Below are 57671 nucleotides of genomic sequence, written 5' to 3' on the forward strand. Positions count from 1 at the left end.
ACCCTGGTCAGAGCTCGAAGTCGATGATGCCGCGAATGTTCTTGCCGGCTTCAAGGTCCCGATATCCCTGGTTGATGTCTTCGAGGCGGTAGCGGGTGGTGATCAACTCGTCGAGTTTGAGTGTCCCGGAGTCGTACATACGGAGCATCTTCACGATGTCGTACTGCGGGTTGGAGGAGCCGAACAGGGTTCCCTTGATCGTCTTCTCCATGAACACCATCTCTTGACCGGAGACGTGAACCGTCAGGTTTGCGGCATTTGACACCCCGGTGACCACCACTGTCGAGCCCTTGCCGATGATGCTGAACGCTGCCGAGATGGTCTCTTCGTCCATACGGCCGATGAGAACCAGCGCCTGATCGGCGCCTTGGCCCCAGGTGAGTTCGTTGACCTTTGCCTGCGCTTCCTCTGCAGTGGCAAAGGTGTGCGTGGCGCCGAACTTGGTTGCCGTTTCCCGCTTGAAGGCCACTGGGTCCACGCACACGATGTACTTGGCCCCGGCTGCGACCGCGCCTTGAACCGCGTTGATCCCGAGGCCGCCGATCCCGTAGATGACTGTGGTGTCACCTGGACGAACGTTGCCCGCGTTGACGGCGGTGCCCCAGCCGGTGGGTACACCGCAGCCGACGAGCACGGCACTCTGCAGCGGCAGCCAGTTATCGACCTTCACCACCGAGAGCTGCGAGACGGTCGCGTACTCGGAGAAGGCACCGAGCATGCAGAACGCGCTGTAGTCCGTGCCGTCTCGGTGCAGCCGAAAGGTACCGTCGGGCATGCACCCCTCGAGGATGGTCATGCCGGCGTCGCAGAGATTCTGCCGACCGGTGGAGCAGTAGCGGCACACCCCGCAGCTTGGAATAAAGCTGCACACAACATGGTCGCCGACGCCGACCTTGGTCACGCCGGGACCGACCTTCTCGACGACGCCTGCAGCTTCATGCCCGCCGACCATCGGATAACGCACATCGAGATCGCCTTCGAGCATGTGCAAATCGGAGTGGCACAGGCCAGCGGCCGTGACCTTGAGCATCACCTCGCCCGGTCCGGGATCGTCGATGTCGAGCTCCATGATCTCGAACGGAGCGTGAGGTGCTTTCAGAACTGCGGCGCGGGTTTTCATCGGTGTCCTTTCGATTGAATGAGTTGGGGCAGTTGGTCGTTCAGCTGACGAACGTCCAGATCGATTTGGTCTCTAGGAAGCCGTCCAGGCTGTCTGGGCCCAAGTCCCGCCCGTAGCCCGATTGCTTGAAGCCGCCGAAGGGTGCGGCCGGGTCGGTGAGGCCCCAGCCATTGACATAGACAGTTCCGGCCCGCAATCGGCTGGTGGCCTTCTGTGCGGTGTTGACGTTGGTGGTCCAGACACCGGCGGCCAGACCGTAATCACCGTTGTTGGCGCGTTCGACCACCTCGTCGAGGTTGTCGAAGGGCAGCACCGTGACAACCGGTCCGAAGATTTCCTCGCGGACGCACTCCATGTCGTCGCTGGCGTGATAGATGATCGTGGGTGGGTAGAAATGTCCGGTGAGCTCGTTGGGCACGGCCGCGGCCCGGTGGACTGCGGCGCCGGCGGCTTCGGCGCGATCGACATAGCCTTCAACGCGGGCCAGCTGGCCGGCGGTCACCAGCGGACCGAAATCCACTGCGGGGTCCAGGCCGTGGCCGATCGTCAGATCGGCGGCCAGGAGTTGGAGACGTTCGACCACCCGATCGTGGATGTCGCGTTGGACGAACAGCCGTGACGGCGCGCTGCAGGTTTGGCCGGAGTGCCAGAAGATCCCCCCGGCAGAGCCGGCAATGGCCTGGTCGAGGTCGGCGTCGGCAAAAATGATGTTTGCACTCTTGCCGCCCAATTCCAGCGTCACGCGCTTGACCTGCTCGGCGGCCTGTGCGGCAATCTGTTTGCCGACCCTGGTCGACCCGGTGAAGGTGATCTTGGCGGTGTCGGGATGGTTCACCAAAGCCTGGCCGGCGACTTCGCCGGTGCCCGGCACGACGTTCAGGACTCCGGGCGGCAGCCCCGCCTCGACAGCGAGTTCGGCGAGCCAGAGGGCTGACAACGGCGTCTCTTCAGACGGTTTGAGCACCACGGTGCACCCTGCCGCCAGAGCCGGCGCCAGTTTCCATCCGCACAGAAGCAGCGGGAAGTTCCACGCGGTGATCGCGGCAACGACACCGACCGGCTCACGTTCGGTGCGAATGTGGATGTTGTCGTGCGAGACCGGAACTGTGGAACCCACGATCTTCGTAGGCCAGCCGGCATAGTAGTGAAACGCCCGCGCCGCGAAGTCGACATCGATGGCCCGTGCCGCGCTGCGGACCTTGCCCGCATCTAGAACCTCGAGCTCGGCGAACTCATCAGCATGGCGGTAGATCGCGTCTCCGATGCGGTGCAGGATCCGCCCACGATCCAGGGGGCTCATCCGTCGCCACGGTGACCCCACATGGAATGCACGGGTTGCGGCGTCGACCGCCGCCGCGATGTCGTCGATGCCGGCGCAGGCCGCGGTGGCGATGCGGGCGCCCGTGGCCGGGTCGCAGATCGCAATCGTCTGTCCACTCGAGGGTTCGACGCGACGGCCGTCTATGAACAGGTGGGGCTCGGCGTCCAGCCGACGTTGCACCGCAGGGGAGTACGGCGCGACAGCCGTTCGAGTCATGAGTTCTCCTGTTGATATTTGATACATTCGATGTGATGCAGACTACACCGACTTGTGGCCCTCGTCGAGAGGCAGAGCCGAAACTCCGGTTGCAAGATGTTGTACTGCAACGCTTTTTCGACATCAGCCAGACGGGCGGGGCCATCGGTAGACAACACGTCGTCTGCACCACGCGAGCACGCGAAGCGACTACCATGCGACTTATTGATCAAATCCATAAGGAGGGTGAACCGATGCCACGATCGGCAGATGGCGCGTCGCCTCACCGAGGAGTGCCCGCGCGGCCGGGAGCCATGCCTGGCCTCGTCAGCGCTCGCCTGCCACGGCGCAACATGAGCGGAGAGGTCATCGACCGCATTCGAACGCTCATCTTCAGCGGCACCCTGGCCCGTGGCCAACGCGTACCGCAGAACGATATTGCCGATGAACTGGGAGTGAGTCGGCTCCCGGTGCGTGAGGCTCTCATTGCGCTGGAGAGCGAGGGGTTGATCGAGTCCGAACCCCATCGCGGCGCCTTCGTGGTGCCGATCCACCGCGAGGACATCGATGACCACTACCGGATCTACGGCATGGTCCAAGGCCTCGCCACCAGGCGGGCAGCCGCGCGCGTCACCGCTCCGACACTGGCTCGGCTCGACGAGCTGCACCATCAGATGCAGACCACCGACGATTCTGACGTCGCGCACACCTTGAACTGGGAGTTCCATTCGCTGATCAACCAGACCGGTGGCAGTCGACGGCTGTTGTCGGTGTTGCGGCAGATGGCTCGAAATCTTCCCCGCGAGGTGTACGAGGCGCCGCCGGCGGCAAGTCCCGAAGCCGTTCGCGGCCATCAGCGGATCCTGGACGCACTGCGCGCGGGCGACGGTGATGCCGCCGACGAGGCCTCCCGCCGGCATGTGCAAGCCGAAGGCGAATACGTGATCGCCAAGCTCAAAGCCGACGGGGTGCTCGCTGACGAGGGCTACTGACGTAGGTCATGGCCGTAGCGGTCAGGGACGGATCGTCTCGGTATTGGCGGATACCGCGCCTTCGCGAGTGGATTGGTACGCCGGTCCGTCGGTGAACTGCGAAGGGCGACGGCTCAGCAGGACGGTCGCAGACGCGCCGGCGATGCACCACAGCGCCAGCCACGAGCAGATAGGCCATGTCGCCCCGGTCCAGTCGAAGAACAGGGTGGCCGCAAACGGCGCAGTTCCGCCGATGACGCTGACAGACAGCGACTGACTCAAGGCGACGCCGCTGAGGCGGACGTCCACACGGAACCGCTCTGCCAGGAATGCGGGTTGCGGCGCTTGAAGGGCGGCGTGAGCCAGCCCGAGCATCATCGCAATGGCCACGAATGCGCCCCATCCCGACCGCGTGTCGAGCAAGGCGAACATCGCAAAGCCGCCGAATCCTGCGGACACGCAACCAACGAGAAGTACTGCGGCGCGGGAGAATCGATCACTGAGATAGCCGGCGATGGGCAGGGTTGCCAAATAGACCAGTGAGCCGCACAGTAGTGCATTGAGCATGCTGGTACGGCTCATTTCCAGTATCGAGGTGCTGTAGGAAACTGTGTAGGCCGAAACCAGATAGAAGAGTATTCCGCCGGGGGCGATCACGGCCGCAGCCAGCGCCACGTCCTTCCATTGATGGCGCAACAGCGAGCGGACCGGTTGTTTTTGCCGGCTGTCGGAGTTGCGCATGGCGGTGAAGTCGGGGGTCTCTTCGACACCGAGCCGCACAAACAGCGACACCACGAACAGCACTGCGCTGAAGAGGAAGGGAAGTCGCCAGCCCCACGTCTCGAAGTCGGTCCCCGAGATCCGATCGCTGATGGTGACCGCCGCAGTAGAGAGCAGTAAGCCGCCCGGAACTCCCATCTGAACGGTGCTGCCATAGAAGCCACGTCGATGAGCCGGTGCGTGTTCCACCAGCAACAGCGCTGCGCCACCCCACTCGCCGCCCATTGCGATACCCTGCGCGAACCGGAGCAGCACGAGCAGAGCCGGTGCCGCCCAACCAATCTGGTGGAAGGTGGGCAGCAGGCCGATCGCTACGGTGGCCACGCCCATCAAGGCCAGGGAGGCCACCAGAGTCTTTTGTCGTCCGATCCGGTCTCCCATGCCGCCGAAGATGATGCTGCCGAGTGGCCTGGCCAGAAATCCCACGGCGAAGGTGGCGAAGGAAGCAAGGGTGCCGGCAAGCGGACTGTAGGACGGGAAGAACAGCGGGCCGAACACCAAAGCTGCGGCCGTGCCATACAGAAAGAAGTCGTAGTACTCCAGGGCCGTCCCCGTGAATCCCGCTGCGACGACGCGCGACATTTTGGTGGTCGATGGTTCGGCAGACATACCGTAGGTGGCCTTCCGTCGGGGTGGCCTCGACTACGACGAGTGGTGTCAGAAGCCACGGATATTCAAGCGCCGCACCGGCGATGTGGTCACGGCCACATCAGTGTGGTCATGATGGGATCAAATATCAAGACATAAATCGGGCAGTACCTTGGCGAGGTCGGAGGCCGGTAGCGTTGGCGGCCGGGGGCACGTCCAGGAGATCTACGCACCACACCCGCTGGTAATCAGCCTGATTGACGCGCTACGTTGGGGAACGCCGACAACTCGATTTGGGGAACAGCGCTACCGAAGTGATTGACGCCGCCATCATGAAGAACTACTCTGATGTATCAAATATCAAACAATCGCGGCAGGAACCTGGTGTCAGCGCAGGTGCTCCTGGGCTGCCGCGATCGACACCACGCCGGCCCGCCTAGGCGAGCCTATCCCGGGTGGTCACGAGACCGTCCGATCCACGCAGGGGTTGAGAGTGCGACAACATCTTCGAGCCGCGACCGCCGTCGTCGGCATTGGGTCCACTGCCTTCGGGAATCTGCCTGAGTTCTCGGCTGATGATCTGGGTTGTGCCGCGCTCGAGTCTGCGCTGCTCGATTCGGGGATGGACGCTGCCGACGTCGACGGGCTGATCACCATGCGGGTCAGCAGCTACGAAACCGTGGCAACCCGAATGGGTCTGGAACCACGATGGACGGCGCAATTGCCTGCAGAAGGGCGCATGACCGGGGTTGCCATTCAATTGGCCGTCACAGCCATCGTCACTGGGTCGGCCTCCACGGTGGCGCTGGTTTATGGCAACAACGGCCGTAGCGGCGGCCACACTTATGGAGGTGGGGGACCGGCCGCCTCAGCCGCCGCGCAGGGATACGGCACCAATCCATGCCTGACGTTGCCCTACGGCATCACTTCGCCCGGAGCCTTCTATGCCCTGATGTTCCAGCGCTATCGACAACGCCATGCAACCACCCCCGAGCAGCTTGCCGCCGTCGCGCAAACGTTTCGGGCACACGCGGCGCTCAACCCGGATGCCGTCGCGACCAAACCGATCTCCATGGCCGACTATCTGGCTGGCCGTCAGATCGTCGAGCCGTTGCGCATCTACGACTACTGCCTCATCAACGACGGGGGAGTGGCGATGATCTTGACGAGCCGGGAGCGAGCTCGTGATTGCGCGCAACCACCGGTCGCGGTTGTCGGCTTCGCGCAACAGGGGCAGCTGTGCAACTCGGACTTCCCGCCGGACGACTATTGGCGGGGCGCCATCGGCGAGGTGGGGCAGCGCGCCTACCAAATGGCCGGGTGCACACGTTCTGACGTGGACGTTCTGATGGCTTACGACAATTTCAGCCCCAACGTGCTGTTCACGCTGGAGGGTCTGGGGTTCTGCGGGCCGGGTGAGGCTGCAGAGTGGATCCAGAACGGTCGAATCGGCATCGGTGGTGCACTGCCGACGAATACCTCCGGCGGACATCTGTCGGAAAGCTACATGCAAGGCTGGGGGCTCAATGTCGAGGCGGTCCGTCAGCTACGCCGAAGCTGCGGCCCGCGTCAGGTAGCGGGCGCCGAGATCGCTCAATACCTCTGTGCCGCACCGATAGTGACCTCTGTAGTGTACGGGTCGCTGTGATGCTCAGGCCCCGTTACTTGATGCACGTACACACCGAGGGCTTGCAGCGCGGTGAACTCTTGGTCAGCATGTGCGCCGGGTGCGCACGACCTGAGTTTCCCCCGCGGGTGCGCTGCGGTTCATGCGGCGACACCGAACCGCCGAGATGGGTGCCCAGCACCGGGGCCGGTCGCCTTTGGTCATTCGCTGCCTTCCACAAGAGTTATCTGGACGGATTTCATCTGTCCACGCCCTATGTGGTCGCCGTCATCGACCTCGACGAAGGCGTCCGGTTGTACGGCAACGTGGTCGGCACCCCGATGTCGGAACTGCGGGTGGACTCACCCGTCCACGCCCAGTTCATCACTGACCGATCCGGCAATACTCACTTGGTATTCACTATGTCCGAGAAGGATGTTCGATGACTGACAGCGATCCAACACGTCACGGTCCACTACGGGGTCTGCGGGTAGTCGAAATCGCCGCACTGGGCCCGGCGCCGTTCGCGGCGATGATGATGGCCGATTCCGGCGCCGAGGTGCTCCGTATCAATCGGCCTGGGCAGCCGACATCGGAGGCCGGCATCCTCGGTCGAAGCCGGGCAGCCTCACTGACGCTGGATCTGAAGAATTCGGGTGACCGTGCGACTGCGCTCGCTGCCATCGGTGGTGCCGATATCCTCATCGAAGGCTTCCGACCAGGTGTCATGGAGCGTCTCGGGTTGGGGCCGGATGACTGCCTAGCAGCCAATCCCGGCCTGATCTACGCGCGGGTCACCGGATGGGGTAGATCAGGCCCACTGGCGTCGTCCGCGGGGCATGACATCAATTACCTGGCGTTGACCGGAACGCTGCGATCCATTGCCCGCGAAGGTGAGGTGCCGATGCCGCCGCTGAACCTGGTCGGCGATTACGGGGGCGGCGGAATGCTGGTGCTCACCGGGATTCTCTCTGCCCTCTACGAGCGCAGCCGTAGTGGACGTGGACAGGTGGTCGATGCCGCGATGATCGACGGCGCCACCCTGCTCATGTCCGGTGTCTGGAATCGGGTGTCCAGCGGTGAGTGGTCGGGAGAACCCGGTACCAACAGCATCGACGGCGGTTCGCCCTTCTACAACGTGTACCGAACGGCTGACGACGAATTCATGGCGGTGGGCAGCATCGAAGCGCCGTTCTACCGGCGGCTGTTACAAGGGCTGGGCTGCGACCCGGAAGCCATGCCAGCCCAGCACGACCAGCAGTCGTGGCCGGCCATGAAACGCGCCTTCGCCGACATCTTCGCCACCCGCACGCGCGCCGAGTGGGTGGAGGTCTTCGCCGACCTGGACGCCTGCGTGAGCCCGGTTCTGAGCCTGGAAGAGACGCAACGGGATTTGCACATGTGCTCGCGCGGGACGCTGCTCACCGCCGAACGGGTGGAACCGGCCCCGGCCCCGCAGTACAGCAGAACGCCCGCGTCCGCGTGCCTTCCGGACAACGATCCGCGGCGCGCGCAGATGATCCTCGAAAAGTGGTCTCAGACGGCCACTTCAGATCCTGCTGCCGCAGAGGCCACGCAAGGACCCGGCGATGGCGGTGTTGTTTCGGTGCGCACCAGCGATGAAGCCAGGCCCCTGGCGGCGGGAATCGGATTCACGGAGGGGCCGGTCTGGACACCGGACGGTCGGCTGTTCGTCACCAGCCTGAGTCGCGGCGCCGTGTTCGAGGTCTTCCTCGACGGTCGGGAACCGACTGCGGTAGCAGATCCCGGCTCCGGTCCCAACGGAATGACAGTAGGGGAGGACGGACGACTCTGGATCACCCAGAACGGAGGCACAGCGGTGCCCAGTCGGTCCCGACGCCGAGTACCGCCGTCGATCCAGGTGTGGGACCCCAGCGAGTCAGAGGCCCCGAAAATCGTGCTGCGCGCCGAGGTCCACGCCCCGTCGGACTGCGCAGTGGCCTCTGATGGCGCGTTGTGGTTCACCGACCCCACAGGGCACGGGTTCGGCCGCGATGCCGTCGCCGGCCGCGTCTGGCGTTTCGAGCCCACCACGGGTACCGCATCGATCATGCTCGACGACGTGTACTTTCCCAACGGAATCGCCTTCGGAACAGACGCCACCGATGTCTACATCAGTGAAACGGCCCGCGATCGGGTGCGTCGTTACACTGTTACGGCAGACGGCGCCGTCCGAGACCCGGCAGCGCCGGAGCTGACCGTCTCCACACCTGACGGATTGGCGGTCGACGCCGCCGGCGGGATTTGGGTGGCCGGCAGCAGATCAGGCGCGGTGTCATACTTCGACGCGTCGGGCCGGCAGGTGCAGCGCCTCGACATCGGCGCAGGATCCATGCCAACCAGCGTTTGCTTCGCCGGGCCGGACCTGTCGATTCTTGTCGTGACGGTCGCCAAGGGCGGCCGGGTGCTGGCATTCGACGTCGACATACCCGGCCTGCCCGTACCCCGGGTATCTACATGTCTGACAGCGGTGGCCGCAGCACAACAGGAGGCACGATGACCGTTCCACGCCCGACGTCGAGCACCCTCGGTGAGCTGTTGCGTGAGTTGGCGCGCCGGCACCCTGCACGCCCGGCGATCTCGTTCGAAGATCGCGACTACTCGTTCGGTGAAGTAGACCAACAGGTCGATCGCTACGCCAAAGGCCTTCTGGCCGCCGGGATCCGGCGCGGCGACTCGGTCGCGGTGCTGGCAGGTAATCGACCCAGCTGGCTCTACTCGGCGCTTGGCGCCGCGCGCATCGGCGCAGTCACCGTGCCGGTCAACACCTGGTATAAGCAGGACGAACTGCAGTACGCGCTGGGTCACGGCGATGTCAAGGCGCTGCTGTTCTACGACCGGTTACGCGATATCGATTATGCGCCGTTGGTGTCGGAGGCGATTCCGTGGGCAACCGTGGACCGCGTCGACCCCGATGAAACAGATGAAAACGGCTCGCAGCTGCCGCTGCTGCGTCACGTCATCGAACTCGGCGAGCATCGTTTGGCAGGCGCGACGTCCCTGACGGAGTTCCTGAATCGCGGTGCCGTGGTCACCGATGCCGAGCTGGTTGCTGCCGAATCCCTGGTCCGTTCCGATGACCTGGCGTTCCTGATCTACACGAGCGGGAGCACCGCCCGGCCGAAATGCGTAGCGCTCGAGCATCATCCTATGATCGTCAACACCTTCAACATCGGTGAACGACAAGCTCTCGATGCCGAAGACCGTTCGTTTGTGGCAACGCCGCTGTTCTACGGACTCGGCGTGATTCAGGCGCTGGGGGCGACGTGGACTCACGGCGCCTGCGTGGTGTTGATGGAAGCCTACGAGCCCGGTCGAGCCCTGGAGATCCTCGAACGCCAACGATGCACCGTCTACTACGGCCTGGGCAACATGACACGCAGCCTGGTGGGCCACCCCGACCACCGAAAGCGGAAACTCGTCCTGCGCAAAGGTGTGCTGGGGTTGAGTGCAGCCGATCGGAAGTTGGCGCGCACCGAACTCGGTCTCGATCTGGGCACCAGCATCTACGGCTTGACGGAGTCCTATGGCCTGTGCGCGCTCACCGACGCCCACGACGCGATCGAGCTCAGTGAGGACACCATCGGCACGGCTCTGCCCGGCTGGGACATCCGGATCGCCGATCCGGAGACCGATCTGCCGGTTCCCGCCGGGAGCGTCGGCCAGATCCTCATTCGGGGCCATCTGATGCGCGGCTACTTCAAGGCCCCAGATCAGACCAGGCAGGTGGTGACCACCGACGGATACTTCAAGACCGGAGACCTCGGCTGGCTTGACGAGCGAAACCATCTCCACTTTCACTCGAGGCTCTCGGAACTCATGAAACCCGGTGGTATCAACGTCAGCCCGGTTGAGGTGGAGCTGTTGGCCGGCGAGATTCCCGGAGTTCGGGAGGTTCATGCTGTCGGCATCCCCGACCCCGTGCGCGGTGAGGCGATCGTCGTGTTCGTCGACGCCGACCAAGATGCCGTCGCACCGGACGACATCCGGCGCCACATCCGGGAATCCGCGGCGAAATACAAGGCGCCGCAGCATGTGCTCTACCGCGCCGGCAGTGAGCTACCCCGGGTCGCCAGCGGCAAGGTGCCGAAGGCCGAGCTGCGCACCATCGCGCTGCACGAACTCGGGCTCGACGCCAGCGGCATGCCCGTACCACTCCCGGCGACATCCGGGGCAACCACAGCAATTGAGGACCAACGAGCATGAACACCGTCGAGCTAGCCGCCGTTCCGTCCGCGTCGCCGCCGGATCCGCCGTCGCCGACGCTGATACTGGTCTACCGTGGCAGCGACCAGCCCAACACGCTGAACCCCGTGGTGCACGATACTGCAGTCGTCGATCCGCTCACCTCTGCTTTCTCTGCAGTACAGCATCATTGGCCTTCGGTCGTCGAGCATGCCGGCCGGATCGTCGTTCTCGCCCCTGCTCTGGCCGCGCTCGGCGATGCCGACAAGCCGCTTGACGCAGCGGTCACCGGTGGACTGATCAGTTTGGTCCGGTCCCTGGCCATCGAGCTCGAACGCCACGGGGCCACCGCGAACACGATCCTGTTCGACACGGCACCGGATGAGCCTTCGGTACAGGTGCTGATCACGGCGGTTCTCGACGAGCAAGCACGTTCGATCACCGGTCAAGAGATCTACGCAGGCGCGGGGCTCGGAAAGCTGCGTCCATGAACACCCCAACCGCTCAACATGATTCTTGTCCCCGGCGCGTGCTGCTCACCGGAGCCGCCGGCGGGATCGGGCAGGGCATCGCTACGCACCTGGCGCAGCTCGGCTACGCCTTGGCGCTGTCGGACATCTCTGCCGAGGCGCTGCGACCCGTCGCGGACCGCATTACCGCCCACGCCGGCGCCGATGTCGCGGTCTTCGAAGCAAATCTGGCCGATCCGCAGTCGGCAAGAAGCGCGGTCGAAGCCGCCGCTGACCGATTCCAAGGCCTCGATGTCGTGGTCAACTGTGCCGGCGTGCTCAAGGATGCGCGCCTGGAAAAGATGACCACCACACAGTTCCGTCAGGTTGTGGAGGTCAACCTTGTTGGCATGCTGAACACCACGGCGGCGGCGCTGCCGGCCCTGCGCCGGTCGGGCACCGGCCGCATCATCTCACTCACCTCGAGAGCCTGGCTCGGTAACTTCGGTTCCGCGAACTACGCGGCGTCGAAGGGCGCGATCGCCGGGGTCAGCCGCAGCCTCGCCCTACAGCTCGCGGCCGACGCCGTTACGGTCAACTGCATCGCACCCGGTTTTGTCGAGACGCCGATGTCGAAATCACTGCCGGACAACATCATCGAACGGGTCAAGCAGTCCATTCCGGTTGGGAGAGTGGGCCGACCCGACGACGTGGCACGCACAGTCGCCTACCTCGCCGCGCCGGACGCCGGGTACGTGACCGGGCAGACCATCACCGTGTGCGGTGGGCGCAGCATCAGCGGTTCCATGCGGTGAGCCGTCGATACGGTCGCCGGCTGTGAGAGTGCGCTCCCGGTCTATCCGGAAGGGGAGTGGTTCACGGTTTGGCTGCGACAAGGGAGGACCTCCGGGCTTGGTAGAGACGTCAGACATCGCTACCAAGACCGGAGGTCCTCGTGTCCGACGCTACATCGGCGGTCGCACGGCCCAGGGAACTGTTGCCGTCAGTTGGGAACGGCCACACTCATTCCACCATCGAACATCCACACTGCGCCAACGGCGTAAGCTGCCAAACCGGACGCCAAGAATGCCACGGCGTGGGCAATTTCGCGGGGATCCGCAGCCCGGCCGATTGGTGCGCCCTTGCCATGTTCGACGAGCGCGTCGGGATCGCCCAGGATGTTGGTGACCACATCGCCTACGCCTATGGCGTTGACTCGAATGCCGTCATCGATTCCCTCCAAGGCGGCGGTGCGCGTCAGCTGGGCCAGCGCACCTTTGGAAGCCGCATACGCCGGGATTGTCTTGAAGCCCTGAAAGCAGGCGTAAGAGCCGATGTTGACAATAGAACCAACGGATTTCGGGATCATTACCTTCATGGCTTCGCGGGTATGCAGGAACGCCCCGGTTGCATTCGTGGCAAGGATCCTGTTCCAGTCGGCGAGCGAGGTCTCCACAACTGTCTTGTTGATAATCGTGCCCGCGTTGTTCACCAAAACATCCAGGCCGCCGAAGTTGTTGACGGCCAACTGTACGGCGTCAATCGCGGTCTGCTCCTCACCGACGTCGCCGACGAACGGGGTCACGCCCACGACGTCCGAGAAGACCTCTGTTACTTTGGGATTGATGTCTTCTGCGATAACTGACATCCCGTACTCGGCGAACAGCTTTGCAGTCGCGTGCCCAATGCCGCTGGCGGCTCCGGTCACTATGGCGACCTTGCCACGCAGGTCGCCGCTGAGGTGGTCACTGCCCATTGTCAGCTCCTGATTGTAGTCGTCGCGAGTATGTTCCTGGCCCGGGCCAGGACAGGGAGATCCACCATCTGCCCGTCGACACTCACGGCGCCGCTGGCCGAATCGGTGGCTCCCACAATGGCCTGTGCCCAGGTGATTTCGTCTGGGGTTGGTGCCAGGGCCTGGTGGACGGCCGCCACCTGGTTGGGGTGAATACACAACTTGGCCGCCATCCCGAGCGACCGTGCGTGTCGCATGTCAGCAACAGTACTTTCTGGGTTGGCCACGTCCGTGGTGACACCGTCGATCGGCGGTGGCAGACCGGCTTGAGCAGAGGCGAGCACAACCGCTGACCGGGCGACGAGCAGCGCCTCGCGGTCTGCAGGATCTACACCGAGCTGGGCGGCAAGGTCGATGCTGCCGAACGCCAGGCGGTGCACGCCCGGCAACGAGCCCACGGCTGCCGCCGCGGCGATACCGGCGGCCGTCTCCACGAGCGCCACCACTATCGCCGCTGACAGGTTCGTGACCTGGTCGAGCCGTTCGGTTTTCGGGAGCATCACCGCCGCCGATGGGAAATCGGCCAGCGCAGCCACATCGTCGCGGTGCCACTCGGTGTCAGTGCCGTTGATTCGTACCATCGCCGGATTGCCGTCGGCCAGCCACCGCAGGGTGTGGTCGCGGGCGGCATTCTTTGCGGACGGCGCGACGGCGTCCTCGAGATCGATGATCACGATGTCCGGGCCGGCTGCCGCCGCCTTGGCGAAGCGGTCGGGACGGTCGCCGGGCACAAAGAGAAACGTGCGGGCACTTATGATCTGGTCAATTGTGTATGCAGTCATATCACCACCGCGTGCGCTGTGACGTGAATGTTGTTGCCTCCAGACACCACCGACAACTCGACGTCGGAGCCGTCGAGCCGACCCTGCACCCTGATGTTGTCGCCGACGAAGACGGGCCGCTGCAGCTTGAAGGAAAACTGGCCCACAGTACAGTGGGCCCGCACCAATTCAGCCAAGTAGATGGCCAACAGTGGCCCATGCACAACCAGCCCGGGGTAGCCCTCGGTGCCGGTGGTGTAGGCCTCGTCGAAATGGATCCGGTGCGCGTTTCCGGTCAGTGCGCTGAACCGGAACAGCAGCGCCGGGTCCGTCGCCGGCTCGGTCCACCACGGGACGGTCGGAGGTGACAGCGGCTCGTCGCCGCGGCTGAACGTCGTGCCCGCGCCGGTGTCGCTGCGGTACACCAGGTCTTGTTCTTCCACCAGGCATACCGCACCGTTGTGCCGGTAGAGGTGGCGCACCGTCACGAACAGCATCTCACCGCTGCGGCCCTGTTTGATCGCCGTCGACGAGATGTGTGACTCCCGGTCGACGGTGTCGCCGATCCTCAGCGGCTCCTCGACGGTGAGACGGCCGCCGGCGAACATTCGGCGCCGATGGGGAATCGGCGGCAAGAAGTGACCGTTCCGGGGGTGACCGTCGGGTCCCAGTTCGGCGGTGGCGGGCCAGTCGAGGAAGAACACCCAGTGCCACAGCGGCGGCAGCGAGTCACCGTCGCCGAACTGCTCGCGGATGTCCAACGTGGCAGCCAGCTGCTGCACCCGGTCTCGAGAGATGACGTCGCTGGTGGTGGTCGGGGAGGGCGACCAGTCGGTGAGGTACTGGGCCAGGCCGGCCTCGGTGGTGGCGCTTCCCGTCATATATCGATCCCGCCACGTTTGACCAGCTGTTTGGCGATGACGTTGCGCTGGATCTCGTTGGTCCCTTCTCCCACGATCATCAAGGGGGCGTCCCGGAAGTACCGTTCGACGTCGTACTCGGTGGAGTAGCCGTAGCCGCCGTGGATTCGGACCGCGTTGAGCGCGATTTCCATACCGATCTCGGAGGCGAACAGTTTCGCCATCCCGGCTTCCATGTCGCAGCGTTGCCCGGAGTCGAATTTGGCTGCGGCATCGAGAAGTAACGTGCGCGCAGCGTGGAGCTTGGTGCCCATGTCGGCCAGCATGTTGCCGACCGACTGGTGTTGCCAGATCGGTTTGCCGGAGCTTTCCCGGTCCTGGGCATACTGCAGGGCGTCGTCGAACGCCGCTCGCGCCACGCCGGTCGCGCGGGCAGCCACTTGCAGCCGTCCGACTTCCAGGCCTTTCATCATCTGCGCGAAACCCACTCCTTCAACGTCGCCGAGCAGTGCGGTCCGGGGCACCCGGCAGTCGGTGAAGTTCAGTTCGCAGGCTTCGACGCCTTTGTAGCCCAACTTGGGGAGGTCTTTGGAGATGGTGAACCCCGGCCCCTTTTCCACCAACAGGATCGACACACCTTTGTGGGCGGGTTGCGCGTCGGGATCTGTCTTGCACATCAGCGCAACCAGATCGGAGCGTCGCGCGTTGGAGATCCAGGTCTTGCTGCCGTTGATCAGATAGCCGTGTTCGTCAGGCCGCGCGACCGTGCGCATGGCTTGCAGATCCGACCCGCCGCCGGGTTCGGTGAGCGCCATGGTGGCGCGCAGCTCACCGGTGGCCATCTGCGGCAGGTACTTCTGTTTCTGGTCTTCGCTGCCGAAGAGCAGGATCAACTTGGACACCACGCTGTGCCCGCCCATCGCGCCGGCCAGGCTCATCCAGCCGCGGGCCAGTTCCTCTGCTACGCGGACGTAGCACGGCATGGACACCGCACCGAATCCGTAGGGCTCGGGGATGGCCAGGCCGAAGATCCCCATTTCTTTCATCATGTCGATGAGTTCTTCGGGGTAGGTGTTGGCGTGCTCGAGTTCGCGCACAACCGGTTTGACTTGTTTGTCTACGAAGTCGCGAACCGTCTTGACGATTGCTTCTTCTTCAGCATTGAGATTCATGGATTCACCTTCGTGTTCAACGATTCATCAGGAGCACGGTGACCGAGCCACCATCGGTGCCGCTGACCGTGCCCCCCTTGCAGTACGCCAAGCCGACGCGCGCGTTGTCGACCTGACGGGCCTGGGCTCGACCGGTGAGTTGCCAGGTCAGTTCGCACGCTTGCGCGACGCCGGTGGCTCCGACCGGGTGGCCTCGACTCAGCAGCCCGCCACTGGTGTTCACGGGCAGCTTGCCGCCGATCGCCGTGTCGCCGTTGGCGGTCCATGTGCCGCCTTCGCCCTTCGGCACGACACCGAGTCCTTCCAAACGGACGATCTCGGCGATCGTGAAGCAGTCGTGCATCTCGACCAGGTCGACATCTTCGGGTCCGTACCCGGTCAGGTTCCATGCCTGGGCCGCGGCCCGCCGTGAGACATCCTCTTCGTTGATGCTCGTCTCCGGCGTGATGCTGGTGCCGCTGACCAGGGCACACCCGGCGATCCTGGGTGCCGAGCCGTAGCCCAACTTGGCGAGACCTCTGGCACTGCAGAGTACGACGGCGGCGGCGCCGTCGCTGATGGGGCTGCAGTCGAGGAGACCGAGAGGTTCGGCGATGACCCGCGCGTCGAGAACCTCTTGCAGGCTGATCGGACGCTGGTACTGCGCGTACGGGTTGTGTACCGAATGGGCGTGATTCTTGACGGCGACGGCCGCGATCTGTTCGCGGGTGGCGCCGTGGTCGAACATGTAGCGGCGCGCGCTCATGCCATGGTTGGCGGCCATGACCATTCCGTTGATCGCGTCGAGATCGGTCGGGTCAGGCATCACACCCCCGGACACCCGATCGGTCATTTTCTCCGCACCGATCACCAGGATCACGTCGTACATGCCTGCGGCAATCGCGATCCAGGCTTCGCGGATCGCGGTCGCTCCGCTGGCGCAGTAGTTCTCGTGGTTGGACACCGGTAGACCGGACAGCCCCACCTGGGCGGCGACGCGCTGCCCGGCCACGGGCCCGCCGAACACGTGCCCGACGTAGAGGGCTTCGATGTCCGCCACAGTGACGCCGGCATCGGTCATGGCGGCGCGCGCGGCGCCGGCAGCCAGTTTCTCGAACGTGACGTCGGCGGGGTACTTGCCGAACCTGACCATGCCGGCACCGGCGACAAAGGTGTCGCTCATACGGTTTCCACCTCCCGGAATCGGTACCAGGACAACTCGGTTCCTTGTTCGTCAGTTCGCAGTGCGTGCAGTTCCACCTCGACCGGACTGCCGATGGTCGGTGCTCCCTCCGCCACGCCGAGCAGCCGCACCCCGTCCTCGAGGTCGACGGTCACCAGCCGGTACGGCGTTGCCAACGGCGGGGGAGCCTGATGCACCACTGTCCAACTGGCGACGGTGCCGCGCCCGCTCAGCACCACGTCGTCGACCTCCTGGTTGCCGCAGAACGGGCACACTTGCCGGGAGGGGAATGACCGCCGGCGGCATCGTTGGCAGGCAATGCCTTTCAGTCCTGGCGGGTCGATGCTGATCACATCGTCACGCAACGGTTTCATTGCTGGGCCCCTTCGGAGACAGCGGCGGTTTTTGCCGGGGTGGATTGGTTGCTGAACAGTGAGGTCCCGCGCGTCTCCGGCAACCACTTCCACAGGACCAGGAAAGCGACCGTGGCGACGAACACCAGGTAGACGGCGGGGGCGATGACAAACGCGAACGCCGCGGCGATGGAAGCCGCCACGAACGGGCCCGGCCCACCGACAACGGCCTGGGCGATGTTGAACCCGACCGAACTGCCGGTCACGCGCAGACGCGCGGGGAAGAGTTCGACCATGATGACGCCGAGCATGACGTTGCACATCGCTTCGAACCACGCCAGTAACGCCAGACCAACCAGCGCCAGTGCCCAGTTTCCGGTGGCGAGCAACGCGAAAGTCGGTAGCGCGACCAGCGCCACACCTGCGGCGCCGATCAGCATCGTGGGGCGGCGCCCGATCCGGTCACCGATCATTCCCGCGAAGGGGCACATCACCGAGTACATCGTGAGGCCGGCGACGGCGAGCATCAGGGCCGAGGCCGAGGTCATGCCGACCTGGGTGGTCAGGAACGTGTTGACATAGGTCGCCAGGTAGTAGAAGGCCAGGCCGGTCACCGACGTGCACGCGAAAACCAGCAGTATTCCTGAGCGACTGTGTTTGGCGGCCGACTTCAAGGGTGCATGTTCGACTTCATGTGTCTGCTGCAGACTGCGGTAGACCGGGGTGTCTTCCAGGCGCAACCGGACATACAGGCCGAGGACGGACAACGGTCCGGCGACCAGGAACGGCACTCGCCAGCCCCAGCTGCTCATCTGGTCAGCGGACAGCATGGTCGTCAACACCAAGGTGACGATTCCGCCGAACATCACGCCCAGCGACGCTCCGGCAGATACCACACTGCTGAACAGCCCCCGCTTGCGCTCGGGCGCGTACTCCACCAGAAATGCTGCGGCGCCGGCATATTCGCCGCCGGCGGAAAACCCTTGTGCACATCGGAGCAGCACCAACATGATCGGTGCGGCAACGCCGATGCTGGCGTAGGTCGGCAGCACTCCGATACCGATGGTGCAGATGCCCATCATGACGATGGACAGCGACAGCGCGGCGCGCCGCCCGATACGGTCACCGAAAGCGCCGATCACCAGCCCGCCCAGCGGGCGGAAGAAGAACGCGACGCCGAACACCGCGAGCGACGCCAGCAGTGACGTGGTGGGGTTGTCGGAGGGGAAGAACAGGCGGCCCAGCGTCGCCGCCAGGAATCCGTAGACAGCGAAGTCGAACCACTCCAGGAAGTGACCGATACCAGCTGCCGCCGCCACTCGGCGGGACACCTTGGGCGGTGGCGCCTCGGTCTCGGCGCTGGACTCATCGGTCGGCGACGGAGGGGTCAGAGAGGGTGGGTTAGGCATCGAAGCCTCCTTGGGGAACGTTGCCGGCTGCGGTGCCGCGACGTGTGAATTGTGACGAAGTTTGTACGGAGAGACGTCTGCGGCGGAAACTGCCACAGAGAGTGACGTCAGTCATACGGACAACTTGGACCGTAGTCGCTCGCCAGCGGTGAGTCAACCCCGCGGTGGCAGGGGGGCTGCGCGGCTGGAACCATGCGGATAGGCCTGGTTGAAGCGCCTATCCGAGGGTTCAACATGCCGGATCCGCCTGTGTCGACCCCGTGGGTGATTGACATCTGCAGTGCGGACTCTTAGTGTCAAAAGTCATCCGGACAACTTTGAGGCGCAGCGCCCGGAGCGAGGAGACATTCATGACGGAACAGACGGTTGTCGAACGGCTCGGCACTTTCGCCGCCGAAATCACCGTGGACGAACTGCCGGACGCGGTCGTCCAGCGAGCCAAGGCGTGTTTGCTGCATGCTTTGGTGGTCGGGGCAGCCGGTTCGGTGGCCGAGTTCGGACGGCGGGCCGAGCAGACCTCCATCGGATGGATCGACGTACCGGATCGGGGCGGTTTCGCTCGGTCGCTGGTGTCCGGGCACTGGCATCCGGCGGAGGCCGCGGCGTTTGTCAACGGCGTGCAACTGCATGCCCGCGCGCAGGAAGACACCCACGGCACGTTCCACCCTGGCGTTTGTGTCATCCCGGCCGCACTGGCCAGCGCTGAAGCCCACAGCGCCGATGGCGCAGCTGTTCTCGCCGCCGTGGTTGCGGGATACGAGGTGGGAACTGCGCTGTCGGCGACCATGACAGAACTGACCACCCCGCCGTTCCGGGCCACGGCTGTCTTCGGGCCCATGGCAGCCGCGGCCGCTGCGGGCCGGGTCCGCGGTTTCGACGCGCCCACCATGACACACGCGATCGCGATCGCGGCCGCGATGTCGGGGGGGACCGCCGAGTCCTTCGGCGCCGGCACCGACGAATGGCATTTCCAGTCCGGGAACGCGGCCGCCGTCGGTCTACGGGCGGCGCAGTTGGCCAGTGCCGGAGTCACCGGTTCCCGGACCGCAATCGAGTCGCCGTCGGGTTTCGTGGATTGCTTCGCGGGCCGCAGCGATGCACTGGCCGGTGTCGAACAACTCGGCAGCACCTGGAACATCCGAGGCGTGACGTTCAAGCCGTACCCGGTCTGCGCGTTCAACCAGACGCCGGCCATGCTGGCGGTCCGGATACACCGGGAAGGTGTTCGTGCGCAGGATATTTCGTCAGTACAGTTGAGGATGAACGAACGGGAGGCGACGTATCCGGGGATGGCGGCCCAGCCGCCGTTCGCCAGTGCGGTGAACACGTTGATGAGCGCCCGGTTCGCGTTCGCCGCCGGCCTGGTCCGCGGTGATATCAGCTACTCGACGCTGCTCGACTTCACCGACGCGGACATCATGCAGGTGGTGGCCAAGATCGACCTCCTGCCCGAGCCGAACCGGCGGGCCAAGACCGCCCACGCGACCGTCGTACTGTCTGACGGATCCACCCGAATCTGGGCGATCGAAGACTCGGATGCGTTGTTGTCCTGGGACTTCGACGGGGTGGTGGCCAATGCCGGGCGGCTGGCCGACGAAGCGCAACTCACCGCAGACGAACTGCAGGCCCTGGTGGACGCAGTGTCGTCGATCGAGCGCATGCCATCGGTGGACCGACTGGTCACCGCGGCGCTCGCCAAAGCTGCACAACCGGCGTGACGCCGACGAACTCTTGCCATGTAGTGGAAGGAAGGAAACGCACGATGACTGATCAACTCGAGGCCGACACACCGGGGCGCACCGAAGCGCTGCGCCATCACCAGATGTACATCGACGGCCGATGGGTCGACGCCGCCTCCGGTGCGACGTTCGAAACAGTGAACCCGTACACCGGAAAAGCCTGGGCCACGGCTCCGTTGGCCGGCAAAGAAGACGTCGCCACCGCGGTCCAGGCGGCCCGTCAGGCATTGTCGGGTCCGTGGGGATCGATGTCGGCAGCACAGCGCGGAGTGCTCATCCGCCGACTGGCCAACCTCATCGAACCGCACGCTGAGGAACTGGCACGTATCGAGACCACCGACAACGGCAAGGTCATCCGCGAAACCAAGGCGCAGATGGCCGGCCTGCCCGCCACCTACGAATTCTTCGCCGGGGCGGCGGACAAGATCTTCGGCGACACCATTCCCGCGCCCCAGACGAACTTCTTCACCTACACCCGGCGCGAACCGATCGGCGTCATCGCGGCGATCCTGCCCTGGAACAGCCCGTTGTTCCTGCTGGCCAGCAAGCTCGCACCCGCGTTGGCAGCCGGATGCACCTTCGTCGCCAAGCCGGCTGAGCAGACCCCTTGCAGCACGCTCGAATTCGCGAAGCTGGTCGAGGAGGCCGGATTCCCGCCCGGTGTGTTCAACGTTGTCACCGGTCCCGGTGAGACGGGTGCGGCACTGACCGCGAACCCCGGTGTGGACAAGGTCACCTTCACCGGATCGACGGCCACCGGGATCGCGGTGATGAAAAGCGCGGCCGACCACCTCGCCGAGGTCACGCTGGAACTCGGCGGCAAGTCGCCGAACATCATCTTCGACGACGCTGACCTCGACGCCGCGGTCAACGGTGTGATGGCGGGTATCTTCGCCGCGACGGGGCAGACCTGCATCGCGGGTAGTCGGCTGCTGGTGCACCGGTCGGTGCACGACGAAGTGGTGCAGCGCCTGATCGATCGGGCACCCGAGATCAAGATGGGCGACCCGCTCGAGATGGAGACCGAGATGGGGCCCATCGCGTTCGCCGAACAGCTCGACAAGGTGCAGGGTTACGTCGAAATCGGCAAGGGGGAGGGCGCCACGGTGGCCTGCGGCGGCAAGCGTCCCGCCGATGCACCGCTGTCCGACGGATTCTTCTTCGAGCCCACCATTCTCACCGGAGTCGACAACACCATGCGGGTGGTCCGCGAGGAGATCTTCGGGCCGGTGCTGTCGGTGCTGACCTTCGACACCGAAGAAGAAGCGGTCGCCATCGGCAACGACACCAATTACGGTCTGGCAGCAGCGGTGTGGACCAAGGACGTGCAGCGCGCGCACCGCCTCGCGCACCGCCTCAACGCCGGCACGATCTGGATCAACTCCTATCGGGTCCTGGCCAACAACGTGCCGTACGGCGGGTTCGGTCAAAGCGGTATCGGCCGGGAGAACGGTATCGAAGGCCTGAACGCCTATCTGCAAACCAAGTCCGTGTGGGTGGAACTCACCGGCGAAACCCGCGACCCGTTCAAACTCGGCTGATCAGAAGGAAACGACATCATGACCACAACATTCGACATCCCCGCCACCAGCCGGGCCGCGGTACTCACCGAACACGGTGCGCCGCTGGAGATCCAGGAGATCCCGGTTCCGCAGGAGCTGGAACGCGGCGCACTGCTGGTGCGCATCGAAGCGGCCACGGTGTGCGGCTCGGACCTGCACCTGTGGGACGGCTCCCTGGCCGGCAGCCAGGCCCTGGATCTCCCGGTGATCCCGGGCCACGAAATGGTCGGCCGCATCGTCGCGATCGGTGACGCCGCCGACCGCGACACCTTCGGTACGCCGCTACAGGTCGGCGACCGCATCTGCTTCACCCACGCATCGTGCGGCCAGTGTGAGCACTGCCGCTTCGACAACCAGCCGACGCTGTGCACCAACCGGCAGTACTACATGTTCACCAATTGCAGCAAACCGCCGTACCTGGTGGGCGGGTTCAGCGAATACACCTACGTGTTCCCGAATTCCGGACGGGTCCGCGTCCCCGACGAGGTGGAGACGGCGTGGGCGTCGGCCGCCAGCTGTGCCCTGCGGACGGTGGTCCACTCCTTCGAACGGATCGGCAAGTTGAACCCGTGGGACACCGTGGTCATCCAGGGAGCCGGGCCGCTGGGCCTGTTCGCCACCGCACTGGCCGACCACCTCGGGGTGGGGCGCATCATCACCATCGGCGCCCCCGACTCCCGGTTGGACATTGCCAAGCAGTACGGCGCGACGGATCTGGTGTCGGTGCTCGACCACCCGGAGCCCGACGCCCGCGTGGCCGCCGTGCGTGAGCTACTCGGGGGTCAGGGCGCCGAGGTTGTCTTCGAATTCTCCGGCGCACGAACAGCGTTCACCGAGGGCCTGGGAATGATCAAGGAGGGTGGCCGGTACATGGTCACCGGCCAGATCGACGGTCCCGGCAAAGAGGTACCGGTGCGGCCCGGCTTCATCACCCGCCAGCAGCTGACCATCATGGGCACCTGGTCGGGACACATCGCCGAGTACCGCAAGGCGCTGCAATTCATGAAGAACACCAGAGACAAGTACGACTTCGGTGCGCTGGTGCCACACCGCTACCGCCTCGACCAGGCCACCGAAGCGCTCAGCCGCATGCGGGCGCAGGAAGACATCAAGCCGGTGATCGAGCCGCACCGCACCGAGGACAGCTGATATGCGGACACTCGACGGCATCCGCGTCCTGGAGATCGGTCAGTACATTGCCGCCCCGTATTGCGCGATGATGCTCGCCGACCTCGGCGCCGAGGTCATCAAAGTGGAGAAGCCCGCAGGGGGAGACCCACGCCGAGAATACGACCCACTGCGGCGCTCCGAATCCGGCTCGATGAGCGGGGGATTCCTGAGCTACAACCGCAACAAGAAGTCCGTCACGCTGGATCTGTCCGACCCAGGGGACCGGCGCCGCTACCGTGCGCTGGCGGCCACCGCCGACGTGATCGTGGAGAACCTGCGGCCCGGCGCCGTCGACCGCCTCGGCCTCGGTTACGACACGCTCAAAGCCGACAACGAGCGGTTGATCTACTGCGCGATCAGCGGATACGGTCGGCTGTCGAGCCACAGTGGCCCCTATGCGCAGCGCCCGGCGTTCGACACCGCCATCCAGGCGATCGGCGGGTTGATGGCCGTCACCGGCGAACCCGATGGACCCCCATTGCCGACGGTGACCGGCTTCGCGGACGTATTCACCGCCATCCTGGCCACCGTGGGGGTGTTGTCCGCACTGCAGGGGAGGGAACGTTCAGGTGTCGGCGCGTTTGTCGACCAGAGCATGTACGACGCGGTGGCGTCGCTGCTGGAACGTGAACTCATGCTGTGGGACTTCACCAATGAACCGCGCCAGCGTGGCGTCGACCGCTACGCACCCTTGGGGGCGCTGCGTGCCAAGGATGGCTACGTCGCGCTCATCCTGCCGACCCAGGAGATGTGGCGCCGGTTGTGCGTCGCGATCGAACGACCCGACCTCCTCGAGGACGCCGGGTTGTCCACCGTGGTGCAACGCGCCGAGAACTTCGCCTCCCGCATCCGCCCGGAAGCCGAGAAGTGGACCGCGGTACGGACCCGTCGCGAGATCGTCGAGCAGTTCGCGTCACACGGGCTGCCGGCCGGTGAATGCCAGACCATCGACGAGCTCTACGAGTGCGCACACCTGGCCGCACGCCGGATGTTCCTCGAGATCGACGACCCGCACGCGGGGGTGCGGCGGATGATTCGTACACCCATCCTGACCGATACCTACGAGGGGCCGCGCGCCGATTCCGCTCCCCAGCTGGGAGCGGACAACGACCTTCTGGACGCTATCTTGGACACCATGCCCGGTGAGGTCGCCCAAGATCTGTGCGGATGAGATGAGGAACCAGTGACCTCGTGGCGGAAGGGAGACGTCGGTGTCATCGGATGATTCGGCGTCTCCGGCGCGCACCCCGGCGTACCGGGAACTGGCCGAGAAGCTGCGGACCGACATCGAGGCCGGTGTCTACTCGGAGGGCCGCAAGATGCCCACCGAGAGTGTGCTGCAGTCCAAACACAATGTCAGCAGACACACCGTCCGTGAGGCTTTGCAGATCCTGCTGACCGATGGGCTGATCTACAAGGTCCAGGGCAGCGGCACCTACGTCGGTGGCCGCCGCTTGGACAGCAAGGGCCGCTACATCCGGTCCATCGGTTCCCTCGACGAGTTGATCATCTGGCCGGACACCGACACCGAGGTGATCGAACCGTTCACCGTCGCCGTCGACCCGTCGGTGGCGGCCCGGCTCGAACTGTCCTACATCGAGGTGAGCCGGGCGGTGGTGCGTCGTCACTACAGCGGTCTGCCGTTTGTGCTGACCCACCACTACGTCGCACCCGAACTCGGCGAACAACTCGCCGCAGACGGAGTCCCCGCTGTCGGTGAAGGCACCGTCATCGGGGCAACGGAGAAATTCCTCGACAAGCCGGTCATGGGGGCGCAGCAGGAGATCACCGCGATGATCGCCCAAGAACCCGAAGCGGAGCTGATCGGGTGTCGTCCCGGCGACGCGATCCTGCTGATCGAGCGGTTGTACTACGACGCCGACGGCAAGTACGTCGAGTTCACGTCGTCGCATTTCAACCCGCGCCGATACTCCTACCGGCAGGACATCCGCAGGCGCAGTTCCTGAAGCGATGCAGGGGTTGATTATGAGCCAACCGCTGCAATTCAGATCAATATTGGTTCGCAGTGGTGCTCGCCCGCTACGGCAAGACTCCCGGGCGGTTCGACCGGCTACCGGCCCTTGTGGTGTCCGGCAAACTCCGACGACCCACCTTCTGGGTCGGAAGATCTTGCGCGGTAGGCCAATTCGACGAGTGGGCGCCGATTCATCCCGGCAGTAGCGGCTAGCCACAAAGCCTTTCGGAAGACCGTCTGCGTGAACCAATTCGCTTGGTTTCCGGGGTGCTCCTCGTCGAAGGTGAACCCCGACAGTCGGCCCTCAAAACCGGAGAAGCATTACCTCATCGCGGAGCCGCAGTATGGGTGGAGGTTTCTTGCACCCCAACGCCCGCTTTGCGGGCCGCCGAAGTCTTTATGAACGACGTCGCCACCAAGTGTCCGTTCTCATCTGACCTGATGTATGGACGGCGTCCTGAACTGCGGTGTATCAGTTCGGGTGAGAATCCGACGGGTCAGCTTTCTCATTTCATCTGATACAAGAGGTTCGCTGGTCGTTAGCGTCGTTGATGCCATGCCTGATTTTGACTGCGGATTCGGGAGTCGGTTGATCGCGAATTTCGGAGTCGGTGAGGGCTCATGGTGAGCGAGATTGCTCACGAATCCTGGAGTCATTTCGAACCGATGGTCGGGGCAGCTCCTGTTGTGGGTCGGCCCGCGTACTCCGGCTCGATGGTGTGGTCTGGCAAATGCGGATCGTGTTGGTACTTACTGGCAACTTCGGCCGAAAGCGAACGACGGCGAGGCAACGGCAGCTGTTTCGATAGCGTGGGGTGATGATCGCGACGCGCGAAGCCCGCTACGACGTGGACGGTCTGACAATGGTCGCCCACTTGGCGCGGCCGATCCGCGAGGGGCCGTGGCCGGCCGTGCTTATCGGCCACGACGGGATCGGTCTCGACGATTATCAACGGCGCCGCGCCGACGATCTGGCCGCCCACGGTTATGTGGCCTTGGCGATGGATTACCACGGTGGCCAGGTGTACTTCGGCAGGCCGGACGCGATGTTGGCCCGGGTCATGCCCTTGATCGCCGATGCGGAGAGGATGCAGGCTATCGGGCGCGCCGCGCTCGATGTCCTCCTCACGGAGCCGGGTGTCACTCCTGACAGGCTCGCCGCCCTCGGCTATGGTGCCGGCGGCAGCATCGTGCTCGAACTCGCCAGTGCCGGTGTGCCATTCAAGGCTGTTGCCGCCGTGCATCCCGGTCTGTCAGATGTCAGCGAAAAGGATTGGACCAACGTGACCGGCACCTTCCTTCTGTGCACTGGCTCCGAAGACCCGCTGTGCACGCCCGATCAGGTCCTGGCGTTTGGCTACGGGCTCCAAGACGCCGGGGTCGACTGGCGCGTCAATGTCTACGGCGGAGCCAAGCACGCATTCTGGGCCCGGCCTACGAACCCTGACGGGTCGCCCGCCGCGGGGACCACTCACACCGCGGCCACCGTGCCCGGCGTTGGGTATCACCCGGCCCACACTCCGCGCGCATGGCGTGCGGTGCTCGACCTGTTCGACGAGACCTTTGGCGACCTGAGGCGGCCTGACTGAATCAGCGGCGCGACGTCGCGGGGGTGTCGTCGGCAAAAACGGCTCATGGGGGCGGGCGGTGAATGCCTCAGCAGCTGCTTGCCAACCACTGCACGGTTGGCCGAAGTCCTCTGGCCAGGGCCGCAGCCCGGACTACATCAAGAACAGGTGCACGGCTGGTGACTCCCCGATTCACAGTCAACGACTTCACTGCGACACCACCGACTCCGAAATTCGCGATCAACCGACTCCCGAATCCGCGGTCAAAGCCACATGCCAGAGTGGTCAGGTGAGCAAGAACCAGGATCGGTGGAACCACAACATCCACTACTACGACATCGTCATCGACGCCGCGTCATCCACCGCTCGCACCGCTGTGGACGTCGGCACTGGCGACGGTTTGTTGGCCATCCGGCTTGCCGAGAAGATTCCCGACGTCACCGGCATTGATTCCGACGCCGACATCATCAACCTGGCTCGATCCAGTACCTCCACCAACGTCACCTGGATCACCGGCGACGCACTCACCTCGGCCCTGCCCGCTGAGCACTATGACCTGGTCGCCGCAGTCGCTACCGTCCACCACTTTCCCGACTTGGCGGCCGGCCTGCAGCGCCTCGCTGACATCACTGCAACCGACGGCACACTTGTGGTGATCGGCTGCGCCCGCAGCTCCACTCTGCCCGATTACGTCAGTGATGCAGTCGGCGTCCTGCAACACCAGGTTCTTTCACGCACGCGCGGGTTTTGGCAGCACAACGCTCCGGTGCAGATGCAGTTCCCGCATACCTACGGCGAGGTCAAAAAGATCGCGGCGGCGGTGCTACCCGGCATGGAGTGGCGTCGCCTCCCGCTATGGAGATACGCCATCACCTGGCACAAGTCAGCGCAGTAGCTAACTGCCCATTCGTCGACGTCGCCCTGTCCGAAATGATCGTCTTGGCGGACTTCGGTTTTCGCTGTCAAAGTCGCTCCGCGCACGATCAGCTACAGTCCGAAGCGAAGAGTGTTGCCAGTTCGTGCAGCGAGTTCACCCGCAGATCAGCAAGCACCGCTTCTTCTTTGAGGGCGTGAATGTGGCCCCATGGTCCGCGGCGGATGAACGCCGTGTGCATCCCGATCGCGCGGGCGGGCAGTATGTCGTTGTCGAGGCGATCACCCACATACAAGATGCTCTCGGCGGGAGCCTGCGCTTCGGCGATCAGCCGGTCGAAGAACGCGGGGTCTGGCTTGGCTACACCCCATGCTGCGGATGATGCCATGTCGACGGACATGAAAAACTGCCCGTAGGCGGACATGAAAGTGCCCATCCGCGGCCAATAAGAACTGCCCACTGGCGGACACGAATGTGCCCGCTGGCGGCCATGAATCTGCCCAGACCCTTGTGATGCCGCCCGGCGCGTCAGCGCCGGGGCGGCCTCTCCTGCGGTTTCGATGTCGATGCCTAGTCGAACTCGAACACCACAGGAGAGACCTACCATGAAGTCTGACGGAGAACTTATGGACATACTCAATGCTTACGACCTGACCGGCAGCTACCGCGCTGCCGCTGAACTGTGCGGCTGCTCGCACCACACCGTGAAAAACGCTGTCGACAACCGCAACGCCGGTCTGCCACCGGCGACCCGGCGAGCCCGGATGATCGACGACTGGCGCGGCCTGCTCGAGACGTGGGTCGCCGACTCGAAAGGCAAGATCCGCGGCGACAAAGCCCACGACAAGCTGGTCGCACTCGGCTACACGGGTACCGACCGCACCACCCGCCGAGCCCTGGCGGAGGTGAAAGCGCAATGGCGCGTGGGCAATACCCGGGTGCACCGACCGTGGATCACCGAACCCGGATTGTGGCTGCAGTACGACTTCGCCGACGGCCCCGTGGTCGCTGGCCGCAAGATCGTGCTGCTGGTGGCCTGGCTGGCCTGGAGCCGCTACCGCATCGTCCTCGCCCTGCGCGACCGCACCGTACCGAGTGTGTTCGCCGGCCTGGACCGCATCTTCCGCCACCTCGGCGGTGCCCCGACCTACCTGCTGACCGACAACGAGAAAACCGTCACAGTCGGGCACATCGCCGGCGTGCCGGTCCGCAACCGCGCCGCGGTCACCTTCGGCCGGTATTACGGCATCTCGGTGCTGACCTGTGAACCCGCGGATCCGGCGTCCAAGGGAGGGGTGGAAAACGCCGTGAAATTGGCCAAAGCCGACATCGTGCCCACCGAGACGAACCTGCTACCGCAGTACGACTCGTTCGCCGACGTCGAAGCCGCGTGCGCGGGGTTCACCACCGAGATCAACGCCCGGACCCACCGCGCCACGGGTCGGCGCCCGGTGGAGATGCTCACCGCTGAGCGTCCCGCCCTGCACGCGATCCCGGACCTGCCGCACACCGCCGCCCTCGGTGTCACCCGCCGGGTCCCCGACAACACCCCGATGGTCACCTTCGAACACTGCCAATACTCTGTTCCAGCAATACTTCTGGGGCAGACGGTGTGGATCCGCCACCACGACGGCACCGATGAGGTCATCTGCTGCGCCCTTGATGACGGCGGCCCGGTCGAGGTGGCCCGGCACCGCCGCGCCACCCCGGGCAGCCCCGCGATCGATGACGCGCATTTCCCCGGGCACCATGACAAGATCCCCGGTGACTACACGGTGCGGGCCCGCACCGTCAGTGAGCAGACGTTCCTGGCACTCGGGCCGGGTGCAGCGGTGTGGCTCAAAGAAGCCGCCGCCGTGGGCACCGAACGCATCTTGCAGAAGATGGCGCACGCCGTCGAGCTGGCGGCGTTGGCCGGCCGCGCCGATGTCGACTGGGCGCTCGGGCATGCGGCCGTGCACGGTCGGTTCGCCACCGGCGACCTCGACTCCATCCTCGCCGCCAAAGGGTTGGATCTGACTCGCCGCGGCGCCGATGAGCACACCTCGCTGGCGCAAGGCACCAGTGGGTGGAACCTGTTCGGCCGCACCGTCATCGACACCGACGAGGCAGGCATCCGATGACCACCGCCACACCTGCCACGTCCTTGCCCGCCGAGGTGGAATCGCTGATGCGGTCGCTGCGGTTGCCGCACGCCCGGGCGATCGCCGCCGACGTGCTGGCCACCGCCCGGGCCCAACGCTGGGACCCCACCGAAGTCATCAAAGCGTTGCTCACCGAGGAAGCGGCCGGGCGGGCCCGGTCCATGCTCGCGGCCCGCCGCAAAGCCGCCGGGTTCCCCACAGGCAAGACGTTCGACGTCTGGGACCCGGCCGCCTCATCGATCCCGCTACCCACCCAGCAGGCGCTGCAGACCCTGGAATGGGTGCACCGACGCGAGAACCTGGTGGTCTGCGGGCCCGCTGGCACCGGCAAGACATTCTTCCTCGAAGCGCTGGGACAGAAAGTGATCGAAGCCGGGATGCCGGTGGCATGGTTCACCCTGGAGCATATCGGGGTCCTGGTGCGGGCCCACCGTGCCGACGATTCCCTGGGCAAAGCGGTGGCCAAGATCGTGCGCGCAGAGCTCGTCGTCATCGACGACGTGGGACTTCTCCCGGTCGGTGCCGATGCCGCTGAAGGGCTCTACCGCATCGTTGAAGCCGCCTACGAGCGCCGCTCCGTGGCGATCTCGTCGAACCTACACCCCAGCGGCTTCGACGAACTGATGCCCAAGACCTTGGCCACCGCGACCGTCGACCGGCTGCTCCATCACGCGCACCTATGCCAAACCAGCGGTGACTCCGTGCGCCTGGCCCAAGCCCTGCACGGGAAAGGAGTCAAGCCCCTGACCTGACAGACACCACCGGTGGCGGACACACCCGTCTGGGCAGATTCATGTCCGCCACTGGGCAGTTCTTATTGACCACCTACGGGCAGTCCTTCCGTCCGCCAATGGGCACTTTCAGATGTCCATTGACAATGCCACGAAGTCTGCTTCCAGCCCGGCTGTTGCGAGCATCTGCTCGACGGTTTCTGGTTGGTTTCCGGCAACGCCGACGATCAACCCTGCTCGACGCGCCGCGGCGACGCATTCCAGAGCATCGGGATACAAGTCTCCGAAGCCGGGGTCGACGCCCACTGTGGGTCGATCGACGCCAAGAACCTCCCACAGATCGTGGTGATGTCGTCCGGTGGCGATCAGGGCTCCCAGCACGCTGCTCAAGGTCAATGGCGTCACCGAGTCGTTGGGCGAGTTCGCTCCACATTCGAGTCTCATCAACCAGTGTCTCGCCGATGTCGAACGTCACGCATCGGATTTCCGGCGGGATCATCGGGACTCCCGGATAATCTGCTGGTTGTTCAGCCAGCCGTCGAGGGCTGCGTCGGTCGCTGTCTCGTGCTCGGCGCCGAACACTGCGTTCGCGGCTGCCAGGAGAGCCATGCGGGCGGGGCTGGGATCACCGGAGCGGTTCAACAATGCGGGCCGTCGATCGATGATGACCGCGGCCATCTTCACCGTTTCGACGTAGGTGGCGATGTGCAGGTTGACCGTTGAGATGCTGGCCCATCGCCCTCCCAGGGCGATGCCGGTAACCGCGCTCTCGCCGATATCATCACTGTGTCGGAATCGTCGCTGCCGCAGAACTATACGTGATGCGTCGTTGATCGCTAGCTCAACGATGTCGGGGTTGTTGCGCTTGGCCAGGGCATGATGCGCCCTGGCAGCTTGGGCAACGGCTGGATAGTTTTTGAGTGATATCTGATCGTCCCATCGCTGGGCGGAAGGGCCGATCCAGCGGTTGTGGCGATGGCAGACGGTGAGGTGGTCGGGCAGCCAGCAATGGACCGGCTGGGTCGCCCCTCGCCTGGCTGAGCAAAACCGGCAGAGTGGGCGGGCCCGTGCCCGCTGGCGGGTGAGGTCACGTTCATCAGCGGTCAGGCCCCGCAGTCGGGCGCCGAGGACATGTCGTGGGTAGCCGCTGAGCCGGGCGAGGCGGTCGGGGTCGACGTAGTGGCCTTCGCGTGCGGCGTAGTCGCGCAGGCTTTGGGGCGGGAGTCGGTTGGCGTGGGCGAGTCGGGTGGTGAAGGAGTGCACGGTTTCATCGCGAAATGCGGTGACTGACTGCGGAAGTGGTCGTGGTGGTAGTCGGGGCCAGTCGTTGATCACTGCTATCCGGCGCTGCGTTGGGCTGAGGCCTGAGCTGCGTAGTCGATGAGGACGCTGTCCAAGCCCTGACGGTCGATGTGTTCGGTGTGGTCCAGCATTGCCCGGATGGCTGCCGAGCGGATGAGGTGGGCAAGGCTTCCTATCATTCCGCCGGTGCGTTGGTGCAGGTATTTCGTCTGGCGCACGAGCGTGCCCGGCTCGTGTCGGTGCAGTCGCAGGGTTCCCTCCATCGCGGCGACCAGTGCTCGCCACTCTTGCCCATACGGGAAGGCCGCTGTGTTGATGACACCGCAGCGCCCGGCCAGTTGGCGGCCGCGGGTACCGGTAAAAACCCCGGAGCGTTCGACGTCGATGCCGGCGTAGACGAAGGTCGCAGGGAGGTGTTCGGTGAAGTACTTCAAGTGGTCGGAAAGCTCTTCTCCGGCGCGGGTATCGAGATTGAGGTTATGGATCTCGTCGACGACCACGATGTCGGTACGCGCGTCGATGAGCACTTGGCACACCGCGTCGGCGATATCGGTGACGTTCATCCGTCGTACCGGTGGAAGCCCCAGGAAGCGGGCGAATTCCATAGCGAGCTTGCGAGCTGAGCCCTTCGGCGGAGCGGTCACGTAGACGACGGGGATACGGGTTTTGTCCGAGTAGCGGGTGCGGATCCGAAGTTCGTGGAACCGACCGAGTTGTTTGATCGCCGTGGTCTTTCCGGTGGCCGCGCCACCAGAGACGATCAGCCCCCGCCGGGCGCCGATCTCGCGTTGATTCAGCAAAGTGAGCAGCTGGCCCTCGTTGGTGATCTTCTGGATCGCCGAGGTGGTTACCACGACGAGCTCGGAATGATGGGCCACCCTGGCCTCGTTGTAGGCGATCCGATCAGCGTCGTCGAGATCAGACCAGCCTTGTTCGGGCAGCAAGGTGAATTCAGGCCGGTCCGCGTCGATGAACCGTCGCCACCCTTCCAGGGTTGTCGTCGGTTGCCGGCGCTCCTCGAGTTGACTGATCGGGCTCACCAATGCCACTGCTCGGCCTCCTTACGTGCGTCGAACACCGGCAACGGGATGACATCAGCGAGATCGTCATCATCGGAACCTTGGGGCCCGTCGCTGCTCATCTCCGGCGGTTCCTGGTTCTGGTTGGTGTCCTCCGGCCTGGCGGGGTGTGGCCAGGACGGCTCGGGGATGGATCGGGCCCTGGCTGCTGCGCGTCGAGCTGCTGGCGGGTTCTGCTGGGTGTCGGGGCCGCGTTCGGCACGGTCCAGTAGGGCGTCGGCCGCCGCCGCGATCTCGGCTTCGGTCACCGGATCTGCGCCCCTTTCGGAGACGATCGCTTGGGCTTGCTTCCACACGGTGTTCCCGAATGGCACTGCAGCGGTGCGCATGTGGGTCCAGGTCGCGGTGATCCAGCCGTCGTCGTGGTGGTTGCGGACCCAGATCTGAGAGACGTCGTAGGGGTCGTAGTGAACCTCCCACCGTCCGTTGCGGGACCGAACCCCAGAGTCGGCCCGGCGGTACGGGTTCAGTGCCCGGGCATCGTAGGTCCGGTGATTGACCCGGATACCCGCTGAGCCGATGGTGCGCCACGTCGCGGGTAATAACTCGATGTAGTCGTCGGCGCTCAGCGGTACTGGGACGTAACCCGCGACTTCGACCAGGGCCGCGTACTTCTCGTTGGGCGTCAGTGCTTTGCCTGGGGTCACCGGGTCACGTAGTCCGTCGTGGGGGCGGTTCTGCCACACCGCGACGAGCCACTCATCGAGCAACGCCTGCAGTTCCAGCAATGACCACACGGCGTCCTGGTCGGCGTTCTTGCCGCGACGTTCGACGCTGGAGCCGACATAGCCGGCGACGTATTGGGCGAACAATGTGCCCACTGACTGCAGGGTGCGTTCCACTTTCGGTTTGTCAGTGGGTTGATCCGGATGAGCGGGTTGCAGGTTGATGCCCAGTGAGCAGCACGCCTGCTCAAAGGTCTTGGAGAGAAATGCCTTCCCGTGATCACAGACGATGGTCTCGGGAGCGATTACCGGGCGGGCCGCGGCGTCGGCGAGGCGTTGATCGATATCGGTCAAACGCCGGTGCGGCAACACCGAGCGTGACAACCGCAACGCATCAGACCAACCCGGGCGCATCGGCTCTGGGGTCAACGCCTTGGCCAACAACAACGCGGCATCGACGGCCTTGGTGGTGGGCCGCAGAACTGCCGCCGGGATCGAGCGGGTGACGTTGTCGACCATGGCGGTCAGCTCCACCCGATCGACCACACCGTCATCAAGGACCACCCTCACGTCCAGCGGGGTGGAGTCGATTTCCACCATTTCACCGGGACGGGCTGCGGTGACCGTCCCGAAGGGGCCGTCGGGTTGTTTGGCTAATGACCTGCGGGTACGCGCGGAACCGAAGGTGTGTTTGCCTTCCTCCAGGCGTTTGACGAGCCGGTAGAACGTGGCCTGTGACGGGACTTTCGGGGCGTCGTCGGCACCGTATTCGGCCAGCAGCGCCTTCTCCAACTTGCGCTGGAGCCTGCTCACCGTGCCGGTCGATACGTCAGTCTCGTTGTCGATGAGACGCCGGACCACGGCAACGACACGCTCATCAACACGACCCAACACCGGACGTCTGGCGAGATAGCGGCCGTCCACCAATCCCAGAAGACCTTTGGCCTCGTACCGGGATCGCTGACGTTGCAGGGTGATCAACGCCAGATCGTGACCGGCGGCACGCAGCTCCTCAAGCTTGGTCAGCTCCCTTTGGCGAAGGGACCGGACCGCCGGATCGAACTCTGGACGGATCGGCTGCCCAGCAGGACTCTCAGGTCGGCGCCCGGTCAACACCTCGACGATGTGGTGTTCCCACCACCGTGCCCGATCAGCGACCTCCTCGGGCACACCTTCGAGCGCCTCAACAGACCACAGCACCGGCCGTGACCCCGCCAGCACCTCCAGAGTCGAATCGGCCAGCACCGCCGCCAGGGGAACAGTTGTGCGTTCACCAACAGCGTCGATGAGCCGTACCGATCCTGCGGCCAGACTCGAGACCGTGAAAACCCGTGAACCTAGGCGGATTTCGTCACCTTCACGGATCACACCACCTCGCAGCGAACTCACGACACTGCCGCGCTCACCGGTGTCCGATCGTCGAGGACCGTGCGAGAAAGATCGGCCACCAATCGTCGGTGCCAGAGCAAGTGGAACAGCACAGGCAGCACCACCAGCGGATCGCCCAGGGCCTTCGCGCCCTCCAGAAGCGGCCGCTCGTGGGCGAAACAGCTCAACAGTTCGGCCGCCACGCCCGGTCGGAACACGCGCGGATGCCGGGACCCCGACAACCACCGCAGGTTCGCTGCCAACACAGGGTCCAAAACGCCGACGCGCTTGTACTGCCAGCCGGCCGCAGTGCACACGGCCTCCGAGCGGGCGAACAACTCCGCATCAGACTCCGGAATCCGGTCATCGGGACGGACGTCGACGATCACGACCGTGCCGTCGGATCTGCGAGCGTAGTAGTCGGGAACATGATGACGGCCATCAGACCATCGCAGCCGAAAAGGTTGGGAGGCAACGCCAACGGTGTCAGGATCAGCATCCAATGCCATCAGCTGATCCCGCTCAACCCACGATTCATAACCGATGTGCCTGCGCATCGTCGCGAACCACCACAATCCAGGAAAATTCCGTTGCCCACGAAACGACGGAAACGACCGCACCGGCTCGCAATCGACATCGAACCGGATCCCATGAGCCAACTCCAGCGGAAGACGTGAAGTCCCGTCGGCATCGGCTACCTCAAACACCGCATCGCACCGGCCCGCGGCAACAGCACCAGTGGCCAGCATCGACATGCCCAGAACGGTACCGGCTGTATCAGATCAAATGAGAAAGGCGCGCCGATGTGTCACATCAAATGAGAATGCTTCTGATCGGATGAGAACTGACACCAAGGGGGAAATCGAAATAGGTTGCATCGCAGATAAACTCAGGCCCTATAGAGTTATGTCACAGTGACGTAATGCGGTTGCAGCCGCTGCGCACTAACGCGCTACCAAGAAACGGACGGTGCAGCAATCCAGGTCGTTGACTGCCCGGCGATAGCGGCCGGCGCGGCGTATACCGAAAGGCCAATAGTGTCCATTGGCGTCACCGATCGATTTCGGCCAGCATCCTGTCGGCGCTAACCGCCCGTGGCGAGCGGAATGCGCGGCGATCACCTGGTAGTGGCGTCCACATCGGTCGCAGGGGACCGGCCACCGTTGGGGGTCTTCAGGCTTTCGGCACGCAGAATCCGAGGGACGAAGCCCGGAAGCTCCTCAGCGGCCACCGCTAACTCCGTCTGATAGTCGGCTCAACCACATGGATGCCACCCAGGACGTTCATCTGGGAGTCGGACGGTGACTGGACAACGACCCAGCGGGACAGACTAATTCGTCACTGTGACGTTTTCGCGGGCCGTCGGCGGATAGGGGCCGCTGGGCGTGGCCCGTCCGGGTGCGCCCGAATAAGCCAGCATCGACATCTCGTCACCTAACAATGAAATCGTTCATTAAGTGATGGAAATCAAGTTCAAGCTGGGGCGTCGATCAACAGATGACACGGGTGCCGGTGGATAGAACGGGACGGGTCAAGCGTGCCAGCTGCGCCAATGTCGTTATCACGCAGAGGTGCGAGTCCTTGCACCTAATGCAACTCGCATTGGTTAAGTGCCGATAAGCCACATTATGTCAAGTAAAGTACGCCGTGATCATCCGATGAATCATCGACGGTCGCGAGGCCCCTCGCTGTCGGATGACAACTTACTTGAGACCCCTGCGCGACAAGGGTTGCCGAAGTCTGCGCATCCGTGGTCGACCGCCGCCCAGGTTCGCATTCATACACCGAATGCTGCTGCAAGTTACTGGCCTTGAGATGGTGCCAGTGAATGTAGCGCCCGCCGGGCTGACGTCGTCAGGCCCCGGATGTATCAGCGCCGCAGGACGAGTGCGTCAACCTGCCGCCATCGCCGCAGAGGGCGGCGTGCCGGGTGATCCGTGCCCCGGACATTCCGATGGGGCGACCGATCGCACTGGCGCCGCCGCTGGTGTTGACGCGTTCGCCGTCAATGCCGAGTTCCTTGGCCGCGGCCAGGGCGACCGCGGCGAACGCCTCGTTGTTCTCGATCACGTCGAACTGCTCGACGGTGACGAAGCGCCCACGCAGAAACGCAAACAAATCCGCAACGAGCTGCAAACAGCACTGCGCCAGCTCATGGCCGGTCTGCGCCGGTCGCTCCGCGGAGTGATTCGTGCGACTCCGCGGTCTGCTTCGCATTGCCCCCCCTGGCTGACATGCCAGCGCCGATCCATACTGAGTCGGGCTGGCAGCAAACGATCTACCGCACACTGGTCTAGTGGAACGGCTCACCTTGCCTGCGGGCATCCGGCCAGCAGTTTGGGGTCACTCCCCTGCCGCCTCCTACTCCCTCACCACCTTCATTGGCGAGGAATACGGCCGGATCGAATACGGCGGGTTAGCACTAAAGTACTGCTTATCACATCAGATGAATCACTGCCTGGCTCCTTGCCGGCCACCGCCATTCCCGTCGTTTTCGGCTGCGTGGCAAGGCGTTCCGCCCGTTGCGCCCGTGGTGCGGACTTGCGTAAGCTGCGATGTCGGCTACATATGGGGCCGTTGCAGCGACACGCTGAACTGGGGTCCTGACTTGATGATGCGCAACCCGAATCTGCACTCCGCGCCAAAGGTGAAGCGGCTACATCGCAGCCGCTTCACCTTTCGTTGGACCGGTCAGGATTGCCGTTACACCTGTGGGTAAGGTGCGAACCGACGGTTGAAACCCACTTGGCGAGCTGCGATCTGGGCGGCGCGTTCTTCTGGCGTTACGTACACAGTGGTAGGCGGCAGTACGGTTACCAGGCCGTCGATCGGGACGACCTGAGCTGAAACAGAAGGTTTATCAGTGGAATTCGGGTCGAGGGCTTGGAACCGGAGAAACAGTGTCCCCTGATTGAGACCGCCGGTGGAGACCCAGTTGGCGACGCCGGGATCCGTCTTGGAGATCACGAAGGTATAGGTGCCATCTGGGTTAGCCACGGCCTGCGAATTGTTCAGGCTCGTCTGGTGGTCCCAATAGTTGTTCGTGACAGTCCATTCATTGGTGACGGGAACAACGAAGTATCCGGCATTGCCGGGATCGACCGTCACGACCAGCGTCTGGTCATCGTCGAGCTGGAAGTAGCCGAGGCTCTGCAACTGGGTCGCGAGGGTGTCCGAGCCGGCTGAGGCCGGCTGCGAGAGTTCGTTCGGCGGTCTCAATTCTCCCGTGGTCGGATCCGTCGTGGTCAGGCCCGCCCAACGTTGTTGATACCAAAGAACGCCGCTGACAACGGTGATCACGGCCGTAAACGCGCTGTAATACACGTCAGGCAGTGAGCCTGCACGCGCGACGCCGACTCGGGCCAGTGCAGCACCGAGTCCCTGCAGTGCCGGCCCAACCACGGGCAATGAGGTCAGGCCGAGTTCATGGAAGACGCTGTCAGCCGGGCCACTGACCCGTTGGACGGACAGCTGGGTCGCGGTCTCGGTGTCCCAATCCAACAGAGTGTCGCGAACAACGATACCGGTGGCGCCCGAGGGGAGCTGGATATGGTTCTTCTGGCCCGGCGCGGTCGGATTCGAATCGAGCGTGATCGTATAGCTGCCGTCGGGTGCAATATCGAGGTCGCTGGCCGACAGTGTCGAAGCAGTTTTGCCATCGGTCCCGACCAACACGCTGAAGGTGGTGTCCACGGGCATTTGCCCGTTGATGAATTTCCCGGTGACTACATAGACGGAGTCGGAGCTCATCGGGATAATGCGGTAGGTGGTGTCCGGATTGTCATAGAGGGCGCGGATGTCCAAACCCGTCACGCCGTACCACGTGTGCTGGGGAAGCTCGTTCGGGTTGATTTTCGGATTGTAAGGGTCACGATTCAGCGAGGTCATCGCCGCGAACGCGGCGAACGAGTTTATCGCTGCGTCGATTTGGTCGAGGTTGGTTTGGTCGGGCCCGTTGACGTTGGCGAAGAACCTCTGCGCGGTCAGCGGCCACGCGATCTTGAGGGCGATCTTCGCCAGTTGTACGAGAGGCGAATTCACGATCCTGGCGACGCGTTTTTCAAACTCGAGTTGCTGGGCCGTTGCGAGGGGGTTGATTTCGCCCGCCTGCGCCGGTTGCACCAGCACTGTCACCCGCACACTCGAGGTGTGACCGAAGTCTGCGGCGAGCAAGGTCCCTATCCCGTGGAGGTGAAACGGGTTGTTTCGTGCGTCGCTGACGGTCACGGTGAAGGTGTCGACCCCGCCGCTGGCTCGCATAGCGGCATCGGGTGTGTAGGTGAATGTCCCGTCTGAGTTGAGGACCACCGAACCACCCCTAGGGGGCTTGCGCACCGAGTAGGTGAGCGTGTCGCCGTCGGGGTCGGCTCCGATGACCTGGCCGTGGACGGCTCCGTCCTGACCCGGTGTGTTGGCGGACGAGTTGTAAATCAGCGTCGGGGTGCTGTCGGAAAGAGTGCGTAAGAGCTGATTCAACGGTGCCGCAATCGATGCGAGCGCGGCGGTCACCCGTGACTCGACAGCGTCCGATTGGCGGCGGGCCGCCTCCAGGGTTGCCATCAAGGTGATCGACAGCTGCTTGATCGGCGAGTTGTCCACGGTGATCGGATTCCATCCGGCCAGAGATGTCGCACTCGGTGCGGTCGATTTAACCGACCGCGTCGACGAAATCGCCGTTACCGAGTCGGCCTTGCCGGCGGCTGGGGCATCCCCGGCCGAGTCGGCGAATGCGGTGTCACCGGCATCTGGGGTGGAGGAATCGCTATCGGCCGGCTTGGTGATGGTGGTCGTCGCCGACGTACCGCGGGTCTTGCTGGAAGGTCGAACCGGGTCTTTGGTCGCCTCACTCGAACTGTCGCCGCCGGCCCTCGAGCGCCAGGACTTGGAGGCTGTCGGCTCAGACCGGCCGGATGGCTTCAGTCGTGGCTTATTCGTGGAGGAGTCCGATTTCGCCGCGGTGGCCGACGAGGAGGCATGGTGCGTCCGCCCGCCGGAGGTGTCCGCGTCTGCCCAGGCTGTCGGAGCCGAGTTGGCGATCACCACTCCGATGCCCAACGCGACCGCGAGCGCACCGACACGGCCGATACAGTTAGCTGGACCGCGAGTGGAGGGGGTGCTTCCCCCGCCGGGGCACTCCCGGGCAGCGACCCCTGCGCCCCTCTGCTGCGATCGGCTGTTCGAACGGTACCTGTCGTTTATCAACGTCGCCTCCATTTTTGTCTCGAGTCGCCCCATCGATCACCCATCAGGTGTGGCGACAATCACACTACAAACTTGGGCGACTGTAGCAGGGGTCGGTCACCGGTCAAGAGTCTTGCGAAAAAAAATCGTTGCTAGCACTTACCGAGGGCGCGCGAGACATGACTTCTATCGATGACGGCCCCCCCCTGGCGGTGGAGCCCGCGTACGCCCAGATCTCTCCGAAGCGGTACAACCGATGCGCATCGAGATCCCCGACCTCTTCGATGTCCTGCGCCGCATCGATGAGCGGGGCGGGGCCGCCCGCGGATGGTTCTTCGAACCGCTGTCGGCCTACATTTTTGACGCGCTACGACAACGTGAAAGCGGCATTGCTCGATACCGAAACGTTTCACCCGCCGCTACTCAGGAAGCTATGTCGTTTCCACTGATAGGGCCGACGTTCCTCGGCTATGAGCGCCGAAAGCACTACGTGCACCGGAGAGTGGTGCAACGACCTTCAGCAAACGATCGTGCGCGGACTATGTGGATTACCTGCTGATGCCGCAGGCCCACGCGGTGATCGATCGGATTTGCGAGCGAGGTGAGGCGAGGCCACCGGCGGCACCTGCCACAAAGCGGCGGCGCAACAACCGCGCACAGGTGACCATCCGCAACCTGCTCGAAGCCACCAGCACCGAAGCTGACCACCCTGATCGTTGGCATGTGCGCAGGCGCCGACTGCATCGACGATCTCGACGACGTGCGCTCAGGCGGGATGAAGACACCCTTCGACGTCGTTCACGCACCGTCAACGATCGGAATACCATTGCGAGAGTTCACGTTCGGGCACGCTCGCAAACTGTAGTCGGTGCTACGCGAGCACCTCGCGGCGCTCTCTCTGCGCAAGGGCCTGTCCACGTTGATCGCCACGATCAGCACCAACCACAACAGCCCGGTGATCACCGGGGCACGACCGCGGGCGGGCAGGACCAAATCTGGCAAGGGCGCCGCCTGGATACCGGTCAACTATCCGGTGCGGTCCGTGACCCCGAGACCAGCACGGATCTCCGATGCTGAAATCGCCGAAACCATCTATACGGCTTTCGGTTCCACCATGAGCCCGGTCACCGCCAAACCGATGGTGCGCCGCAAGATCGTCACCATCCCCGCAAGGCCGGCTCGCCCGCAACGCCGACCGTTCCTGCATCTACCAACACACTGGCCTTGGAACGAGCTATGGCTTGTGCTGTGGCGCAACATCATCGGCCACAGCACGAGCTATGGCTTGTGCTGTGGCGCAACATCATCGGCCACAGTCCGCCAGCCAGCACCACCGTCTGACCACCGCCGAGCAGGCCCGACCGGAGTGCACAGGAAAGCTGGATAGACCAGCGGTTACCTGCTGCCCACAATCCCAGGCGCACCAACAATCAGTCCCGAGACAACCTCGCCGGGACAGTCCACGGATTCAAGCTGAACGGTCCAGGCTCGGCGTCAGTTCGTCGTGGCGTTCCAACGTCGCCAGCTGCAGGGCCATGGAGGCGGCCAGATACCGCCCGCACTGCCCACCCGAGACCGCCCAAGCCTTCTGCAGCACTTGGGCGCACCGCCGAAATTCTTTGGATTGCGCTGTCGCCGATACCGTTTGGGTACCCGCCGGCCCGCTCCCGGCGACCGGGCCGCAGCCGTCAGCCGGCGCCAAGCATCGTCCCGCGACCAGCCCGTCACCGACATCACCTGATCCAATCAGGGCCCTGCCCTTCTTCGACGCCTTCCCATAGGACTTGGCGAACCCCGCGGTGATCTCGGCTCACCGAGGGTTTCGCGGGCATTTTTCGTGATGCACGCCGAAACATTGACATTCGTCTGGCCACTTGCCTAAATTCGTGGGCAGCGTCACACATAGCGCGTTCGCAGGCCGTGAACCGCCGAGGCAGAAAGAGTGTCATGGCTCTCAGAGTCGTTCAGTGGTCTTCGCCAAACATCGGCGGTCGCAACATCGTCATGCACCCCGAGCTCGAGCTCCTCGGAGTGCCGGCCCGCGGTGAGCACAAGGTCAAAGGGGTCGACTCGGTGTCGGTCCTGAGCGAGTCATTTTGACCGACACACCGCCGGGAGGGTGGCCAGTCAGTCCACTCGCGACGATGCTGGATGACACTGAGCAGCAAGGCTCCGCTGAGAACACCGCAGTGGTGACTGCTTCTGAAGAACAGCCGCCACCATCTGACGAGCGCTCGGCCCTGGGCGATATTGGCGACTGGGGCCGCCGGTACCTACGGTCACATCCGTTGATGTCGCTGGACACCTTCGGTGGCCAGGTAGTTCTAGGCATACGTACTGTTCAGTACTTCTTCGTCGATTTGTTCACCGGCCGATTCAACGCGCGCGAGTTCGTCAAACAGGCGGCGTTCATGGCTGGGACGGCAATCGTGCCGACGCTTCTGGTGACGATTCCGGTGGGCGTCACTCTCTCGATCCAATTCTCCGTGCTTGCTGGGCAAGTCGGTGCGGAGTCGCTGGCCGGCGCGGCGAACGGGCTGGTGGTGATCCGCCAGGGCGCTCCGCTGGTGGCGGCGATCCTGCTCGCGGCTGCCGTCGGCTCGGCGGTCAGCGCTGATCTGGGCTCGCGGACGATGCGCGAAGAAATCGACGCGATGGAGGTGATGGGCGTCTCGGTGATCCGGCGCCTGGTAGTTCCCCGATTCGCCGCGGTCGTCGTAGTAGGGGTTGCGTTGACCGGACTGGCGACCTTCGCCGGCTTCATCATGGGTTACCTCTTCAACGTGTATATGCAGCATGGGACCCCGGGCTCGTTCGTGGCGACGTTCTCCTCGTTCGCCACCGTGGACGACCTCGTACTGGCGCTGGTGAAGTCGGTCGTGTTCGGCGCGATCGTGGCAATCGTCAGCTGCCACAAGGGGTTAGCCACGCATGGCGGCCCCGCTGGGGTTGCGAACTCGGTGAACGCGGCGGTGGTTGAAGGGATGCTCCTGCTGATGATCGTCAATGTCGTCATGAGTCAGCTCTATTTCCTGATCTTCCCGAAGGTGAGCCTCTAGGGCTATGGCAGCCTCAACGTATCGTGTCGTCGGCACCCACCAATTGACCCGAACCGCAGCCGCGGTGGGGCGGCCGGTGGCCCGGAGCGGTCACATGCTGTATTTCTTCGGCCGAGTGTTGGTGACGACCCCGGTCATGCTGCGCCGCTACCGCCGGGAATTCCTACGAAATCTGTCCGACATTGCCTGGGGCAACGGGTCGATCGTCGTCGGTGGTGGCACTGTCGGTGTCGCGTTGGTCTTGGGAGTCACAGCGGGTGCGCTGCTCGCCGTCGAGGGTTACAACTCGCTGAACCTGCTTGGTCTCGGTCCGGCGACCGGGATGCTCGCTTCATGGGGATCGACGCGCGAGCTGGTGCCGATCATGATCGCACTCGCGTTTACCACACAGGCAGGTTGTCGCTTCACCGCGCAATTGGGCGCTATGCGCCTTTCCGAGGAGATCGACGCGATGGAAACCATGGCCATCAACCCCGTCCCCTATCTCGTGACGACCCGGGTCGTCGCATCGGTTGTTGCAGTGATTCCGTTGTTCCTGGTCTGTTTGGCGGTGGCGTTCTTGGCCGCTGAGGCCGTGGTGGGTTTGACCCCCACGTCTCTGGGGACATACGAACACTATTTCGCATTGTTCAGCAGTAGCAGGGACGTCGTGTACGCGATGATCAAAGCGGTTGTCTTCACCTTCGTCGCTGCGGCGATTCAGTGCTACTACGGCTATTTCGCGTCCGGCGGCCCTGAAGGGGTCGGTGTAGCGGCCGGGCATGCAATGCGCGCCAGCATCACCGCGATCATCATGCTGAACGCCCTGCTGACGATGGCCATGTGGGGCATCGACGCCGGCGTCAGGTTCGGTGGCTAGCGATGCCGAATTCCTTCGATACAGACGTCCGCGGCCCGTCAAACGGCCGCCTCTATCTGGCTGGTGTCGCGTTCTTGCTGGCGCTTGCTGTGGTCGTCGCGCTCTTGCTTGGCAAGTACGACGGCAAATTCGATCCGATCGTGCGGGTCCGCGCTGAGCTGGTCAACGTGGGTGATGGCCTGCCCGCCCAGTCTGACGTCAAGTTCCGGGGTGTATTGGTCGGGTTTGTGTCTGAAGTTGTTCCGGCATCAGCCGGAGGGCCCAACATCGTTGATATCGCGCTCAAGACCGAATATCTCTCGGGTATCCCCGATAATGTCACCGCCCGAGTAGTCCCGTCCAACGTCTTCGCGGTGTCGTCGGTGCAGCTGGTAGACAACGGGCAGAGCAGGGCTCGGCTGAGGGCCGGCGCGGTTATCCAGGAGGACCAAAGTCTGCCGACGGTGCTGTTTCAAACCACATTGGACAAGCTGCGCCAGGTGATGGTGGCCTTGGGTCGCGAGCCGAACGGGGACCGCATCGGCTGGGTTGCCACCTTGGGCGAGGCTACTCAGGGGCGCGGCGACCGACTGGAGAAGGCCGGACGAGACCTGAATGAAATTGTCGCCCAACTGAATGCGGTAGTCAGCACTGAGCCGGGACCGTCCACGATATCCGCCTTCACCGCTGCCGCTCAAGGGTTGCAGTCCGCTGCGCCAGAGCTCTTCGACGCACTCGCTCCTGCCGTCAAGCCGCTACAAACCTTCGCCGAGAAGCGATCAGAATTGTCGAACTTTCTGTTCGCCGCGAACAACACTGTGGGAACGCTCGGTGACGCCTTCGACAACCAGACCGACAGGCTGTTCAGCATCAGCACCAACCTGACTGCGGTCCTCGGCGAGTTGGGAGATCGGCCCGAGGTGGTTCGCGCCCTGATCAAGAACTTCGTTGGTCTCAGTCAGAAGGCTTCCGACACAATCGATCTCGACGCAGGAGTGATTCGGGCCAACGCAATTATCTCCCTCACCCCCTCTCGGACTTACGTGCGCGCCGATTGCCCTCGCTACGGTGCATTGGAAGGTCCGAGTTGCCAGACGGCCCCTGAGGTGCCGGTCGCGCCCGCGTTGACGACGGCATTGGGATCTCGGGGGCTCCCGCTTCCTCCGGGCGTCTCCGAGAATCGCCCCAACCTGGCTCCTCCGCGAGGTTCCGTACTGCCGCCCGAAGCTTATCCGCCCCTGCCACCAGCGGGGCCGCTGCCCGAAAGCCCACCACCATTACTGCCGGCCGAAGCCCCTCCCCCGGTCGCACCCGACCCGCCGGCACAACCGATCCCATCCCCCGAACCCCCGCCGACTGTCCAGCCGCAATCGGCGGTCATCGGCGGCAACGTCGGTCCCGTCGGGAGCTCTCAGGAGAAAGACCAACTGAGCTTCATCGTAGGTGCTCAAGCAAATTCCGCCACCGAGTTCCTGCTGGGACCGCTGGCACGCGGAGCCACCGTACATCTGGCAACGGCTACCGGAGGTGATCGGTGAACTACCGCAATGCCCTGATCGGCCTGAGCCTCTTCCTGGTGGTGGGGATGGTGACGACCTCGATGGTGCTCGTCACGCTTCGCCGTGAGGTCGTAGGCCCGACGAACGAATACTCGGCGATGTTCACCGATGTGTCCGGAATGCACGCCGGCGACGATGTTCGCATTGCCGGAGTTCGGGTCGGACGCGTGGACAGAGTCGACCTTGAGGGCACCCTGGCCAAAGTCACGTTCAAGGTACAAAAGGACCAAGTCGTCTATCAGGACACCATCGCCTCGGTGACGTATCAAAACATCATCGGTCAGAGGTATCTCGGTCTGTCGCAGGGATCATCGGCCGACCGGACACCCCTGGCGAGTGGAGCCCAGATCCCGCTGGAGAACACCAGACCGTCTTTTGACATCAGCTATCTGCTCAATGGGTTCGAACCATTGTTCGGCCTGATGGATCCGCAGCAGGTAGACAACCTGACGAACGCGATAATCACAGCCCTACAAGGAGACTCGGGTTCGGTGCTGACGCTGATCACTCAAACGTCGGCACTTGCAGAGTCACTCGCCGGCCCTGATCAGGTGCTCGACGAGCTCGTCACCGGCCTCAACGACGTCACCACCAACCTTGCCGCCCAAGACACCGACCTCGACGCGTTGATCAGCCAAACTCATGACGTTATGGTCACGCTCGATGACCGGCGCGATCAGTTGGTGGCATCGGCGGGTTCAATCAACGCTGCGGTCACACGATTGGCGACAATCACCAACAACATCTACCCCCCGTTGCATGACCTCCTCGAACGCGAGCCCGGCTTCCTGGCGAACATTGTCGGCCCGGGAAGGGATCGCTGGTCGTTCATGGGATCGAACATGAGCTACTTCTTCAAGGGCTTCGCGCGAATCACCGAGGGGGGAACATACGCCGATGCCTATCTATGCGACGTCAACTCCACGATATTCGCGTTCCTCAGCCGGCTGATTCCCGCCGTCGTCCGGCTGGCGTCACCGGGAAATGTCATCCAACACACACCGATGTGCAGGTAGTCGCCATGCTCAATCGCCTCAAGCGCCCCATCGAGGGATACAACACGATCTGGATCGGCACCATCGCCGCGGCTCTCACCGTGATCGTCGTGGCCGCCGTCCTCGGTGTCGGCCGTCTTCCCTTGGGGCAGACGGTCTATCACGGCGAATTCCTTCAGGCAGCCCAGATCCGGCCGGGCGACCAAGTCACCGTCGCAGGGATCAACGTGGGTGCCGTCAATGGTGTCAAACTGGCCGGTGATCGTGTCGTCGTCGACTTCAAGGTCGACAGCAAGGTTCACCTGGGCCAGGACACACGAGCCGCCATAAAGCTGACCACCCTGCTGGGATCCCGTTACCTCGAGTTGTCTCCCGCGGGCAGCGGCGACCTCGACCACCGCACGGTCAGCCTGGCGAACACATCCGTCCCCTACGATCTACAGAAAACACTCGCAGATGCCACGACCACATTCGAGCAGGTCGATGCCGACCGCGTCGCCGAATCGCTGACCACCCTGTCTGCGGGCCTCACCGGCGTGCCCGAAGCCCTACCGCAGGCGCTGGACAACGTCAAATCGCTTGCCGCGATCATCTCCGGGCGGCGCGACCAAATCGGCTCCCTGCTCAAGAGTGTCGACATGATCACCGCGATGATCCACACACAGCAAGCCAATCTCGGCACCCTCGTGGTACGGGGCCGAAACCTCTTGGCTGAGATCGTCTCCCGGCGCGACGCGGTGCGCCAGCTCTTCGCCAGTGCCACCGCAATGATCAACACCCTCAAGACAACTCTCGACGATCAGCCGGCGATCAACAAAATGCTCGCGAACCTTGACGAGCTAACCCGCGCGATCGGCAAAAAAGAGGATCTGCTGCGCAACTTTCTGCAAATCACGCCGGTGGCCTTCCGCAACCTTGCCAACGCCACGGGCAGTGGAAATTCGATCGACGTCAACCTTCCGGCCGGGATGATGATCGACTCCTGGATGTGCGCGCTCAGCGCTCGCGCCGAACAGTTCAATCTGCCTCAGTACTACCAGGATTGCGCGCCATCACCAGATCCGTATCCCGGATGGCCCGCGCCGGATCCCGCACGGGCGCCACGATGAGCCGCCGGACTGCGCTGGCCGTCAGCGCCCTGCTCGCAGCGGGGCTGGCCGTTGCGGCCTTCGTCGTGGTTCCCCACGGCGCTGACCAGCCGATGACGGTGACGGCCCAGTTCGAGGACGTTATCGGCCTCTACGAGGGCAACGACGTCTCGGTGCTCGGCATGCCCGTCGGAAAAGTAACGAGCATCGTTCCCAAGTCCACCTACGTTGAAGTGAAAATGGCAATTGACAGCGGCGTCGACCTACCGGCCGATGTTCAGGCGGTCACCGTATCGACGTCGATCCTTACCGATCGGCACATCGAACTGACTCCGGCCTACCGCAGCGGACCGAAGTTACGGACCGGGGACCTTCTGGGCTTGCCGCGCACCCGTACACCCGTCGAGTTCGACCGCACACTCGCGATGGTCGACAAACTCTCGAGTGCCTTGCGCGGTGACGACAATGGGGACGGCCCGCTGGCCGACCTCGTCGACATCGGCGCTCAGATCGGGTCCGACAGTGGCCCCAACCTCGCAGCGACCCTCGATCAGCTGTCACAAGCGCTGCGCCTCGGTGCCGATAACGGCGCAGGTACCAAACAGGACATCGAGGCAATCGCGTCCAATCTTGCGGAATTGACGCGAGCAGCCGCCGACAACGACGCGACAATACGCGAATTCGGTTCGAATATCCGCCAGTTCAGCGCCATGCTGGCAGAGCAGGATCTCGGCGACGGCGACACCGGCGCCAAGATCAACCAGATACTGGACGAAGCGGCGGCGCTACTGGAGACCAACCGCGACGGGCTGAAGTCCACCGTTGCCAATTCTCAGACCGTGTTGACCGCCGCTGACGACAATCGCCGCGACATAGCAGAAATGCTGGACCTTTTGCCGATGCTCGGCGACAACGTGTACAACGCAATCGACTCCAACGTCGGCGCCATTCGCGCGCACGCGCTCGCCGACAAGCTCCTCGCCAACCAACAAATGGTCAAGGAGATCTGCAACCTCTCCGGAATCAAAGACTTAGGATGCGCAACGGGCACACTTGCCGACTACAGCCCGGATTTCGGCGTGAATTTCCTGGTCGACGGCGTGGTCGGCATGCTCGAAACGATGGCGGGAGCCCGGTGAGGCGGCCCGGCGCAGGCAATGTCCGCCGCGCGTGCCGAAGCGCAGCAGCTGCAGGGCTGACCATGCTGTTGGCGGGATGCGCAACTGGGTTGGAGAGTCTACCGCTGCCGGCACCGGGCAAGACGGACCACAGCATCTCGTTGACCGCCGAGTTCGCCAATGCGCTGAATCTGCCTGCGCAGGCGAAGGTCCGACTCAACGGCGCCGACATCGGTCAAGTCGAGTCGATTCGCGCGCAGAACTTCAACGCCCTGGTGACCATGCGTCTTCGTGGCGATGTCCCGTTGCACACCGGTACCACCGCTGAACTGCGTTCGGCCACCCCCCTCGGCGATGTCTTCGTCGCCATCCGGACCAACCCGAACCCAGCTCCGGGCGCTCCACTGCTACGTGACGGAGACAACCTCACATCAAACTTCACTTCCGCGGCCGCGACCATCGAACAAGTGCTCGGGTCGGCGGCGTTGCTGGTCAACGGAGGCGCCATCCGTCACCTGGTATCGATTGTCAACGGTGCCGGTTCGGCGATGGGTGGACGCGGCGAGAAGCTCGCCGATCTACTGGAGCAGTCCAACACATTGATAGCGCGGTTGAATAGCCGATCAGGCGAAATCGACACGGCCCTACGGAGCACCTCCGAGCTGGCTGCAAGGATCTCCGAACGCCAACACACCCTCAACGAGGTCATCTCGGCCGCCGTCCCGGCCATGACCGTAATCGGCGACAACACCCGCCAGCTGGCCGACCTGACGGATGGCGTCGCACGAATCACCCGCCAGCTAAACCGGTTTCCCTCCGTGCAGGGCACCGACAGCCGCAGCATCATCAAAGACCTCAACGACCTGTCGGCCCTCTTCAACGACCTCGTACTCGACCCCAACGTCGACTTGAACGTGCTGAACAGGTCGATACAGAGCCTCGTTGCTGTAACAGGCGGGGCCGCTCTTTCAGGCAGTGGCGTTATTACTCAACTCGCATTCGGAGCACTGCCCGACATGAATTATCCCGGCGATCCGGGATTCCATGGGGCCGACGGCACCGACTACCACGCCATGATCGCCAGCCTCAGATACGAGTACAACCTGTTGTTGAGCAGGGTGTACGGACCTGAGCACAGGCCACGGTGATGACAGTGTCGCGGAATCCGCTGGAGCAATCGGCGCGCTTGATCGTCGCGGCCGTACGCTGGCTGGCGCGTCGTCGTCTGTCAGTGTCAGTGGTGGGTCTTGTCCTAACGCTGCTGGCCGCAACCGCTTTCATTTTGGTGGATTCGCTCGGGATCAATCCGGCACGCTCGGCCTATACCGTGCGGGTGATGTTGCCAGAAACCGGTGGGCTTCTACCGAACCAAGACGTGACCTTGCGCGGAGTGCCGATCGGGCGTGTCGAATCTGTGAATTTCACTGACACCGGTGTGGTAGCTACCGCCGCGATCGACTCCGATGTGCCTGTGCCGCTGGACAGCTCCGTCCGGGTGTCGGCCCTGTCCGCGGCCGGCGAGCAGTACTTGGAGTTTCGGCCGCAGAGCGACCACGGCCCGAACTTGACCAACGGTTCGGTGATCGGGCAGAACCAGACATCCATCCCCGTGTCTTTGCCGCGTCTGTTGGCTAACGGCGATGGCGTCTTGGCTCAGCTAGATGCGAAAAAGCTTGCTGCCATGTCCGACGAGCTGCGGGTAGGACACCAAGGGCCGCAGAAACTGGCCGCGCTGCTCGATGGCGGGGCGTTCCTGGTCTCGACCCTCGACTCGGTGCTCCCGCAGACCGTCAGCGTGCTGCGCACCAGCCGCACCGTGTTGACCACACTGGCCGACGTCACCCCCGGTCTGCGCGATACTTCCCAGCAGCTGCAGGACGTCCTGCACGGAGTCAACGCCATGGACGGCGGCTTTCGCACCCTTGTCGATCGCGGTAGTGCACCGTTGACTGCCCTGGACGCCGTCATTGCTGACAACTCCGAAACGATGGTCCAACTGCTGGGCAAGCTCACGACCACCGCGCAGGTGTTGAATGACCGTGTACCTGCCCTGCATCACATGCTGAACGCACCCCGCAGTTCGGCATTTGACGCCCTGGGATCCATCATGCACGACGGCGCTGTCTGGGCGATCGCGGACATCTACCCCCGTTACAGTTGCGACTACAACCTTCCGCGACGGCCGGTCGCCGTGCCCGATTACTTCGAGCCCTACCTCTACACCTACTGCGCAAACCCGGACCCCTCCATACTGGTCCGCGGCGCCCGCAATGCACCACGCCCACCCGGCGATGACACCGCGGGCCCTCCCCCGGGCTATGACCCGCTGGCCACGGCCACCCCAACCCCGATCTACCCCAACACAATACCGATGCCATACGGCGGGCCCCCGCCTGGATATCGAACACCGGTGAGTTAGGAGACGCCTCCATGACGACACGACTATTCAAGCGGACGAATTCCAAGGACGTCTTCGAAAAGCTTCAGCAACAAGACGAAAACACGAACACCAAGACGCCGGACAGCACACCAGGAATCGACGCCGCTGAACCGACCGAAACCGAAGGTAGCCAACCAGAAGCCGCCGCTGAAGCGACCGATTCGCCAGATACCGATACCGATACCGATATCGAAGAGACAACAAAACCTTTGCAGCTCAGGCGCTGGGCTCGCCGCACCCTCGCCGCGGCTGTGGCGCTCGTGTTTGTTGCGGCGTTGGGAGTGTCGGGATTCTTGGGCTGGCAACTCAAGCAGAGCAGGGACACCGACGCGGCGGCCCGCGCCGCTCTGACGGTGGCTCAGAATTACGCCGTCACCCTGACTACGGTTGACAGCGGCAAGATCGATGAGAATTTCACTCAGGTGCTCGACGGCGCCACCGGCGAATTCAAAGACATGTATAGCCAGTCCGCCACCGAACTGCGCCAACTGCTTATCGACAACAAAGCGATGAGCAAGGGCATAGAAGTCGACTCCGCCATCAAATCCGCGTCCAAAACCAAGGTCGAAGTGTTGCTCTTCATGGATCAATCGGTCAGCAACTCCGTGAATCCCCAGCCTCGCATCGACCGCAGTCGAGTCGCGATGACGATGGAACTCATCGATGGCAAGTGGTTGGCAAGCAACGTAGACATCAAATAGCCGAATCAACTCCAGCGGACTGCCGAGCCAGAGAGCCGCACTCCAAACACAACAAACATCAAGTCTTGTGCCCCAAGGCCTCCGAGACCTTCAGGAAGGGCGGCCATGAAGCTCACTAACCGACTTGTCTTGGCGTTGGTAGCGGTAGGGTCGATCGCCCTGTCGGCGGTGGACCCGGCCCAGGCCGAGCCGGCTGCAAACGACCTCGGGTTTTCGGCCGTCCCCGGTGTGGTCGCAGGTACCAGTCCAGATGGCTTGGGTACCTGGAGCGTTCACTATCAACGCATCGACGGCGGCGATCCGGAGGTGGCCGAAGCAATCAACGGCGGCATCGACGCCGAAGCGATGCGACAAATCCAGACCATGACCTGGGATGGATCGACGAAGCGTCCATGGACGTTCAACGCTACGGGGACCGCCTCTATACGTCCCAACACGGTTTCAGAGCTGTTTGTCGGCGAGTACGACGTCGCTGAGCCCAACATGCCGATCAATTACCTCGCATCAGTCGTATTCGACAGCCGCAGCGGAGTTCGCATTACCTGGGATAACCTGTTCCGCGATAAGCAAGCAGGTTTGGTTCGGCTGTCTGAACAGACCGCAGCGATTTTGCCGACCGTGCACCCGCCGGCATACCCGACTGAGTGGCAACACAGCGGCCAGTTAGCTCCGGTGGACATCAATTTCAAGTATTGGATTCCGACCGCCGAGGGAATCGAACTGCACTTTCCCGAGTACCAATTCGGGCGCGGGCTGAAGGTGATTACGGTGCCCTGGGCCAAGGTGGAGGACCTGATCGCGCCGCCGTTCGTCCCGATCATGGATTGACCTCGCCGACGAGAGCAGCAGTTCGTCGCGAAGTCGACCGTTGAACGATTCGATCCAGGCGTTCTGCCATGGCGAGCCCGTATCACTGAAAAGTGAACCGGCACTGTTGAATCGGCACCAATCGGCGACTGCGTTCGCGACGAACTCAGGCCCGTTGTCGAAACGCACATAGTGCGGCGGCCCCGTGCGTGAGGACCAGACGGTCCAGGACGTCAACAACGCCTTCAAGGCCGTGCCCCTTCGCTTGGCCACCACCTGACGCGCCGCGTCGACCAGGATCGCTGACGACGTGCTCGGCCTGCGAGCCGCTGGCGGTCAGGGGAGGAAGGCAGGAAGCACAAAGCGGCGGAGGACATCGCGCCGCTCTGCACCCCGAAGCGCATCCGGCGCGTCCGCTGCGAGCTCGAGCAGCATCATCCGCGCGATCCGGTTCAGCCATTCGACTGCTTCCCTCGAGTCGAGGTCGGCTCGGACCTCACCCCGCCGTCGAGCGTCCTCGATGAACGGGGTCAAGAGGTAGGCAACACTGGTCAGGACCTCCTCGGCGGCGGTGCCGGCCACCGTCATTCCGAGGTTGTCGGCGGTAAACATCGATTCGAACCACCTCGACTGGGTCACGGACTCGATGGCGCCGTCGACTGCTGCCAGGAGCCGGTCACCGAATCGTCCCTCGCCTTCGAGCTCCTGCCGGGCCTGGATCAACATCTCCCGTGACCCTCGGAGGATGACGCTGGCCAGCAGGTCGTTCTTCGACTGGAAGTACCGGTACACAGTCGTCCGATGCACGCCTGCGACCTTTGCGACGTCTTCGACGGTGGTTCGCGTGACCCCCCGTCGGAGGTAGGAGGCCTCAGCCGCGTCGATGAGGCGGTTCCGGACGTCGGTGTCGTCGTCGCTCGGGTTCGGACGGGGATCGGCGGGGCGAGCTGGGGTCACATCCGGATCTTCTCAGGCGCAGCCCGGTCGACGGAACCTGGGGGCGTCGGTCCCGACCATCTCAGCTAGACGACGATCCACGGGACCGAACGGGTGGTCCCCGCCGGCGACCCGCATGGATCAGGTAGGAGAGGGGACGCCGCTTGCCACCGGTGCGAGGCGGACGTCGGAGACGACGAGCCCGGGATTGGCCAACGCAGACCAGATGAGGTCCGCCATCTGCCGCCCGACGTCGTCGGTCGACATCAGGTCGCCGCGGATCCCTTGGCTCAACCAGGCCTCGAGTGCCGCATCGAACAGTGCGCTGTCGAAACCGGCACAGAAACCCGTCGGGGAGGTCGCGCCCATGACCACGCGCTGGAAGCGCAGCGTCGGCTTCTCCAGTCGCCAGGCCTCGATGGAGACGTCGAGGGCGGCCTTCGACGCCGCGTAGAACCCGAGTCCCCAACGGACCTCTGACGCGGATTCGGAGGAGATGAACGAGACGATCCCGGTCGGGGCGAGATGCTCTGTCGCAGCGCCACATACGAGGGTCGGACCGATCACGTTGACCTCGAAGGCTTGGCGCCACATGTCAGGATCGGCGTCGGTCATCATGGAGAGGGTTCCCCAGCCGGCGGCGATGACGACCGCGTCGAGGCCTCCCATGGCGCCGGCCGCCACGTCGACCATCCGGCGGCAGTCGTCCGGACGGGCGAGGTCGGCGACGATGGCGTGTCCACGGCCATCGCCCTGCGCGCAGATCTCCTCGAGAGCGTCGGCGGAACGGGCCGACACGCAGACGTGGGCCCCTCGCTGCAAGGCGTGCTCGGCGAGCGATCGTCCGATCCCTGACGACGCGCCGACGATGAGCAGCCGGGGCTCGTTGGTGATGCTCGTCATCGAGCTGCCCCCAACGCGGGCGACGGGTCGAAGCTCACCCTGAGGGTTTCGGGGCCTCGGACCGAACAGCCGATGAAGCGGACGTCCTCCGTGAGGCGGACATTCGGCAGGCGCTCGAGCATGACGGTGAGCGCCGCGGCCATCTCGGCTCTGGCGAGGTGCGAACCGAGACAGAAGTGCTCACCGAAGCTGAAGGCCATCTGGCCCGCCGGGTTCCGGTCGTAGATGAACTCCTCCGGTCGGTCGAAGCGCTCCGGATCTCGGTTGGCGGCGCCGATGCCGAGCAAGGCGAACGATCCCGCAGGGATCGGGACGCCACCCACCTCGGTGTCCTTCACGGTGAGCCGGGCCTGCAGGATCACCGGCGATCCCCAGCGCAACGCCTCCTCGACGATTCCCGGGACCAACGACGGATCGGCCTTGATCGCCTCGACCACGCCAGGGGTGCCCAGCACCGCCGTCATCATCGCCCCGATCGCCATCCAGGTGGTGTCGACTCCGGCGGGGAACAGCAGCAGCATGAAGCTGAGGATCTCCTCATCGGTGAGAGGCCTCCCTTCGATGGAGCCGTGGACGAGTTGGCTCAAGATGTCGGTGGTGGGTGTGGTCCGCCGCTCATCCAGCAGCGGAAAGACGTAGTTGCGGAACTCTTGCGCCACCTCTCGTTGCCGGGCGCGGGTCTCCTCTGGGGTGCCGCCCTCGCCGAGGATGAGCGCGCGGGCCCAACCGGCGATCTTGTGCCAATCGTCGACCGGAAGGCCGAGGAGGTCGCCGATGATGGCGAGCGGATACCGCTCGCAGAACTGCTCCATCAGCTCGGCCTCGCCGTCCTCACAGAAGGTGTCGACGACGGCGTGCGCCTGGGGTACGAGCAGCTCCTCCATGTAGGCCCGGGTCCGTCGCTTGGTGAACGTGGGCGACACGACCTTGCGGTGGAGTTCGTGCTCCTTGCCCTCGTAGCCGAGGAAGGTCGGGCCGAGATGCGGGAACGTCAGCAGCTCCTGGGTCGCTCGAGGTGAGTACGTCGCAGTGTCGACGAACCCGTTCCGGACGTCCTCGAACCGGGTGATCAAGTAACACGGCAATCCATCGGCGAACCAGCCCTGCTCCACTCCTCCACGCTCTCGCACGCCACGGAGCAGGTCGTACAGGTTCGGGACATAGACCCCGTTCGGCGGCAGGGCGCCGAGCGGCACCCCTTCGAGGTCAGGGTGGACCGATATAGGGCTGGCGGTGGTCATCTCCGGTCTCCTCGCTACATGCAACAGAATATGTAGAGTGTAGCGCAGTGACCGATGGGCGGCCAGCGTTTCGGCGGCGGGGCGCCAGAGTTGATCGCCTGGAGGTATTAGCCGCCGAACACCGCGCCCTGCGGCACGAACACCTACCAGCTCGGCAGCTTTTTTGGCTTGGGCGGCGTTGAGGTATCCCAGTCGATGGCGACGGGAGTCTGGCCGGACTCGATGGTCGCCGGCGTCGGGTCGACCGGCAGGGTCACATCACCGTTGAGCGCGACCTTGCCCTTGTACGCGAGGTTCAGCAGATCGTCGACGGCGCTCATATCGGGAACCTTGGCTGAGCCGTAGCTGATCGACATGTAGCCGCCGTAGTCGTTGACCCGCGTCCCGCACTGCGTCCTTCATGGCCGCCGGGATGCTGCTGTGGCTGGCCGCGGTCGGCGAGGTCGCTTGTCCGGCCCCCGTTGCCCGCTCGTCGCTCTGTGCTACTTCGCGGTTCCCGCTCTCCCACTCCGACGAGGGCGCTTCGCGGTCTCAGCCGAGCCCGCAAGACCGGCGGCGATGAAGCTGATGAGGTTTTCGACAAAAGCCGGATCGATACCGTCGGCTCCGATCGGCCCCGACCCGCCGAAGTGATCCGAGCTGGACATCGCGCTGACCATAGCGAGCATGGCGATTCGGCATCGGTCGAGAGTTGCCGGGGTCGGGGGCATGAATCGGAAAACCGTGGCCACGTAGAGCGAGGCCAGGTTCGGCTCTCGGTTCATCTCGGCGACGTAGATAGGGTTGTTCGCGAGAGCGAGCCGGGCGAATATCGACATCCACGCTCGGCCTGCCGTCGGACTCTCGTTGATCAGCGTCAAAAACGGCTGGAGCACCGCCTCGACGAGCTGCCGCGCGTCGACCTCCCCGGGCTCTTCGAGGACCTCGGTCAGGCGTCGCCGCGCATCATCTCCCACGCCCGTCGCTCGTCGCTGGAAGACCGCAGCGAGCAGGTCGGTCTTCGTGGCGAAGTGGTAGGTCACGGCAGCAGGAGCGACGCCCGCCCGCCGGGCGACGGATCGAAGGGACAACCCGTCCCATGACTCCTCGCCGAACATCGCCTCAGCCGTGTCGAGTAGCAGCGATGGGACGTCGACATCTACGCGCGGGCCACGCTTCTTGTCCACGTCAGCACTCTACGGGTTCTGCGGCGACCAGCGATCAGCGATCAGCCTTCGGGGCATGGCCCGCCTCACCGCTCGGACCGGCCGATCGCGATGGTCGCGACGAAGCCGTGGACCTGGGCCATCGACCGGGCCCCTTCCGGCGTGGGCAGGGCAATGAAGCCGTGGATGCCCCCCTCGACCTCGACGTAGGTGGTGTCGACGTCGGCAGCCCGCAACCGACTCACGGCTGCCCGTGCGTCGTCGAGGAGCGAGTCGGACGTGCCCACCACCACCATGGTCGACGGGAAGCCTTCGAAGCTCCCGCGCAGCGGCGAGAGCTGCGGGTCGTCCAGAGGGACGTCCCCGGCGTAGTGGTGAGCGTTTGCGGTGAGTCCGCTGCGCGAGAGGACGTCTCGTCCGGCGTTGACCTCGAAGCTGCGGCTGGTCTGCGTCAGGTCCGCCCACGGGAAGATGGCAACGAGCGCCTGCGGCATCGGGAGCCCCCGGCGGCGGGCCAGCTGGAGGGTGCTCATGGCGAGGCCGCCGCCTGCCGACTCTCCCATGACGACGAGGGGCCGGTCACGCAGCGCGGCATAGACCGCGATGGTGTCCTCCAACGCGGCCGGAAACGGCGCCTCAGGCGCCAGCCGATAGTCGACGCTGATCACCTCGAGGCCCGCGTCGACACACAACCGAGCGTGGGCCCTAGCGGCACGCGAGCTCCCTGAGACGTAG

General features: G+C 64.1%; 51 protein-coding genes and 5 pseudogenes (1 of these 56 running past the window's edge). 30 read left to right on the forward strand and 26 right to left on the reverse strand.

Going from position 1 to position 57671, the window contains the following annotated elements; translation table 11 throughout:
• Nucleotides 1-7: 7 nt before the first annotated feature.
• Together WBB07_RS02520 and WBB07_RS02525 are read right to left on the reverse strand one after the other, a co-directional pair.
• On the reverse strand, nt 8-1120 hold the full coding sequence (locus WBB07_RS02520) for an NDMA-dependent alcohol dehydrogenase (RefSeq protein ID WP_526304451.1): 1113 nt from the start codon (nt 1118-1120) through the stop codon (nt 8-10).
• 40 nt (nt 1121-1160) lie between these two features.
• A complete protein-coding gene (locus WBB07_RS02525; RefSeq protein WP_526304453.1) occupies nt 1161-2657 on the reverse strand; it encodes an aldehyde dehydrogenase family protein in 1497 nt (498 codons plus the stop codon).
• A 332-nt stretch (nt 2658-2989) separates the two neighbouring features.
• Between WBB07_RS02525 and WBB07_RS02530 the strand changes: the two genes are divergently transcribed.
• Nucleotides 2990-3628 (forward strand): GntR family transcriptional regulator, encoded by a 639-nt coding sequence (locus tag WBB07_RS02530; RefSeq protein WP_526304455.1) that lies wholly within the window; start codon nt 2990-2992, stop codon nt 3626-3628.
• Between the two features lie 21 nt (nt 3629-3649).
• On the opposite strand, the gene WBB07_RS02535 is transcribed toward WBB07_RS02530, so the two are convergent.
• Nucleotides 3650-4996, reverse strand: a complete 1347-nt coding sequence (locus WBB07_RS02535) for an MFS transporter (protein WP_526304457.1) — start codon at nt 4994-4996, stop codon at nt 3650-3652.
• Nucleotides 4997-5468: 472 nt separating this feature from the next.
• Between WBB07_RS02535 and WBB07_RS02540 the strand changes: the two genes are divergently transcribed.
• The 7 genes and pseudogenes from WBB07_RS02540 (at nt 5469) to WBB07_RS02570 (ending at nt 12051) form a co-directional block, all read left to right on the forward strand.
• Nucleotides 5469-6623, forward strand: a complete 1155-nt coding sequence (locus WBB07_RS02540; protein ID WP_526304459.1) for a thiolase family protein — start codon at nt 5469-5471, stop codon at nt 6621-6623.
• Nucleotides 6624-6643: 20 nt separating this feature from the next.
• Nucleotides 6644-6748: pseudogene (locus WBB07_RS02545) on the forward strand (zinc ribbon domain-containing protein); the annotation flags it as partial.
• 24 nt (nt 6749-6772) lie between these two features.
• A complete protein-coding gene (locus tag WBB07_RS02550) occupies nt 6773-7027 on the forward strand; it encodes a Zn-ribbon domain-containing OB-fold protein (RefSeq protein WP_526304555.1) in 255 nt (84 codons plus the stop codon).
• The gene (locus WBB07_RS02555) at nt 7024-9102 is read left to right on the forward strand and encodes a CoA transferase (protein ID WP_526304461.1); all 2079 of its coding nucleotides are present in this window, start codon (nt 7024-7026) and stop codon (nt 9100-9102) included. The genes WBB07_RS02550 and WBB07_RS02555 overlap by 4 nt, the downstream gene beginning before the upstream one ends.
• A complete protein-coding gene (locus WBB07_RS02560; protein ID WP_526304463.1) occupies nt 9099-10808 on the forward strand; it encodes a class I adenylate-forming enzyme family protein in 1710 nt (569 codons plus the stop codon). Before WBB07_RS02555 ends, WBB07_RS02560 begins: the two co-directional genes overlap by 4 nt.
• The gene (locus WBB07_RS02565) at nt 10805-11278 is read left to right on the forward strand and encodes a hypothetical protein (RefSeq protein ID WP_526304465.1); all 474 of its coding nucleotides are present in this window, start codon (nt 10805-10807) and stop codon (nt 11276-11278) included. Before WBB07_RS02560 ends, WBB07_RS02565 begins: the two co-directional genes overlap by 4 nt.
• Nucleotides 11275-12051 carry an SDR family NAD(P)-dependent oxidoreductase gene (locus tag WBB07_RS02570; protein WP_526304467.1) on the forward strand — a complete coding sequence of 259 codons (777 nt, stop codon included), beginning with the start codon at nt 11275-11277 and terminating at the stop codon, nt 12049-12051. The genes WBB07_RS02565 and WBB07_RS02570 overlap by 4 nt, the downstream gene beginning before the upstream one ends.
• Before the next feature lie 188 nt (nt 12052-12239).
• Here the strand turns inward: WBB07_RS02570 and WBB07_RS02575 are convergent, their stop codons facing one another.
• From WBB07_RS02575 to WBB07_RS02605, 7 genes are read right to left on the reverse strand one after another with little or no spacing between them, the layout of a single operon-like run.
• The gene (locus WBB07_RS02575; RefSeq protein ID WP_526304469.1) at nt 12240-12992 is read right to left on the reverse strand and encodes an SDR family NAD(P)-dependent oxidoreductase; all 753 of its coding nucleotides are present in this window, start codon (nt 12990-12992) and stop codon (nt 12240-12242) included.
• Between the two features lie 2 nt (nt 12993-12994).
• Nucleotides 12995-13813: an HpcH/HpaI aldolase/citrate lyase family protein gene (locus WBB07_RS02580; RefSeq protein ID WP_526304471.1), complete on the reverse strand. Its 819-nt coding sequence runs from the start codon at nt 13811-13813 to the stop codon at nt 12995-12997.
• Nucleotides 13810-14673 carry an HTD2 family dehydratase gene (locus tag WBB07_RS02585; protein ID WP_526304473.1) on the reverse strand — a complete coding sequence of 288 codons (864 nt, stop codon included), beginning with the start codon at nt 14671-14673 and terminating at the stop codon, nt 13810-13812. The genes WBB07_RS02580 and WBB07_RS02585 overlap by 4 nt, the downstream gene beginning before the upstream one ends.
• A complete protein-coding gene (locus WBB07_RS02590) occupies nt 14670-15824 on the reverse strand; it encodes an acyl-CoA dehydrogenase family protein (protein WP_526304475.1) in 1155 nt (384 codons plus the stop codon). The genes WBB07_RS02585 and WBB07_RS02590 overlap by 4 nt, the downstream gene beginning before the upstream one ends.
• A gap of 16 nt (nt 15825-15840) precedes the next feature.
• Nucleotides 15841-16986, reverse strand: coding sequence for a thiolase family protein (locus tag WBB07_RS02595; RefSeq protein WP_526304477.1), 1146 nt, complete (start codon nt 16984-16986; stop codon nt 15841-15843).
• Nucleotides 16983-17360, reverse strand: a complete 378-nt coding sequence (locus WBB07_RS02600) for a Zn-ribbon domain-containing OB-fold protein (protein ID WP_526304478.1) — start codon at nt 17358-17360, stop codon at nt 16983-16985. The genes WBB07_RS02595 and WBB07_RS02600 overlap by 4 nt, the downstream gene beginning before the upstream one ends.
• Nucleotides 17357-18748: an MFS transporter gene (locus WBB07_RS02605; RefSeq protein WP_526304480.1), complete on the reverse strand. Its 1392-nt coding sequence runs from the start codon at nt 18746-18748 to the stop codon at nt 17357-17359. The genes WBB07_RS02600 and WBB07_RS02605 overlap by 4 nt, the downstream gene beginning before the upstream one ends.
• 350 nt (nt 18749-19098) lie before the next feature.
• Between WBB07_RS02605 and WBB07_RS02610 the strand changes: the two genes are divergently transcribed.
• From WBB07_RS02610 to WBB07_RS02640, 7 genes are all read left to right on the forward strand, one after another.
• Entirely contained in the window at nt 19099-20466 is a 1368-nt protein-coding gene (locus WBB07_RS02610; protein WP_526304482.1) for an MmgE/PrpD family protein, read from the forward strand.
• A gap of 44 nt (nt 20467-20510) precedes the next feature.
• Nucleotides 20511-22028 (forward strand): aldehyde dehydrogenase, encoded by a 1518-nt coding sequence (locus WBB07_RS02615; protein ID WP_526304484.1) that lies wholly within the window; start codon nt 20511-20513, stop codon nt 22026-22028.
• Nucleotides 22029-22046: 18 nt separating this feature from the next.
• Entirely contained in the window at nt 22047-23198 is a 1152-nt protein-coding gene (locus tag WBB07_RS02620) for a zinc-binding dehydrogenase (protein ID WP_526304486.1), read from the forward strand.
• A gap of 1 nt (nt 23199) precedes the next feature.
• Nucleotides 23200-24390: a CaiB/BaiF CoA transferase family protein gene (locus WBB07_RS02625; protein ID WP_526304488.1), complete on the forward strand. Its 1191-nt coding sequence runs from the start codon at nt 23200-23202 to the stop codon at nt 24388-24390.
• A 40-nt stretch (nt 24391-24430) separates the two neighbouring features.
• Nucleotides 24431-25186, forward strand: a complete 756-nt coding sequence (locus WBB07_RS02630; protein WP_526304490.1) for a GntR family transcriptional regulator — start codon at nt 24431-24433, stop codon at nt 25184-25186.
• Between the two features lie 826 nt (nt 25187-26012).
• The gene (locus tag WBB07_RS02635; protein WP_085178086.1) at nt 26013-26783 is read left to right on the forward strand and encodes a dienelactone hydrolase family protein; all 771 of its coding nucleotides are present in this window, start codon (nt 26013-26015) and stop codon (nt 26781-26783) included.
• Between the two features lie 268 nt (nt 26784-27051).
• Nucleotides 27052-27657, forward strand: a complete 606-nt coding sequence (locus WBB07_RS02640; RefSeq protein WP_085178087.1) for a class I SAM-dependent methyltransferase — start codon at nt 27052-27054, stop codon at nt 27655-27657.
• Between the two features lie 88 nt (nt 27658-27745).
• Here the strand turns inward: WBB07_RS02640 and WBB07_RS02645 are convergent, their stop codons facing one another.
• Complete coding sequence (locus WBB07_RS02645; RefSeq protein ID WP_526304492.1) at nt 27746-28072, reverse strand: HAD family hydrolase; 327 nt, start codon at nt 28070-28072, stop codon at nt 27746-27748.
• Nucleotides 28073-28241: 169 nt separating this feature from the next.
• Here WBB07_RS02645 and istA point away from each other — a divergent pair, with 169 nt between their 5' ends.
• Both istA and WBB07_RS02655 read left to right on the forward strand, forming a co-directional pair.
• Nucleotides 28242-29759, forward strand: coding sequence for an IS21 family transposase (gene istA / locus WBB07_RS02650; RefSeq protein ID WP_078332422.1), 1518 nt, complete (start codon nt 28242-28244; stop codon nt 29757-29759).
• The gene (locus WBB07_RS02655) at nt 29756-30532 is read left to right on the forward strand and encodes an ATP-binding protein (RefSeq protein ID WP_078332421.1); all 777 of its coding nucleotides are present in this window, start codon (nt 29756-29758) and stop codon (nt 30530-30532) included. Before istA ends, WBB07_RS02655 begins: the two co-directional genes overlap by 4 nt.
• Nucleotides 30533-30640: 108 nt before the next feature.
• Here WBB07_RS02655 and WBB07_RS02660 read toward each other — a convergent pair whose 3' ends face one another.
• From WBB07_RS02660 to WBB07_RS02690, 7 genes and pseudogenes are all read right to left on the reverse strand, one after another.
• Nucleotides 30641-30955, reverse strand: a complete 315-nt coding sequence (locus WBB07_RS02660; protein ID WP_526304495.1) for a hypothetical protein — start codon at nt 30953-30955, stop codon at nt 30641-30643.
• 51 nt (nt 30956-31006) lie between these two features.
• Nucleotides 31007-31774 carry a hypothetical protein gene (locus WBB07_RS02665; RefSeq protein ID WP_234813870.1) on the reverse strand — a complete coding sequence of 256 codons (768 nt, stop codon included), beginning with the start codon at nt 31772-31774 and terminating at the stop codon, nt 31007-31009.
• 74 nt (nt 31775-31848) lie between these two features.
• The gene (locus WBB07_RS02670; protein ID WP_085173304.1) at nt 31849-32862 is read right to left on the reverse strand and encodes a TniB family NTP-binding protein; all 1014 of its coding nucleotides are present in this window, start codon (nt 32860-32862) and stop codon (nt 31849-31851) included.
• Nucleotides 32850-34937: a TnsB C-terminal domain-containing protein gene (locus tag WBB07_RS02675; protein WP_234813873.1), complete on the reverse strand. Its 2088-nt coding sequence runs from the start codon at nt 34935-34937 to the stop codon at nt 32850-32852. Before WBB07_RS02675 ends, WBB07_RS02670 begins: the two co-directional genes overlap by 13 nt.
• A gap of 5 nt (nt 34938-34942) precedes the next feature.
• On the reverse strand, nt 34943-35680 hold the full coding sequence (locus WBB07_RS02680; protein ID WP_234813869.1) for a TnsA-like heteromeric transposase endonuclease subunit: 738 nt from the start codon (nt 35678-35680) through the stop codon (nt 34943-34945).
• 1115 nt (nt 35681-36795) lie between these two features.
• Nucleotides 36796-37016 (reverse strand): annotated as a pseudogene (locus WBB07_RS02685) (acetyl-CoA C-acyltransferase); the annotation flags it as partial.
• A 612-nt stretch (nt 37017-37628) separates the two neighbouring features.
• Nucleotides 37629-39965, reverse strand: a complete 2337-nt coding sequence (locus WBB07_RS02690; RefSeq protein WP_526304498.1) for a cadherin-like domain-containing protein — start codon at nt 39963-39965, stop codon at nt 37629-37631.
• A gap of 397 nt (nt 39966-40362) precedes the next feature.
• Here WBB07_RS02690 and WBB07_RS02695 point away from each other — a divergent pair, with 397 nt between their 5' ends.
• Together WBB07_RS02695 and WBB07_RS02700 are read left to right on the forward strand one after the other, a co-directional pair.
• Nucleotides 40363-40665: a hypothetical protein gene (locus tag WBB07_RS02695; RefSeq protein WP_526304500.1), complete on the forward strand. Its 303-nt coding sequence runs from the start codon at nt 40363-40365 to the stop codon at nt 40663-40665.
• Between the two features lie 120 nt (nt 40666-40785).
• Nucleotides 40786-41379, forward strand: a pseudogene (locus tag WBB07_RS02700) (hypothetical protein); the annotation flags it as partial.
• A gap of 195 nt (nt 41380-41574) precedes the next feature.
• Here WBB07_RS02700 and WBB07_RS02705 read toward each other — a convergent pair.
• Nucleotides 41575-41703, reverse strand: coding sequence for a hypothetical protein (locus WBB07_RS02705; RefSeq protein ID WP_526304502.1), 129 nt, complete (start codon nt 41701-41703; stop codon nt 41575-41577).
• Between the two features lie 350 nt (nt 41704-42053).
• On the opposite strand from WBB07_RS02705, the gene WBB07_RS02710 reads away from it, so the two are divergent.
• The 11 genes from WBB07_RS02710 (at nt 42054) to WBB07_RS02760 (ending at nt 52732) form a co-directional block, all read left to right on the forward strand.
• The gene (locus tag WBB07_RS02710; protein ID WP_526304504.1) at nt 42054-42206 is read left to right on the forward strand and encodes a hypothetical protein; all 153 of its coding nucleotides are present in this window, start codon (nt 42054-42056) and stop codon (nt 42204-42206) included.
• Between the two features lie 44 nt (nt 42207-42250).
• Entirely contained in the window at nt 42251-43165 is a 915-nt protein-coding gene (locus WBB07_RS02715; protein WP_526304506.1) for an MlaE family ABC transporter permease, read from the forward strand.
• 4 nt (nt 43166-43169) lie between these two features.
• Complete coding sequence (locus tag WBB07_RS02720; protein WP_526304508.1) at nt 43170-44024, forward strand: MlaE family ABC transporter permease; 855 nt, start codon at nt 43170-43172, stop codon at nt 44022-44024.
• Nucleotides 44025-44026: 2 nt separating this feature from the next.
• Nucleotides 44027-45541 carry an MlaD family protein gene (locus WBB07_RS02725; protein WP_526304510.1) on the forward strand — a complete coding sequence of 505 codons (1515 nt, stop codon included), beginning with the start codon at nt 44027-44029 and terminating at the stop codon, nt 45539-45541.
• The gene (locus WBB07_RS02730; protein WP_526304512.1) at nt 45538-46578 is read left to right on the forward strand and encodes an MCE family protein; all 1041 of its coding nucleotides are present in this window, start codon (nt 45538-45540) and stop codon (nt 46576-46578) included. Before WBB07_RS02725 ends, WBB07_RS02730 begins: the two co-directional genes overlap by 4 nt.
• Before the next feature lie 5 nt (nt 46579-46583).
• A complete protein-coding gene (locus WBB07_RS02735) occupies nt 46584-47666 on the forward strand; it encodes an MCE family protein (protein ID WP_526304514.1) in 1083 nt (360 codons plus the stop codon).
• Nucleotides 47663-48784 (forward strand): MCE family protein, encoded by a 1122-nt coding sequence (locus WBB07_RS02740; protein WP_526304557.1) that lies wholly within the window; start codon nt 47663-47665, stop codon nt 48782-48784. Before WBB07_RS02735 ends, WBB07_RS02740 begins: the two co-directional genes overlap by 4 nt.
• Nucleotides 48785-48873: 89 nt before the next feature.
• On the forward strand, nt 48874-49911 hold the full coding sequence (locus WBB07_RS02745; protein WP_526304516.1) for an MlaD family protein: 1038 nt from the start codon (nt 48874-48876) through the stop codon (nt 49909-49911).
• Nucleotides 49911-51182, forward strand: coding sequence for an MlaD family protein (locus tag WBB07_RS02750; RefSeq protein ID WP_526304518.1), 1272 nt, complete (start codon nt 49911-49913; stop codon nt 51180-51182). The genes WBB07_RS02745 and WBB07_RS02750 overlap by 1 nt, the downstream gene beginning before the upstream one ends.
• Before the next feature lie 11 nt (nt 51183-51193).
• The gene (locus tag WBB07_RS02755) at nt 51194-51904 is read left to right on the forward strand and encodes an Rv1363c family protein (protein ID WP_526304520.1); all 711 of its coding nucleotides are present in this window, start codon (nt 51194-51196) and stop codon (nt 51902-51904) included.
• Nucleotides 51905-52009: 105 nt separating this feature from the next.
• Nucleotides 52010-52732, forward strand: a complete 723-nt coding sequence (locus WBB07_RS02760; protein ID WP_526304522.1) for a DUF3298 domain-containing protein — start codon at nt 52010-52012, stop codon at nt 52730-52732.
• Nucleotides 52733-52747: 15 nt separating this feature from the next.
• On the opposite strand, the pseudogene WBB07_RS02765 reads toward WBB07_RS02760, so the two are convergent.
• The 7 genes and pseudogenes from WBB07_RS02765 to WBB07_RS02795 all read right to left on the reverse strand — a co-directional run.
• Nucleotides 52748-52958: pseudogene (locus WBB07_RS02765) on the reverse strand (integrase core domain-containing protein); the annotation flags it as partial.
• An 89-nt stretch (nt 52959-53047) separates the two neighbouring features.
• Entirely contained in the window at nt 53048-53668 is a 621-nt protein-coding gene (locus tag WBB07_RS02770) for a TetR/AcrR family transcriptional regulator (RefSeq protein ID WP_526304524.1), read from the reverse strand.
• A 120-nt stretch (nt 53669-53788) separates the two neighbouring features.
• Nucleotides 53789-54550, reverse strand: a complete 762-nt coding sequence (locus WBB07_RS02775) for an SDR family oxidoreductase (protein WP_526304526.1) — start codon at nt 54548-54550, stop codon at nt 53789-53791.
• Nucleotides 54547-55791: a cytochrome P450 gene (locus WBB07_RS02780; protein WP_526304528.1), complete on the reverse strand. Its 1245-nt coding sequence runs from the start codon at nt 55789-55791 to the stop codon at nt 54547-54549. The genes WBB07_RS02775 and WBB07_RS02780 overlap by 4 nt, the downstream gene beginning before the upstream one ends.
• 110 nt (nt 55792-55901) lie before the next feature.
• A pseudogene (locus WBB07_RS02785) lies at nt 55902-56177 on the reverse strand (ABC transporter substrate-binding protein); the annotation flags it as partial.
• 96 nt (nt 56178-56273) lie between these two features.
• Nucleotides 56274-56957, reverse strand: coding sequence for a TetR/AcrR family transcriptional regulator (locus tag WBB07_RS02790; RefSeq protein ID WP_526304530.1), 684 nt, complete (start codon nt 56955-56957; stop codon nt 56274-56276).
• 65 nt (nt 56958-57022) lie between these two features.
• On the reverse strand, nt 57023-57671 hold the 3' portion of the coding sequence (locus WBB07_RS02795) for an alpha/beta hydrolase (protein ID WP_526304532.1). It continues 218 nt past the right edge of the window; the window shows 649 of its 867 coding nt (coding positions 219-867); the start codon falls outside the window, past its right edge; it ends in the stop codon at nt 57023-57025.

Source organism: Mycobacterium sp., from assembly GCF_049647605.1.
Taxonomy (GTDB): Bacteria; Actinomycetota; Actinomycetes; order Mycobacteriales; family Mycobacteriaceae; genus Mycobacterium.

Bases quoted from the DNA above. Each gene is read 5' to 3' on its own strand.
- WBB07_RS02620 (WP_526304486.1), top strand. From the start codon at position 22,047: ATGACCACAACATTCGACATCCCCGCCACCAGCCGGGCCGCGGTACTC.
- WBB07_RS02555 (WP_526304461.1), top strand. From the start codon at position 7,024: ATGACTGACAGCGATCCAACACGTCACGGTCCACTACGGGGTCTGCGG.
- WBB07_RS02710 (WP_526304504.1), top strand. From the start codon at position 42,054: ATGGCTCTCAGAGTCGTTCAGTGGTCTTCGCCAAACATCGGCGGTCGC.
- WBB07_RS02615 (WP_526304484.1), top strand. From the start codon at position 20,511: ATGACTGATCAACTCGAGGCCGACACACCGGGGCGCACCGAAGCGCTG.
- WBB07_RS02660 (WP_526304495.1), bottom strand. From the start codon at position 30,955: ATGAGACTCGAATGTGGAGCGAACTCGCCCAACGACTCGGTGACGCCA.
- WBB07_RS02575 (WP_526304469.1), bottom strand. From the start codon at position 12,992: ATGGGCAGTGACCACCTCAGCGGCGACCTGCGTGGCAAGGTCGCCATA.
- WBB07_RS02595 (WP_526304477.1), bottom strand. From the start codon at position 16,986: ATGAGCGACACCTTTGTCGCCGGTGCCGGCATGGTCAGGTTCGGCAAG.
- WBB07_RS02565 (WP_526304465.1), top strand. From the start codon at position 10,805: ATGAACACCGTCGAGCTAGCCGCCGTTCCGTCCGCGTCGCCGCCGGAT.
- WBB07_RS02570 (WP_526304467.1), top strand. From the start codon at position 11,275: ATGAACACCCCAACCGCTCAACATGATTCTTGTCCCCGGCGCGTGCTG.
- WBB07_RS02535 (WP_526304457.1), bottom strand. From the start codon at position 4,996: ATGTCTGCCGAACCATCGACCACCAAAATGTCGCGCGTCGTCGCAGCG.
- WBB07_RS02635 (WP_085178086.1), top strand. From the start codon at position 26,013: ATGATCGCGACGCGCGAAGCCCGCTACGACGTGGACGGTCTGACAATG.
- WBB07_RS02755 (WP_526304520.1), top strand. From the start codon at position 51,194: ATGACGACACGACTATTCAAGCGGACGAATTCCAAGGACGTCTTCGAA.
- WBB07_RS02775 (WP_526304526.1), bottom strand. From the start codon at position 54,550: ATGACGAGCATCACCAACGAGCCCCGGCTGCTCATCGTCGGCGCGTCG.
- WBB07_RS02645 (WP_526304492.1), bottom strand. From the start codon at position 28,072: ATGGGCACTTTCATGTCCGCCTACGGGCAGTTTTTCATGTCCGTCGAC.
- WBB07_RS02580 (WP_526304471.1), bottom strand. From the start codon at position 13,813: ATGACTGCATACACAATTGACCAGATCATAAGTGCCCGCACGTTTCTC.
- WBB07_RS02655 (WP_078332421.1), top strand. From the start codon at position 29,756: ATGACCACCGCCACACCTGCCACGTCCTTGCCCGCCGAGGTGGAATCG.
- WBB07_RS02750 (WP_526304518.1), top strand. From the start codon at position 49,911: ATGACAGTGTCGCGGAATCCGCTGGAGCAATCGGCGCGCTTGATCGTC.
- WBB07_RS02780 (WP_526304528.1), bottom strand. From the start codon at position 55,791: ATGACCACCGCCAGCCCTATATCGGTCCACCCTGACCTCGAAGGGGTG.
- WBB07_RS02560 (WP_526304463.1), top strand. From the start codon at position 9,099: ATGACCGTTCCACGCCCGACGTCGAGCACCCTCGGTGAGCTGTTGCGT.
- WBB07_RS02715 (WP_526304506.1), top strand. From the start codon at position 42,251: ATGCTGGATGACACTGAGCAGCAAGGCTCCGCTGAGAACACCGCAGTG.
- WBB07_RS02605 (WP_526304480.1), bottom strand. From the start codon at position 18,748: ATGCCTAACCCACCCTCTCTGACCCCTCCGTCGCCGACCGATGAGTCC.
- WBB07_RS02585 (WP_526304473.1), bottom strand. From the start codon at position 14,673: ATGACGGGAAGCGCCACCACCGAGGCCGGCCTGGCCCAGTACCTCACC.
- WBB07_RS02600 (WP_526304478.1), bottom strand. From the start codon at position 17,360: ATGAAACCGTTGCGTGACGATGTGATCAGCATCGACCCGCCAGGACTG.
- WBB07_RS02740 (WP_526304557.1), top strand. From the start codon at position 47,663: ATGAGCCGCCGGACTGCGCTGGCCGTCAGCGCCCTGCTCGCAGCGGGG.
- WBB07_RS02725 (WP_526304510.1), top strand. From the start codon at position 44,027: ATGCCGAATTCCTTCGATACAGACGTCCGCGGCCCGTCAAACGGCCGC.
- WBB07_RS02520 (WP_526304451.1), bottom strand. From the start codon at position 1,120: ATGAAAACCCGCGCCGCAGTTCTGAAAGCACCTCACGCTCCGTTCGAG.
- WBB07_RS02610 (WP_526304482.1), top strand. From the start codon at position 19,099: ATGACGGAACAGACGGTTGTCGAACGGCTCGGCACTTTCGCCGCCGAA.
- WBB07_RS02530 (WP_526304455.1), top strand. From the start codon at position 2,990: ATGAGCGGAGAGGTCATCGACCGCATTCGAACGCTCATCTTCAGCGGC.
- WBB07_RS02720 (WP_526304508.1), top strand. From the start codon at position 43,170: ATGGCAGCCTCAACGTATCGTGTCGTCGGCACCCACCAATTGACCCGA.
- WBB07_RS02590 (WP_526304475.1), bottom strand. From the start codon at position 15,824: ATGAATCTCAATGCTGAAGAAGAAGCAATCGTCAAGACGGTTCGCGAC.
- WBB07_RS02735 (WP_526304514.1), top strand. From the start codon at position 46,584: ATGCTCAATCGCCTCAAGCGCCCCATCGAGGGATACAACACGATCTGG.
- istA (WP_078332422.1), top strand. From the start codon at position 28,242: ATGAAGTCTGACGGAGAACTTATGGACATACTCAATGCTTACGACCTG.
- WBB07_RS02695 (WP_526304500.1), top strand. From the start codon at position 40,363: ATGCGCATCGAGATCCCCGACCTCTTCGATGTCCTGCGCCGCATCGAT.
- WBB07_RS02680 (WP_234813869.1), bottom strand. From the start codon at position 35,680: ATGTCGATGCTGGCCACTGGTGCTGTTGCCGCGGGCCGGTGCGATGCG.
- WBB07_RS02760 (WP_526304522.1), top strand. From the start codon at position 52,010: ATGAAGCTCACTAACCGACTTGTCTTGGCGTTGGTAGCGGTAGGGTCG.
- WBB07_RS02625 (WP_526304488.1), top strand. From the start codon at position 23,200: ATGCGGACACTCGACGGCATCCGCGTCCTGGAGATCGGTCAGTACATT.
- WBB07_RS02525 (WP_526304453.1), bottom strand. From the start codon at position 2,657: ATGACTCGAACGGCTGTCGCGCCGTACTCCCCTGCGGTGCAACGTCGG.